The organism is Microbacterium esteraromaticum, assembly GCF_016907315.1.
GTDB classification, from domain to species: Bacteria; Actinomycetota; Actinomycetes; order Actinomycetales; family Microbacteriaceae; genus Microbacterium; species Microbacterium esteraromaticum.
Map to the genome: position 1 here is coordinate 3,163,539 of NZ_JAFBBS010000001.1, position 56,283 is coordinate 3,219,821.

Annotated in this window: 54 protein-coding genes, 3 tRNA genes and 1 pseudogene (2 of these 58 running past the window's edge); 39 read left to right on the forward strand and 19 right to left on the reverse strand. The window is 68.5% G+C overall.

The genetic code is table 11. From position 1 onward, the window contains the following. The 10 genes from JOE67_RS15050 to JOE67_RS15095 form a co-directional block, all read left to right on the forward strand. Nucleotides 1-1,176, forward strand: the 3' portion of a protein-coding gene (locus JOE67_RS15050) for an MFS transporter (protein ID WP_204976336.1). The gene continues 354 nt to the left of window position 1, outside the view; the window shows 1,176 of its 1,530 coding nt (coding positions 355-1,530); the start codon falls outside the window, past its left edge; it ends in the stop codon at nt 1,174-1,176. A gap of 92 nt (nt 1,177-1,268) precedes the next feature. Continuing rightward, nucleotides 1,269-2,318: a 3-isopropylmalate dehydrogenase gene (locus JOE67_RS15055; RefSeq protein WP_204976338.1), complete on the forward strand. Its 1,050-nt coding sequence runs from the start codon at nt 1,269-1,271 to the stop codon at nt 2,316-2,318. A 44-nt stretch (nt 2,319-2,362) separates the two neighbouring features. Further along, the gene (locus JOE67_RS15060; RefSeq protein WP_204976339.1) at nt 2,363-3,466 is read left to right on the forward strand and encodes a branched-chain amino acid aminotransferase; all 1,104 of its coding nucleotides are present in this window, start codon (nt 2,363-2,365) and stop codon (nt 3,464-3,466) included. A 73-nt stretch (nt 3,467-3,539) separates the two neighbouring features. Then, nucleotides 3,540-4,316 (forward strand): fumarylacetoacetate hydrolase family protein, encoded by a 777-nt coding sequence (locus tag JOE67_RS15065; protein ID WP_204976340.1) that lies wholly within the window; start codon nt 3,540-3,542, stop codon nt 4,314-4,316. Beyond that, complete coding sequence (locus JOE67_RS15070; RefSeq protein WP_204976341.1) at nt 4,313-5,569, forward strand: MFS transporter; 1,257 nt, start codon at nt 4,313-4,315, stop codon at nt 5,567-5,569. Before JOE67_RS15065 ends, JOE67_RS15070 begins: the two co-directional genes overlap by 4 nt. Beyond that, nucleotides 5,566-6,324 (forward strand): class I SAM-dependent methyltransferase, encoded by a 759-nt coding sequence (locus tag JOE67_RS15075; protein ID WP_338041636.1) that lies wholly within the window; start codon nt 5,566-5,568, stop codon nt 6,322-6,324. Before JOE67_RS15070 ends, JOE67_RS15075 begins: the two co-directional genes overlap by 4 nt. Before the next feature lie 54 nt (nt 6,325-6,378). Continuing rightward, a complete protein-coding gene (gene gltX, locus JOE67_RS15080) occupies nt 6,379-7,884 on the forward strand; it encodes a glutamate--tRNA ligase (protein WP_204976342.1) in 1,506 nt (501 codons plus the stop codon). Continuing rightward, nucleotides 7,881-9,194, forward strand: coding sequence for a threonine/serine exporter family protein (locus JOE67_RS15085; RefSeq protein ID WP_204976343.1), 1,314 nt, complete (start codon nt 7,881-7,883; stop codon nt 9,192-9,194). The genes gltX and JOE67_RS15085 overlap by 4 nt, the downstream gene beginning before the upstream one ends. A 100-nt stretch (nt 9,195-9,294) precedes the next feature. Continuing rightward, nucleotides 9,295-9,366 (forward strand) — tRNA-Gln (locus tag JOE67_RS15090). Between the two features lie 1,407 nt (nt 9,367-10,773). Next, nucleotides 10,774-10,962 (forward strand): hypothetical protein, encoded by a 189-nt coding sequence (locus JOE67_RS15095; protein WP_204976345.1) that lies wholly within the window; start codon nt 10,774-10,776, stop codon nt 10,960-10,962. Nucleotides 10,963-11,188: 226 nt separating this feature from the next. Here JOE67_RS15095 and JOE67_RS15100 read toward each other — a convergent pair whose 3' ends face one another. Further along, nucleotides 11,189-12,775 (reverse strand): molybdopterin-dependent oxidoreductase, encoded by a 1,587-nt coding sequence (locus tag JOE67_RS15100; RefSeq protein ID WP_204976353.1) that lies wholly within the window; start codon nt 12,773-12,775, stop codon nt 11,189-11,191. A 337-nt stretch (nt 12,776-13,112) separates the two neighbouring features. On the opposite strand from JOE67_RS15100, the gene JOE67_RS15105 reads away from it, so the two are divergent. From JOE67_RS15105 to JOE67_RS15135, 7 genes and pseudogenes are all read left to right on the forward strand, one after another. Then, complete coding sequence (locus JOE67_RS15105) at nt 13,113-14,294, forward strand: Cmx/CmrA family chloramphenicol efflux MFS transporter (protein ID WP_204976355.1); 1,182 nt, start codon at nt 13,113-13,115, stop codon at nt 14,292-14,294. Beyond that, a pseudogene (locus JOE67_RS15825) lies at nt 14,291-14,392 on the forward strand (IS481 family transposase); the annotation flags it as partial. The gene JOE67_RS15105 and the pseudogene JOE67_RS15825, both read left to right, overlap by 4 nt. A 133-nt stretch (nt 14,393-14,525) precedes the next feature. Next, nucleotides 14,526-14,870, forward strand: coding sequence for a hypothetical protein (locus tag JOE67_RS15115; RefSeq protein ID WP_204976357.1), 345 nt, complete (start codon nt 14,526-14,528; stop codon nt 14,868-14,870). A 108-nt stretch (nt 14,871-14,978) separates the two neighbouring features. After that, entirely contained in the window at nt 14,979-17,360 is a 2,382-nt protein-coding gene (locus tag JOE67_RS15120) for an FtsX-like permease family protein (protein WP_204976359.1), read from the forward strand. After that, nucleotides 17,357-20,056 (forward strand): FtsX-like permease family protein, encoded by a 2,700-nt coding sequence (locus JOE67_RS15125; RefSeq protein WP_204976361.1) that lies wholly within the window; start codon nt 17,357-17,359, stop codon nt 20,054-20,056. Before JOE67_RS15120 ends, JOE67_RS15125 begins: the two co-directional genes overlap by 4 nt. 28 nt (nt 20,057-20,084) lie before the next feature. Beyond that, nucleotides 20,085-20,990: an ABC transporter ATP-binding protein gene (locus JOE67_RS15130; protein ID WP_239528173.1), complete on the forward strand. Its 906-nt coding sequence runs from the start codon at nt 20,085-20,087 to the stop codon at nt 20,988-20,990. Further along, nucleotides 20,990-21,751, forward strand: coding sequence for an ABC transporter ATP-binding protein (locus JOE67_RS15135; protein ID WP_204976366.1), 762 nt, complete (start codon nt 20,990-20,992; stop codon nt 21,749-21,751). Before JOE67_RS15130 ends, JOE67_RS15135 begins: the two co-directional genes overlap by 1 nt. Here JOE67_RS15135 and JOE67_RS15140 read toward each other — a convergent pair. Beyond that, the gene (locus JOE67_RS15140) at nt 21,731-22,399 is read right to left on the reverse strand and encodes a PRC-barrel domain-containing protein (RefSeq protein WP_204976368.1); all 669 of its coding nucleotides are present in this window, start codon (nt 22,397-22,399) and stop codon (nt 21,731-21,733) included. The two genes, JOE67_RS15135 and JOE67_RS15140, sit on opposite strands and share 21 nt — an antisense overlap. Nucleotides 22,400-22,450: 51 nt before the next feature. After that, nucleotides 22,451-23,086 carry a hypothetical protein gene (locus JOE67_RS15145; protein WP_204976370.1) on the reverse strand — a complete coding sequence of 212 codons (636 nt, stop codon included), beginning with the start codon at nt 23,084-23,086 and terminating at the stop codon, nt 22,451-22,453. Nucleotides 23,087-23,314: 228 nt separating this feature from the next. Here JOE67_RS15145 and JOE67_RS15150 point away from each other — a divergent pair, with 228 nt between their 5' ends. Continuing rightward, nucleotides 23,315-24,310 carry a pirin family protein gene (locus tag JOE67_RS15150; RefSeq protein ID WP_204976372.1) on the forward strand — a complete coding sequence of 332 codons (996 nt, stop codon included), beginning with the start codon at nt 23,315-23,317 and terminating at the stop codon, nt 24,308-24,310. A gap of 1 nt (nt 24,311) precedes the next feature. Here JOE67_RS15150 and JOE67_RS15155 read toward each other — a convergent pair whose 3' ends face one another. From JOE67_RS15155 to JOE67_RS15165, 3 genes are read right to left on the reverse strand one after another with little or no spacing between them, the layout of a single operon-like run. Then, the gene (locus tag JOE67_RS15155) at nt 24,312-24,704 is read right to left on the reverse strand and encodes a DUF1304 domain-containing protein (RefSeq protein ID WP_204976374.1); all 393 of its coding nucleotides are present in this window, start codon (nt 24,702-24,704) and stop codon (nt 24,312-24,314) included. 11 nt (nt 24,705-24,715) lie between these two features. Then, complete coding sequence (locus JOE67_RS15160) at nt 24,716-25,066, reverse strand: GNAT family N-acetyltransferase (protein ID WP_204976376.1); 351 nt, start codon at nt 25,064-25,066, stop codon at nt 24,716-24,718. Further along, complete coding sequence (locus tag JOE67_RS15165; RefSeq protein WP_204976377.1) at nt 25,063-25,536, reverse strand: carboxymuconolactone decarboxylase family protein; 474 nt, start codon at nt 25,534-25,536, stop codon at nt 25,063-25,065. The genes JOE67_RS15160 and JOE67_RS15165 overlap by 4 nt, the downstream gene beginning before the upstream one ends. 166 nt (nt 25,537-25,702) lie before the next feature. Here JOE67_RS15165 and msrA point away from each other — a divergent pair, with 166 nt between their 5' ends. Both msrA and JOE67_RS15175 read left to right on the forward strand, forming a co-directional pair. After that, nucleotides 25,703-26,260, forward strand: a complete 558-nt coding sequence (gene msrA, locus JOE67_RS15170) for a peptide-methionine (S)-S-oxide reductase MsrA (RefSeq protein WP_204976379.1) — start codon at nt 25,703-25,705, stop codon at nt 26,258-26,260. Between the two features lie 90 nt (nt 26,261-26,350). Then, nucleotides 26,351-27,691 (forward strand): APC family permease, encoded by a 1,341-nt coding sequence (locus JOE67_RS15175; protein WP_204976381.1) that lies wholly within the window; start codon nt 26,351-26,353, stop codon nt 27,689-27,691. A 3-nt stretch (nt 27,692-27,694) separates the two neighbouring features. Here the strand turns inward: JOE67_RS15175 and JOE67_RS15180 are convergent, their stop codons facing one another. After that, entirely contained in the window at nt 27,695-28,174 is a 480-nt protein-coding gene (locus JOE67_RS15180) for an Lrp/AsnC family transcriptional regulator (protein ID WP_204976383.1), read from the reverse strand. Nucleotides 28,175-28,287: 113 nt separating this feature from the next. Between JOE67_RS15180 and JOE67_RS15185 the strand changes: the two genes are divergently transcribed. Then, nucleotides 28,288-29,478, forward strand: coding sequence for a trans-sulfuration enzyme family protein (locus JOE67_RS15185; protein WP_204976385.1), 1,191 nt, complete (start codon nt 28,288-28,290; stop codon nt 29,476-29,478). A 27-nt stretch (nt 29,479-29,505) separates the two neighbouring features. Then, a complete protein-coding gene (gene pepN, locus JOE67_RS15190) occupies nt 29,506-32,007 on the forward strand; it encodes an aminopeptidase N (RefSeq protein ID WP_204976394.1) in 2,502 nt (833 codons plus the stop codon). A 33-nt stretch (nt 32,008-32,040) separates the two neighbouring features. Here pepN and JOE67_RS15195 read toward each other — a convergent pair whose 3' ends face one another. Continuing rightward, nucleotides 32,041-32,679 carry an MBL fold metallo-hydrolase gene (locus JOE67_RS15195; protein ID WP_204976396.1) on the reverse strand — a complete coding sequence of 213 codons (639 nt, stop codon included), beginning with the start codon at nt 32,677-32,679 and terminating at the stop codon, nt 32,041-32,043. 147 nt (nt 32,680-32,826) lie between these two features. On the opposite strand from JOE67_RS15195, the gene JOE67_RS15200 reads away from it, so the two are divergent. From JOE67_RS15200 to JOE67_RS15210, 3 genes are all read left to right on the forward strand, one after another. After that, nucleotides 32,827-32,899 (forward strand) — tRNA-Glu (locus JOE67_RS15200). A 102-nt stretch (nt 32,900-33,001) separates the two neighbouring features. Then, the gene (locus tag JOE67_RS15205) at nt 33,002-34,027 is read left to right on the forward strand and encodes an LLM class flavin-dependent oxidoreductase (RefSeq protein ID WP_204976398.1); all 1,026 of its coding nucleotides are present in this window, start codon (nt 33,002-33,004) and stop codon (nt 34,025-34,027) included. Nucleotides 34,028-34,101: 74 nt separating this feature from the next. Continuing rightward, a tRNA-Glu gene (locus JOE67_RS15210) sits at nt 34,102-34,174 on the forward strand. Nucleotides 34,175-34,234: 60 nt separating this feature from the next. Here the strand turns inward: JOE67_RS15210 and JOE67_RS15215 are convergent. From JOE67_RS15215 to JOE67_RS15245, 7 genes are all read right to left on the reverse strand, one after another. Beyond that, on the reverse strand, nt 34,235-35,041 hold the full coding sequence (locus JOE67_RS15215; protein WP_204976400.1) for an SDR family oxidoreductase: 807 nt from the start codon (nt 35,039-35,041) through the stop codon (nt 34,235-34,237). A 63-nt stretch (nt 35,042-35,104) separates the two neighbouring features. Next, nucleotides 35,105-36,355, reverse strand: a complete 1,251-nt coding sequence (locus JOE67_RS15220; protein WP_338041637.1) for an MFS transporter — start codon at nt 36,353-36,355, stop codon at nt 35,105-35,107. Between the two features lies 1 nt (nt 36,356). Next, nucleotides 36,357-36,896, reverse strand: a complete 540-nt coding sequence (locus tag JOE67_RS15225; protein ID WP_204976402.1) for a helix-turn-helix domain-containing protein — start codon at nt 36,894-36,896, stop codon at nt 36,357-36,359. Between the two features lie 59 nt (nt 36,897-36,955). Beyond that, a complete protein-coding gene (locus JOE67_RS15230) occupies nt 36,956-38,287 on the reverse strand; it encodes a hypothetical protein (protein WP_204976405.1) in 1,332 nt (443 codons plus the stop codon). Further along, nucleotides 38,284-38,634: a PadR family transcriptional regulator gene (locus tag JOE67_RS15235; RefSeq protein WP_204976407.1), complete on the reverse strand. Its 351-nt coding sequence runs from the start codon at nt 38,632-38,634 to the stop codon at nt 38,284-38,286. The genes JOE67_RS15230 and JOE67_RS15235 overlap by 4 nt, the downstream gene beginning before the upstream one ends. 32 nt (nt 38,635-38,666) lie before the next feature. Next, nucleotides 38,667-39,782 (reverse strand): DUF4349 domain-containing protein, encoded by a 1,116-nt coding sequence (locus JOE67_RS15240; protein WP_204976409.1) that lies wholly within the window; start codon nt 39,780-39,782, stop codon nt 38,667-38,669. Continuing rightward, nucleotides 39,779-40,336 (reverse strand): RNA polymerase sigma factor, encoded by a 558-nt coding sequence (locus JOE67_RS15245; protein WP_204976411.1) that lies wholly within the window; start codon nt 40,334-40,336, stop codon nt 39,779-39,781. Before JOE67_RS15245 ends, JOE67_RS15240 begins: the two co-directional genes overlap by 4 nt. Nucleotides 40,337-40,561: 225 nt before the next feature. Between JOE67_RS15245 and JOE67_RS15250 the strand changes: the two genes are divergently transcribed. The 7 genes from JOE67_RS15250 (at nt 40,562) to JOE67_RS15280 (ending at nt 48,115) form a co-directional block, all read left to right on the forward strand. After that, nucleotides 40,562-41,548: a TerC/Alx family metal homeostasis membrane protein gene (locus JOE67_RS15250; RefSeq protein ID WP_239528176.1), complete on the forward strand. Its 987-nt coding sequence runs from the start codon at nt 40,562-40,564 to the stop codon at nt 41,546-41,548. A gap of 182 nt (nt 41,549-41,730) precedes the next feature. After that, nucleotides 41,731-43,158: a 3-isopropylmalate dehydratase large subunit gene (leuC, locus tag JOE67_RS15255; protein ID WP_204976415.1), complete on the forward strand. Its 1,428-nt coding sequence runs from the start codon at nt 41,731-41,733 to the stop codon at nt 43,156-43,158. Beyond that, nucleotides 43,158-43,778 carry a 3-isopropylmalate dehydratase small subunit gene (gene leuD, locus JOE67_RS15260; RefSeq protein WP_204976417.1) on the forward strand — a complete coding sequence of 207 codons (621 nt, stop codon included), beginning with the start codon at nt 43,158-43,160 and terminating at the stop codon, nt 43,776-43,778. Before leuC ends, leuD begins: the two co-directional genes overlap by 1 nt. A 104-nt stretch (nt 43,779-43,882) precedes the next feature. Then, nucleotides 43,883-45,247 (forward strand): UDP-N-acetylglucosamine 1-carboxyvinyltransferase, encoded by a 1,365-nt coding sequence (gene murA / locus JOE67_RS15265; RefSeq protein ID WP_204976420.1) that lies wholly within the window; start codon nt 43,883-43,885, stop codon nt 45,245-45,247. A 4-nt stretch (nt 45,248-45,251) separates the two neighbouring features. After that, nucleotides 45,252-46,001, forward strand: a complete 750-nt coding sequence (locus JOE67_RS15270; RefSeq protein ID WP_204976421.1) for a lysophospholipid acyltransferase family protein — start codon at nt 45,252-45,254, stop codon at nt 45,999-46,001. Continuing rightward, complete coding sequence (locus JOE67_RS15275) at nt 45,991-47,127, forward strand: NAD(P)H-dependent glycerol-3-phosphate dehydrogenase (RefSeq protein ID WP_204976423.1); 1,137 nt, start codon at nt 45,991-45,993, stop codon at nt 47,125-47,127. The genes JOE67_RS15270 and JOE67_RS15275 overlap by 11 nt, the downstream gene beginning before the upstream one ends. After that, nucleotides 47,033-48,115: a D-alanine--D-alanine ligase family protein gene (locus tag JOE67_RS15280; RefSeq protein ID WP_204976426.1), complete on the forward strand. Its 1,083-nt coding sequence runs from the start codon at nt 47,033-47,035 to the stop codon at nt 48,113-48,115. Before JOE67_RS15275 ends, JOE67_RS15280 begins: the two co-directional genes overlap by 95 nt. A 46-nt stretch (nt 48,116-48,161) precedes the next feature. On the opposite strand, the gene JOE67_RS15285 is transcribed toward JOE67_RS15280, so the two are convergent. Then, nucleotides 48,162-48,641 carry a DUF3515 family protein gene (locus JOE67_RS15285; protein WP_204976427.1) on the reverse strand — a complete coding sequence of 160 codons (480 nt, stop codon included), beginning with the start codon at nt 48,639-48,641 and terminating at the stop codon, nt 48,162-48,164. Nucleotides 48,642-48,664: 23 nt separating this feature from the next. Between JOE67_RS15285 and thiL the strand changes: the two genes are divergently transcribed. Then, nucleotides 48,665-49,669 (forward strand): thiamine-phosphate kinase, encoded by a 1,005-nt coding sequence (gene thiL / locus JOE67_RS15290; protein WP_204976428.1) that lies wholly within the window; start codon nt 48,665-48,667, stop codon nt 49,667-49,669. Between the two features lie 18 nt (nt 49,670-49,687). On the opposite strand, the gene rsmD is transcribed toward thiL, so the two are convergent. Next, nucleotides 49,688-50,263, reverse strand: a complete 576-nt coding sequence (gene rsmD / locus JOE67_RS15295; protein ID WP_204976436.1) for a 16S rRNA (guanine(966)-N(2))-methyltransferase RsmD — start codon at nt 50,261-50,263, stop codon at nt 49,688-49,690. A 54-nt stretch (nt 50,264-50,317) separates the two neighbouring features. Here rsmD and JOE67_RS15300 point away from each other — a divergent pair, with 54 nt between their 5' ends. Genes JOE67_RS15300 through mutM form a run of 6 tightly spaced genes read left to right on the forward strand, consistent with a single transcriptional unit; the run spans nt 50,318 to nt 55,416 of the window. Then, complete coding sequence (locus tag JOE67_RS15300) at nt 50,318-52,489, forward strand: ATP-dependent DNA helicase RecG (protein ID WP_204976437.1); 2,172 nt, start codon at nt 50,318-50,320, stop codon at nt 52,487-52,489. Between the two features lie 25 nt (nt 52,490-52,514). Continuing rightward, nucleotides 52,515-53,012, forward strand: coding sequence for a pantetheine-phosphate adenylyltransferase (gene coaD / locus JOE67_RS15305; RefSeq protein WP_204976438.1), 498 nt, complete (start codon nt 52,515-52,517; stop codon nt 53,010-53,012). A 30-nt stretch (nt 53,013-53,042) separates the two neighbouring features. Then, nucleotides 53,043-53,591, forward strand: coding sequence for a YceD family protein (locus JOE67_RS15310; RefSeq protein ID WP_204976439.1), 549 nt, complete (start codon nt 53,043-53,045; stop codon nt 53,589-53,591). A gap of 2 nt (nt 53,592-53,593) precedes the next feature. Then, nucleotides 53,594-53,803 (forward strand): 50S ribosomal protein L32, encoded by a 210-nt coding sequence (rpmF, locus tag JOE67_RS15315; protein WP_204976440.1) that lies wholly within the window; start codon nt 53,594-53,596, stop codon nt 53,801-53,803. Nucleotides 53,804-53,814: 11 nt separating this feature from the next. Then, nucleotides 53,815-54,507, forward strand: coding sequence for a ribonuclease III (gene rnc, locus JOE67_RS15320; protein ID WP_204976441.1), 693 nt, complete (start codon nt 53,815-53,817; stop codon nt 54,505-54,507). Between the two features lie 6 nt (nt 54,508-54,513). Next, complete coding sequence (gene mutM / locus JOE67_RS15325) at nt 54,514-55,416, forward strand: bifunctional DNA-formamidopyrimidine glycosylase/DNA-(apurinic or apyrimidinic site) lyase (RefSeq protein ID WP_204976445.1); 903 nt, start codon at nt 54,514-54,516, stop codon at nt 55,414-55,416. 113 nt (nt 55,417-55,529) lie between these two features. Here the strand turns inward: mutM and JOE67_RS15330 are convergent, their stop codons facing one another. Both JOE67_RS15330 and JOE67_RS15335 read right to left on the reverse strand, forming a co-directional pair. Further along, nucleotides 55,530-56,048: a GNAT family N-acetyltransferase gene (locus JOE67_RS15330; RefSeq protein WP_204976446.1), complete on the reverse strand. Its 519-nt coding sequence runs from the start codon at nt 56,046-56,048 to the stop codon at nt 55,530-55,532. A gap of 24 nt (nt 56,049-56,072) precedes the next feature. Beyond that, nucleotides 56,073-56,283, reverse strand: partial view of an FtsX-like permease family protein gene (locus tag JOE67_RS15335; RefSeq protein WP_204976447.1) — the final stretch only. Its footprint extends 1,112 nt past the window's final position; 211 of the gene's 1,323 nt are visible here — the last part of the coding sequence; its start codon lies beyond the right edge, outside the window; it ends in the stop codon at nt 56,073-56,075.

Here is a 56,283-nt window from a genome sequence, read left to right on the forward strand (position 1 = left end):
GCGGCGCTCGGCTTCTTCGGGGCGATGCTGATGCCGTCCACGCTGTCGCTGCTGCGGTCGATCTTCCCGAACCGTGACCAGCGTCGACTCGCCATCGCGATCTGGGCATCCGGGTTCTCTGCGGGGTCGGCGCTCGGACCCGTCGTCGGCGGATTCCTGCTCGAGCACTTCGCGTGGGGTTCGGTCTTCCTCATCGCCGTACCCATGCTCGTCCCGCTTCTCATCGGCGGGTACTGGCTGCTGCCCGAGAGCCGCGATCCCAACCCAGGCCGGATCGACCCGATCGGCATCCTGCTCTCGATGGCGGCCATGCTGCCCATCGTCTACGCGATCAAGTCGTTCGCCGTCGACGGCCCGACGCCCGCGGCGGCCGGTCTCGTGGTCCTCGGCGTCACCATGGGGTGGCTGTTCGTGCGCCGCCAGCTGCGCGCCGAGACACCCATGCTCGACATGAGCCTGTTCCGCCGCGGCGGATTCAGCGGGGCCATCCTCGTGAACCTGCTCAGCGTGATCGCGCTCGTCGGGTTCCTCTACTTCGTGCCGCAGCAGCTGCAGCTCGTGCTCGGGCTCTCGCCGATGGTCGCGGGCTTCGCCCTGATCCCCGGCATGGCGGCGATGATCATCGCAGGCCTCAGCGTCGTGCCGATCTCGCGCCGCGTGCCACCCCACATCGTCGTGCCTGCAGGACTGCTGCTGTCGGTCGGAGGGTACCTGGTGGTCGCCATGACCGCGCAGTCGAACAGCGTGGCCTGGCTGGTCCTGGCCTTCGTCATCCTCGGCATCGGCATCGGCGCGGCGGAGACCATCTCGAACGAGCTGATTCTCGCGCATGCCCCGGCCGAGAAGGCCGGAGCGGCGAGCGCCGTGTCGGAGACCGCCTATGAGCTGGGCGCCGTTCTCGGCACCGCCGTGCTCGGGGGCATCATCACGGCGTTCTACCGCGGTGCTCTGACCATCCCGGACGGCGTCGCAGACGCACCGGCGGCTCAGGCGCGCGAGACGCTCGCCGGCGCGTACGCCGCCGCCCAGGAGCTTCCGGCCGCGCAGGCGGATGCGCTGTGGCAGGCGGCGACCCACGCGTTCGATTCAGGCATCGTGACGACCTCGCTGATCGGGGCTCTGCTCGTGGCATCCGCGATCGTCGTCGCGGCGACGACCCTGCGCCCCAGCCGCTGACATCCGGCGTGCCGTGCGCCGGTGCGCCGCTACGCTGGAGGCAGTGTCCGCGGCGACCCGCGTGGCGGACGAGCAGGGCTGCAAGGAGACTCATGTCGCGCGTCGTGAAGCTGGCCGTCATCCCCGGTGACGGAATCGGACGAGAGGTCGTCGCCGAGGCGGAGCGCGTGCTCGACGCGGTCACCGCGGGCGGCGACGTGACGTTCGAGAAGACGCGGTTCTCGCTCGGCGCCGGCCGCTACCTCGAGACCGGCGACACGCTCACGGATGACGACCTCGCGGCCATCCGCTCGCACGACGCGATCCTGCTCGGCGCGGTCGGTGGAACTCCGGGTGACGAGCGGCTGAAGGACGCCAACATCGAGCGCGGCCTGCTGCTCAAGCTGCGCTTCGAGCTCGACCACTATGTGAACCTCCGTCCCTCGAAGCTGTTCCCCGGCGCCTCCGGCCCTCTTGCGAACCCCGGTGAGATCGACTTCGTCGTCGTCCGCGAAGGGACCGAGGGGCCGTATGTCGGCAACGGCGGCGCGATCCGCAAGGGCACCCCCCACGAGGTAGCCAACGAGACGAGCGTCAACACGGCCTTCGGCGTGGAGCGCGTCGTCCGCTATGCCTTCGGCCTCGCCGAACGTCGACGCAAGAAGCTCACCCTGGTGCACAAGACCAATGTGCTCGTGCACGCGGGTGCGATCTGGAAGCGCATCGTCGACGAGGTCTCCTCCGAGCATCCCGATGTCGCCGTCGACTACCTGCACGTCGACGCGGCCACCATCTTCCTCGTGACCGACCCGGCACGATTCGACGTGATCGTCACCGACAACCTCTTCGGCGACATCCTCACCGACCTCGCCGGCGCCGTCACCGGCGGCATCGGCCTGGCCGCTTCGGGCAACATCAACCCCGACGGCGCCTTCCCCTCGATGTTCGAGCCCGTGCACGGCTCGGCTCCAGACATCGCAGGCCAGCAGAAGGCCGATCCGACCGCAGCGATCCTGTCGGTAGCCCTTCTTCTCGACCACCTCGGCCTCCACGATGAATCCGCGCGGGTGCAGCAGGCGGTCGAAGCCGACATCGCGAGCCGCGACGGCGCCCGCACCACCGCCGAGACGGGCGACGCGATCATCGCCCGACTGCAGGCGTAATCTGAGAACACGCGCATCGACGCCGCATCCGACAGAGGACAGACATGACCGATACCGCCACCACGGCCAGCTCCGACACCGCTGAGCTCACGTTCGCCGTGACGAAGAACCTCGCAGCCAAGAGCCCCGCCCAGCGCGAGGAGATCCTGCAGAACCCCGGCTTCGGCACGAACTTCACCGACCACATGGTCGACATCTGCTGGTCCGAGAAGGGCGGCTGGCATCGCCCGCGCGTCCAGCCGTACGGACCGATCTCGCTCGACCCGGCCGCCGCCGTGCTGCACTACGGGCAGGAGATCTTCGAGGGCATCAAGGCGTACCGGCACGCCGACGGCGGGGTATACACCTTCCGGCCCGACCGCAACGCCGAGCGCCTGCGTCGCAGTGCTCGCCGCATGGCGCTGCCCGAACTGCCGACCGAGTACTTCATCCAGTCGATTCGCGAACTGATCGCGGTCGACGGTGCCTGGGTGCCCTCGGGAGCCGATCAGAGCCTGTACCTGCGTCCCTTCATGTTCGCCAAGGAGGCGTTCCTCGGGGTGCGCGCGGCGAAGAAGGTCGCCTACTACCTCATCGCCTCGCCGGCCGGCGCCTACTTCACGGGCGGCGTCAAGCCCGTGCGCATCCGGCTGTCGAAGACCTACGCGCGAGCAGGCAAGGGCGGCACGGGAGCGGCGAAGACGGGCGGCAATTACGCCTCGAGCCTGCTGCCGCAGGCAGAGGCTGCCGCTCAGGGCTGCGACCAGGTCGTCTTCCTCGACCAGGACGGCAACGTCGAAGAGCTCGGCGGAATGAACATCGTGTTCGTCTACAAGGACGGCCGCGTCGTGACCCCGCAGTCCGACAGCATCCTCGAGGGCATCACGCGCGACTCGCTGCTGCAGCTCGCTGAAGACCGCGGTCTCACGGTCGAGCGTCGCGCCGTCTCCCTCGACGAGTGGCGCCAGGGGGTGGCATCCGGCGACATCGTCGAGGTGTTCGCCTGCGGCACCGCGGCCGTCGTCACACCGATCGGGGCCCTGGTCTCCGACGACTTCGAAGACGAGCAGCCTCTCGGTGAGCTCGCCCTCTCGCTGCGCGAAGAGCTGACCGATATCCAATACGGCCGCCGCGAGGACAAGCACGGCTGGCTGGTGCGCGTCGACTGAGTCCCGCTTCGAGGCCCCGCCCGTCCTTCTGCAGGACGGGCGGGGCCTCTGCCGTCAGGGATAGGCTGGCGGGGTGAAGATCGCGCGTTTCAGCCATAACGACGGCATCCGGTACGGCATCCTCGACGACACCGACATCGTCGTGCTCGACGGAGATCCGATGTTCGCCGGCTACGAGCCGACGGGGGAGCGTGTGCCGGTCGCCGACGTCGCGCTGCTCGCGCCGGTGATCCCTCGCTCGAAGGTGGTCTGCGTCGGCCGCAACTACCACGACCACGCCGCCGAGTTCGGCAATGTGGCTCCTGAGGAGCCGCTGCTCTTCCTGAAGCCGAACACCTCGGTCATCGGCCCCGGCGACAGCATCGTCCGCCCGACGATCTCCGAGCGCACCGAGTTCGAGGGCGAGCTCGTCGCCGTCATCGGCCGCATCGCCAAGAACGTCAGCGCAGAGAACGCGCTCGACTACGTCTTCGGTTACACGATCGGCAACGACGTGACCGCGCGCGACCTGCAGCGCAAGGACGGGCAGTGGACCCGCGGCAAGGGCTTCGACACATTCTGCCCGCTCGGCCCGACCATCGAGACCGAGTTCGATGCGGCAGCCGCGCGCCTCGAGACGCGCGTGAACGGCGACGTGCGTCAGCAGGCGCCGCTGACCGACATGATCCACTCCGTCGCCGACATCATCGCCTACGCGTCGGCGGCTTTCACCCTGCTGCCCGGTGACGTCATCATGACCGGCACCCCTGCCGGTGTGGGAGAGATCGTCGCGGGCGACACCGTGGAGATCGAGATCAGCGGCATCGGCGTGCTCCGCAACACCGTGCGCGACGCGGCACCCGCCGCGTGAGCGCGTTGACTGGGTTGGGTGATCTGCGCTCCGTCCAGCGGCGCACCGTGGGTGTGCTGGCGGCAGGTCAGGTGCTCGGCGGCATCGCGTTCGGGGCGACCGTGTCGCTCGGCGCCCTGCTGGCCGCCGATCTGTCCGGCGATGACGCCCTCTCGGGTCTGGCGACCGCGTCGGTCACGCTGGGAGCGGCGGCCTTCGCGATCCCGCTGGCGCGCTTCGCCGCGCGCCGCGGTCGCCGCATGTCACTGACTGCGGGCAATCTGCTCGCGCTGATCGGCATCGGCATCGTGATCACCTCGGCCGCGGTGCGATTCTTCCCGCTGCTGCTGGTCGGCATCATCATGATCGGCATGGGCAATGCGGGCAACCTGCAGTCCCGCTTCGCCGCGACCGACCTCGCCGCACCCGAGCATCGGGGCCGCGATCTGTCGATCGTCGTGTGGTCGACGACCGTCGGCGGTGTGACGGGTCCGCTGCTGCTGCCGCTCGGCGAAGAGGTCGGAGCGGTGATCGGGATGCCTCCGCTCACCGGCTCCTACCTGTTCTCGCTCATCGCGCAGGCGGCAGCGCTCGCGCTGTACCTGATCGCGCTGCGCCCCGATCCGCTGCTGACCGCGATCAGTCTGGCCGGATCTTCGGCGAAGAGAGCGGTTCTCGGTGCCGACGTCGACCGGCCCGTCGTCGCGAGATACGCGATCTTCGCCGTCTCGGGATCGCACGCTGTGATGGCCTCGGTGATGGCGATGACGCCGATCCATCTCAAGCACATGGCCCACGGCGGCGGACACGGTTCCACGCACGAGGTCACGGTGCTCGTCGGAGTCACTATCGCGCTCCACGTGGCGGGCATGTACGGCCTGTCTCCGCTCTTCGGAGTGCTGGCGGACCGATGGGGCCGCATCCGGGTCGTGCTGCTCGGCCAGGCCGTGCTCACCGCCTCGCTGCTGACGGCGATCATCGCCGGCGACCACCCCGCCGGAGTCATGGTCGCCCTGATCCTGCTCGGTCTCGGCTGGAGCGCCGCTACGGTCGCCGGGGCGGCTCTGCTGACCGAATCGTCCACCGTCCTGATGCGCCCGCGTCGGCAGGGGGTCAGCGACTCGCTGATGAGCCTGACCGCAGCGGTCGGCGCCGCGGGCGCCGGAATCGTGCTCACCGAGTTCGGATACGGCGGTCTCGCGACCGTCGCACTCGTGCTCGTGGTGGCGATCACCGCGCTGTCGCCCTTCGGGCGCATCCGCGAGAGCTCGTGAGCTGGGCGGGCACCGGCGAGGCCTTCGCCGCGTCGTATGCCGCGCTGTGCGCGGGCACTGGCGAGAGGATGCGCGAGATCGCCGGCCCAGCGCGAGGGCGCACGCTTCTCGACGTCGGCGCGGGTGACGGCACGCTCGCCGCCCAGTGGCTCGAGGCCGAATGGCACGTCACCGCGGTCGAGCCGGAGCCCAGCATGCGCGAGGCGGCGCATGCCCGGCATCCGCAGCTCCGACTCATCGACGACGGACTGCCGCATCTCTCCCTGCACGACGATTCATTCGATGTCGTGACGGCGAACTTCGTGCTGAACCACGTGCCCGATCCTCGGGTCGCCGCCGCAGAGCTGCGACGCGTGGCGCGCGGCCTCGTGATCGCCACGACCTGGTCGGCATCGCCCACGGCGCTGTGGGGCGACGTGATCGCGGGCGCGGGCCTGACCCCGGCACCCGCCCGCCGACTACCAGTGGACAAGGACTTCGAGCGCACCGCCGACGGGTTCGGACGAATGCTGGCCGACGCCGGCTGGCATGCCGAGGTCACCGAGCTGTCGTGGACGTGGCACGCGGATCCTGAGGCGCTGTGGCGCTCGGTCGCCGGGGGAGTCGCGGGAGCGGGCGCGTTCTATCTGACGCTTCCGGATGCCGACCGCGAGCGCTTTCGTTCTGCCTTCGACGCTCTCGTCGTCGAGCGCGCTGACGACGGCCGGATGCCGATGACGCAGACCGCCGCGATCGCCGTCGACCGGCTCGGCTGAGCCGGAACGGCGGGGCCGGAGTCCAGCATCCGGCCCCGGTAGAATCGAGGGGATATGGCTACTGTGCACCCCCTCACCACCACCGCCACCGGATCCGACGTCCGCGTGCGCTTCTGCCCCTCGCCGACCGGCCTGCCCCATGTCGGCATGGTGCGCACGGCGCTGTACAACTGGGCGTACGCCCGGCACAACGGCGGCAAGCTCGTGTTTCGCATCGAAGACACCGATGCAGCGCGAGACAGCGAAGAGAGCTTCCGCCAGCTCGTCGACGCACTCACCTGGATGAAGATCGACTGGGACGAGGGCGTCGAGGTGGGTGGCCCGCACGCGCCGTACCGCCAGTCCGAGCGTCACGACATCTACCGCGGCGTGATCGAGAAGCTCATGGCGACGGGTGCGCTCTACGAGAGCTACTCGACCGCCGAAGAGATCGACGCTCGCAACGAGGCAGCCGGTCGTGCCAAGCAGCTCGGCTACGACAACTTCGATCGCGACCTCACCGACGAGCAGAAGGCCGCCTTCCGCGCCGAGGGCCGTCAGCCCGCGCTGCGTCTGCGCGTGCCAGACGAGGACCTCACCTATGTCGACCTGATCCGCGGCGAGGTGACCTTCCCGGCCGGTTCGTTCCCCGACTTCGTCGTCGTGCGACCCAACGGCGTGCCGCTGTACACCTTCGTGAACCCGGTCGACGACGCTCTGATGGGCATCACGCACGTGCTTCGCGGCGAGGACCTCATGCCGTCGACGGCTCGCCAGCTCGCGCTGTACGACGCGCTCATCGACGCTGGCGTGACCACGTTCGTGCCGCGCTTCGCGCACATGCCGCTGGTGCTGGGCGAGACCGGCAACAAGAAGCTGTCGAAGCGCGACCCGCAGGCAGACCTGTTCCTGCACCGCGAGCGCGGCTTCATCCACGAGGGCCTGCTCAACTACCTCGCGCTGCTCGGCTGGTCGATCGCCGCCGACCGCGACGTGTTCTCGCTCGACGAGTTCATCGCCGCCTTCGACATCGCCGACGTCAACCCGAACCCCGCCCGCTTCGACCAGAAGAAGGCCGAGTCGATCAACGGCGACCACATCCGCATGCTGGATGAGAAGGACTTCGCCGAGCGGATGCTGCCGTATCTCGCCGCCGCTGATGTCTTCGGCGGCGAGCCGACGCACGAGCAGATCGTCCTCGCCTTCCGCGCAGCCCCGCTCGTGCAGGAGCGCATGCAGCTGCTGGGCGAATCGGCCGGCATGCTCGGCTTCCTGTTCACCGACAACATCTCGTACGAGGCCGATGCGCTCAAGGGGCTGCCGGCCAACGCCTCCGAGGTGCTCGAGGCATGCGTCGCGGCTCTCGAGCCCGTGGAGCAGTTCACTCCGGATGCCATCCAGGGGGCGCTGTCCGCGAAGCTCGTCGACGAGCTGGGCCTCAAGCCGCGCATCGCATACGGTCCGCCGCGCGTCGCGCTGACCGGTCGTCGCGTGTCGCCGCCGCTGTTCGAGTCGATGGAGCTGCTGGGCAAGGACGAGTCGCTGCGGCGACTGCGCGCGCTGGCTGAACTCGTGGCGTGAGCCGGCAGGCGCCGGATGCCCTGATGCCGGCCGCCGAGACGGATGTGATCCTCGGCGAGCTCGGAGTCCTGCTGCTCGAATGCGGCACCTCGGTCACCGATGTGCGCGGCTCGCTCGAGCAGGTGAGTCGTCGAGCGGCACCGGAGACCAGGCTCGAGTTCGCGATCCTTCCCGAGATGGTGATGGTGAGCAGACCCGGATCGGCGTCGGCGACCACCACGGTGATCGGGAAGGGGGAGGCGCTGACCTTCCGCCAGTCGGCGCGTGCCAGCCGGCTGGTGCGTGATCTCGAGACCGGCGGTCTTCCGCTTGCCGCGGCACCGGTGCGGATGCGGGCGATCCGCGCGACCCCGCGCCGGATCCCCGGAGCTCAGAGTGTGATCGGCTGCGGGCTGCTCTCCGCGGCGCTCGCGGTGCTGTTCCGCTGCCCGTGGTGGGCGGCGGTGCTCGCGCTGATCGTCGGTCTGCTGGTGGGCGGCCTCACGATCCTCATGATGCGGGTTCGAGCGGCTGCTGCGGTGGCTCCCTTCGTGTCGTCATTCGTTTCGACTCTGCTGGTCGGCGTCGTGGCGAACGCGCTGGATCTCGGGCCCGTGCCGCTGTTCGCGGTGTGTGCGCCCGTGGCGATCCTCGTACCGGGTGCGCTGATCACGAACGCCCTGCTCGAACTGACCTCGACAGACATCGTGACGGGTGCGTCGCGGCTGATGTACGGGCTGATCATGCTGGCGTTCATGGCCGCCGGCCTGTATTCGGGTGCCGCGCTCACCGGTCTGCGCGTCGACTCGTCGTCTGCCGCGCTCGTCGGCGAGACGGTGCACCTCTCGACCGAGAGCGGCGGCTGGGATGCGCTTCCACCGCAGTGGACGGCCTGGCTTGCGGTCGTCGTGCTCGCGATCGGCATCGGCCTGGCATTCGGATCGGGCTTCAGGCTGACCGTCGTCTGCATCGCGGCGATGACCGGAACCTACGCGGTGCTGGCGTTCTTCAGCCCGCAGGTCGGCAGCGTGGTCGCGACCGGTGTCGCCGCAGCCGTGCTGTTCGTCGCCGCTCGCGTGCTCGAGCGCGTGACGCTCGCGGTGCCTGCCACCGTGTCGTTCCAGCCGGCATTCCTGCTGCTCGTGCCGGGCACGATCGGGCTCGTCGCGCTGGCGAGCTTCGATGCGCAGGCGCTGGCGTCGGCGCCGATGATGTTCCTCAGCCTGTGCATCGGCACCAAGGTCGGCTCGCTGCTGGCCGACCTCGCCCGCATCACGCGCTCGACGGTCTTCCTGCGATGGACGAAGCCCGCCCGTATGGGGGAGCTGTGAGCGGCGCGAGCGCGCCACGCCCGGGCAGCCCGCGCCGATTCGCCATCTGCGCGCCGCTCGGGTAAGCTTGACTCTCGGTGCGAGGCTCCGGTTTCGCCCTTGGGGTATGGTGTAATTGGCAACACGGCTGATTCTGGTTCAGTTGTTCTTGGTTCGAGTCCAGGTACCCCAGCAGACAGATTAGGCCCGGAATTCCGCAGCAAAACGGAAGCTCCGGGCCTCTGTCGTTTCCGGCGTCGGCGGCGCATTCCCCTTCGAAACTCCTCCGTGGATCACGGGATGTCCGACCGCTCGGCCATGATGCAGACATGGGAACTCCGTTCGAGGACGTGTTCACCATTTCCGCTGCTCAAGCTTTCAGAAGCACGAGGATCGCGCATACGCGAAAGGCGAGTGTCCGCAGTGCGGTGCACACCAGTTCGTTGTCGTGGCATTCACCACGAGCATGAGGCAGGAGGCTCCGGTGCAAATCGGGATGCCCGCCGGGACGCATGCGCTCGCGTAATGGTCGTACTCAGCAATGATGCGCTCCTCTGGGGCGGTGGTGCGTCGGTGCAAACGAGGCATGCTGTTGCATCCTCGCGGCCGGCGGGTACCGACTCGCGTTCACCTCACCCGCAGTTCGCCAAGCTATCCGGGGCAACGTCGGGAGCCGTAGGCATTGATCAGAGACGGATAAGGCCAGCCAGCAGATGGGCCCGGACTTCCGCTTCTAGACGAATCAGTCGGGCCTCTGTTTTGCGAGGTATGCCATCGCCGATCCGCCGCGACAACTCCATGGGACGGGGCCCAGACGATGTATTGGTGGACGAGCCTGCTCGATGTAGGTGACGGGCGGGCTCGACCCCGGGTGGAATTCAGCCGCAGGCGAACTTGTACTCGCCAGTCGAATCGCGTGCGGTGCCTGTCTGTCCCCGGCTATTGGTTCCCCAGGGCGAACGTGAGAACTTTGAACGGGTACACGCCATTGCCCTTGCATACGTACTGGACCTTCGTCGTCTGGTAGTTACCGGACCCCTGGCTCACGAAAGGTCCTGCTGCGCGGAACCAGATCCAGCCGTTGTGCATCCACACCTCGTTGGTCATTCCGGTCTTCGTGACACCCGGGGTGCAACCCGTGAGTGCTGGCTTCGACCAACGGTGCCGTACTTGTAACCAGTGCCAGACTTCCGTACCCACATTCTTCCCGGTGAGATATAGCATCGCTCGGCTGAAACGCCAATAGGCACTGATCGTGAGTTCAGGTCACTCGCATCGGGCGACTGTCCACCATCCGAGGTGAAGTCGAGATCAACCACCCCATCATCTTCGCTCGAGATCGAGGCCATCTCGTCGTTGGTCATGGTGGCTGGGAACGGCGACGTGAAGTCCAACTCGTCTGCGGGTGGCGGAGTCTGCGCCGCGGATGCCGCACCGGGCAAGGCGAATGCTCCTGCTATAAGCGCGAGTGTGATCAAAGATGATTTCAGGCGTTTCATGTGATCCTCCGGTGTCTATCCGCTAGTCGTGGATCACGGCAGACCGTACCAGGCGGCGCGCTCAGTGGTGGGCATGATGTGCCGGGGGTAGCCTGCTCAACATGAAGCAGGTGTGGATCGTGTACCACGACAGTGGACCGGACAACAACATTCTCGGAGTCTTCGACGACGAGAAGGAGGCATACGACTTCCAGGAACTCATCGCTCCGCAGTACGAGAACGGGGCCCTGCTCACTCCGTTCCCTGTTCCTTGGCGCTGCACCGATCATGTGACGGAATTGAGGGTTTAAGGGTCGGATCAGCCCGCGTGCGAGCGGGGCCAGGCTCGCGACTGCTGCGAGGCGGTCCATGTCGCCGGTGGGGTCGTCGTTGAACAGGCGCAGATAGTGCTTTTGTGCACTAAGAGTCGCAGTCCCCTCAGGCGGTCGTCTCCTATTTCAGTTGCTCTTGGTTCGAGTCCAGGTAACCCAGCAGAGAAAACCCCCGCCCAGGCGGGGGTTTTCTGTGCTGCAGACATCACTCCACAGCGATCAAAGACCGCTGCCAGCCGGTCGAGCCGTCAGGCGCGATGGGTGCGGCCTCTTCGACCTGCATGTCGCCGTTCTTGTTGATCGCGCGCACAGAGACGTAGTGGTTGCCGGGTTCGGCATCCCATTCCAGAACCCACTGCACCCAGGTGTCGGCGTTGATCGGCGTCGACAGATTCGCGCTCTGCCACTCGCCGTCGTCGATGCGCACCTCGACGGCTTCGATGCCCACCGTCTGCGCCCATGCCACCCCCGCGATCGGGATCCGGCCGGCCTCGACTGTCTTTCCGATCTTCGGGGTGTCGATGCGAGATGAGAACTTGATCCGCGCCTCCGCGCTGTAGCCGCGCGGTGTCCAGTACGCCTCGTCCTTCTCGAACGTGGTGACGGTGAGCTCGGTCACCCATTTCGTAGCCGACACGTATCCGTACAGACCAGGCACCACCATGCGGACGGGGAACCCGTGATCGAGCGGGAGCGGCTCGCCGTTCATCCCGACAGCGAGGATCGCGTCGAGCCCATCGTCGGTGAGGGCCGACAGCGGAGTGCTCGCGGTGTACCCGTCGACGCTCCGGGACAGCACCATGTCGGCGTCGTCGTGCGGGCCGGCCAGCCGCAGCACGTCCCGAATCGGCACTCCGAGCCACATCGCGTTTCCGACCAGATCGCCGCCGACGAAGTTGGAGACGCAGGTGAGGGTGATCGCGTACTCGTCCAGCCCCATCGCCACCAGCTCGTCGAAGGTGAGCTCGATCCGCTGATCGACCATGCCGTCGATCACCAGCCGCCAGGTCGCGGGATCGACCGTCGGCACGGTGAGCGCCGTGTCCACCCGGTAGAAGTCTGCATTGGGGGTGAACAGCGGCGAGATGCCCGGGATGTCGAGTTCGGCTCCCTCGGGGATCGTCACCGACGTGCGGGCTGCCGGCAGGCGCAGCCCCTTGCGGATCGCAGCAACGGATGACGTGGCAGCATTCACCGCCCGTGCGGTGATGCCGACGATCAGAGCTGATGCGCCCGCAATGCCGGCGAGGGCGAAGAACCGGCGCCGGTCGATGACCACGGCGTCGCCGGCCCTGACAGCGCCGGATTCGACTGCGTCCGACGGCACGGAGGCCGCGCGTCGCCAGACCACGAGCCGGCGGCAGAGAAGGACGAGCACCACAGCCCCCGCGACTGCGCCGATCACCGAGGGAAGGAAAGCGAGGGGCGTGGCGCCGGCACGGGTGGTGGTCGCGGCTACGCACGCCGCTCCGGCGATGCCGAGCATGATCACGCCGATCGGCGGACGGAAGAGCTGCAGCATGCCCGCTCCCGCTGACGCGATCACCACCGCCAGCCCGAGCCCGAGCAGCAGCGCGACTTTGTCGAACTCCCCGAACGTCGAGATCGCGAACTCCTTGAGCGGCTGCGGGACGACGTCGATGACGAACGAGCCCACCGCCAGGAGCGGACTCGAATCCCTCGCCAGCAGCAGCGCCGACAGCTCCGCAGCCGCAAGGAACACCAGCGCACTGATCACTCCCGCGACAGCGGCGAAGAAGATGAATGCACCTCGTCTATTCCGCTCGGTCATCGTTCTCTTCTCCTCAGCTCAGCCATGGCGTCCGGTTCGCTGAGTTGTTCGGAGGCGCCTCCGGATCGGATCGGATCGGGTCTCTAGCTGCTGCTGGCCATGAGGTTGTTGACGTTTCTTGGGGGTAGCTGCATAGGCCGGTAGATTGGGACGCATGTCGAGCCCTGAATCGGACACTCAGGGGCTTTCGGTCACGCCGTCAGCCCCTCACCTTCGCTGAGCCCTCGGCTCTCTGCTGCCCTGCGCTGTGCGCGGCACGGCATTCGGGTGTCCTTTGGGTGCTGACCGTGGTGACGAGACGTTCTCCTGTTCGTACTCTCGCTTCGGAGTCACCTCGATGCCTTTCGCTCTCTATCTTCTTGCCCTGGTGGTATTCGCCATGGGTACTTCCGAGTTCATGCTCGCCGGCCTCGTGCCCGACATCTCCACATATTTCGGCGTTTCCCTGGGGACTGCTGGTCTCCTGACATCGGCGTTCGCCGCAGGCATGGTGATCGGCGCACCTGCGATGGCCGCGCTCGCCCGTCACCTCCCCGTGAAATCGACACTCCTGGGTTGCGTGATCGTATTCGCGGCGGCACATGTCGTCGGGGCGCTGACGCATGGCTTCACTGTTCTGTTCATCACGCGTGTGATCGCCGCGATTGTCAATGCAGGCTTCTTGGCGGTTGCGCTGGGTGCGGCGACGAAACTCGTGGCACCCGACGCCAAAGGTCGGGCCGTGGCGATTCTGCTGGCGGGTACCACCGTCGCAACCGTCGCCGGCGTCCCCGCGGGTGCTCTACTCGGTACGGCACTTGGCTGGCAGTCGACCTTCTGGGCGATCGCTCTACTCTGCGTCCCCGCTGCGATCGGTATTGCTGCGGGCCTCACCAATCAAGCTGACGACCCGTCAAGTGAGGATTCCTCCGCGCTGTCACTGCGGATGGAGTTGGCGCAGCTTGCCTCCCCGCGCCTCGTTCTGACGATGATGGTGGCTGCCCTGGTGAATGCCGGCACCTTCGCGACGCTGACCTTCCTTGCGCCGATCGTCACGGATACCGCCGGCCTGAGCCAGTGGTGGGTCTCGGTGGCCCTTGTGCTCTTCGGCGTCGGTTCCTTCATCGGCGTCACTGTTGCGGGACGGCTCTCGGATGCCCGACCTCGAATCGTCATCGTGGCCGGTGGAAGCGTTCTTGCGCTCGGGTGGGTCGCGTTGACGCTCTTCGCGACGAACCCCGTTGCCCTGCTCGGGCTCGTTTTCGCTCAGGGTGTGTTGGGGTTCGCTGTCGGGAGCACGCTGATCACGCGAGTGCTGTATGCGGCGGCGGGTGCGCCCACCATGGCGGGCTCGTATGCGACCGCGGCACTCAACGTGGGCGCAGCAGTCGGTCCCGTGATTGCCGCTGCCGCGCTCGGCGTGATGCCCGGCGCGCTCGGGCCCGTTTGGGTGGCCGTCACCACGACCGCAGCGGCACTGCTGCTAACCATTCCCCTTCTTCGGCTGATCGCACCCGTCGAGAACGAAGTGGTCGAGTGACGCACGCTGACTCGCCCTTGACAGTCGAAGGTCGTCGCCGACTCATTGAGCGTTGCCGGTCTCGACCCCTCGCGCATGTCGCCGCCGAGATGGGAATCCGCGAGACCATCACGCGTCAACAACCTCCTGGCCTCATACATCTAGCATCCGATCAACCAGGCCACCAGTCCCTTCGCCCGCTGCCGCCGTCGTCGCAGTCTGAAACAGCACACGAGCGAAGAGGAGAACACCATGCCGACTCAGCTGAACAAGAAGGCCCTCGAGCACGCGCGCAGCCTGCTGCGCAAGGGCCATGTCGTCCGCGACGAGCGCGACGACTGGAGCGAGCACGCCCCCAGCACTGACGACGAGAACGCCTTCATCGAGAAGCACGGCATGGACGAGTTCGCCCTCTGGCATCTCGGCGAGGACACCAGCGCCACCCCGGGCACGAAGGGCCGGTACAGCTTTCCCTACGGCGACTTCCACCGCCTGCACCGATGCGGCGTGATCTCGGCAGAGAGCAGAGCAGGGCAGTACGACCACACGTCGATCGAGAGAGCCCTGAAGGATCTGCTCGCGCATATCGACGCCTGATCGACCCACCCACCGCTTCCTTCGCGCATGGTTGCGCGAACACAACCATGCGCGCCAGGATGAGAGACAGTGTGTGCGCGCAAGGGGGAGCGCACCGGATGGGAAGCGATGACGTCTGCAATACGGCGGGCCGGCGAGCATATCGGCCGGCTGGCGCTTCTCGCTTTCGTCGTCGCCGTCGTGGTCGCCGGTGTGGGCGGCATCGCCATCACCGCCGACCGGCTGCTGACTCGTGGCACCGCTGAGATTCTCCGCGACGCCGAACCCGCCGCCCGAAGCGTTCGCGTCGTCGCGACCGAAGCCGACGAGGCTGCCGCGCAGGACGAGAAGGTGCGGGATGCCATCGACCCGGCGTTCGAGGACGCTCCGATCACCATCGCCAGGCAGGTCTCGCTCGAGGTCTCGATCACTGCTCCGGACAGCGGCGCTTCGAAGCTCCGCGTTATGGCCGATGACCGCATCCCCGAGCTGGCTGAGATCACCTCGGGGGAGTGGCCGCAGCATCCCGGCGAGATCGCGCTTCCCGATGCCGCGGCGCAACTCCTCGGCGTCGGCGCGGGCGACCGACTGACCGTCGGCACACCCGGGGGCGAGCCTGTACCACCGGCCCGCGATCGCCCTGTGCTCGAGGTCGTCGGGACCTGGCGTGCACACGATCCCGCCGGCGTCGCCTGGCATGGCGATCCGTCCGTGGTGTCAGGCCAGAGCGACGGCGTGATCGGACCGGCGGTCGCCGCCGCCGACACCCTCGCCGCGCAGGCCGACTCGCCCACCGTGAGCTGGGAGATCACGCCGGCTCGCGTGGATCTCGCATCGCTCTCCGGTCTGCAGCGCGGTGTCGCCCGGCTCGACGCGCTGCCCGAGAAGGTCGACCCGGGCAGGGCGCAGAACACACAGGTGGCGGGCACGCTCGCCCAGACGCTCGACAGACAGTCCGCCGCCGTCGCCGCCACACGCGGCCTGTTGATCGCACCTCAGCTGATCATCGCGCTGCTCGGGGCGCTCGTGCTCGGCATCGTGCTCTCGTCGCTCTCGACCGCACGAGCGGACGAGCTCGGACTGCTTCGCGCTCGCGGCGCATCCGCGCGTCGGCTCGCGCTCTCCGCGGCGGGAGAGACCGCGGTCTTCGCTCTCACAGGCGCGGCGATCGCGATCGTCGCGCTCGCGATGCTCATCGGGCTGTCCTCAGAGGTGGTGCTCCTCGCCGGCGGTGCCGTCGTGGCCGCGGCGCTGATGGCCGCACTGCTCACGGTGCGCAGCGCCCGGCGCGCCGACGCGGTGCGGCCAGACGCACAGCGCAGCGACGCCGGCCTCCGGTCGCTGACCGCCCTGCTGCTGCCGGCCGGCGTCGCGATCGCGCTTGGCGCACTCGCCGGCTGGCAGCTGTTCACGACCCGCACCGTGGTGCGCCCAGACGGCACGACCGAGCCCCTGGCGGCCGCCGCGCCGACTCTGCTGCTCATCGCCGCGTGCGTGCTCGCCCCGCTCGCGGCCGGGCCGCTGGCTGCCCTGAGCGAGCGGCTGCTGCGCGGCTCAAGAGGCATCACACCGATCCTGCCTCTGCGTCAGCTGGCCAGGCGCATGAACACCGTCGCCGTCGCGATCCTCTGTCTTTCGCTGGCGGCGGCTGCCGCGGCTCTCGCCGCGATGGCTCCCTTCGCCTCCGACGCCGCAGAGCAGCGAACGACTCGTGCGATGCTCGGCGAAGACGTCCGTCTGATCTCGGCCGACGAACTGGCCATCTCGGCGACGGAGGCCGAGAAGTGGAACGGCGTGAGTTCGGCGTCAGACGTCCTCTACACACCGCTCACCGTCGGTTCCGACACCGCCACCCTCGTGGCCGGGCCCGAGGCGGCCGTCGGTCTCACCGCGCCGTTGCCGGCCTCCTCCGGCGAGACCCTTCCGGCGCAGATCACCGCGAGTCTCGCCGACCGGCTCGGGGCCGAGCAGGGCACGACGTTCACCGCCCGCATCCGCTCGATCAATCAGCCGGTGTCGATCGTGGTGGCCGGTGTCGTCGACTCGCTGCCAGGCGTCGGCTCCGGCCTCGGCGTCGCCACCGAGCCGACCGCGCTCGAGCGACTGGGGCTCGAGAGGCCGGCGAACGAGCTCTGGCTGAGCAGCGACGACCCGCCGCGCGTCGCGGAACTGCTCCGCGCGCAGGCCGTCCAACCGGTGCGCATCCTCACCGCAGCGCAGGTCAGTGCCGCCCCGGTCACCTCTCTTGCGCAGAGGATGCTCACCGCCGGTGCTCTCGTCGCGGCTCTGCTCGGCGCGATCGGGTTCGTAGCGGCGACTTCCGCCACCGCGCGCGCCCGACGTGACGAGGCGCTGGTGCTGCGGGCGCTCGGACTCGTGCCATCCGCGCACCGTGCGATGCGGATGGGCGAGAACATGGGCATCGCGCTGTACGCGGTGGTCACGGGCGCGATCTTGGGAGCCGCGGTCGCTGGCTCCATGCTGCCCATCGTGCTGGGGGTCGGCTCATGATCTCCTCGATTCGACTCGCACTGCGTGGCGCGGCGACGACGCCGGCGCTGTCGATGTTCCTCGTGATCGTCATCGCCGGGCTGTCGTATCTGGGAGTCGCCGCGCCGCTGGTGCTCGAGCAGGGCCGCACCGCGACCATCCAGAACGCGGCCACCGCGCTTCCGCAGATCAGCCGCTGGCTCGCGGCGACTGCACCCGGACTTCCCTCGTTCGATGCGACCTCCGACCCGGAGGCAGGTGTCTGGGGGTCGGCGCTCTCGACCATCGGCGAGGCGGGCCGGCAGCAGCCGGCGCCGCTGCGCGCCCTGCTCGGCGAGCCGCGGCTGATGATGGCGATCGATCCGCAGTTCTCGATCGATCCTGATCCTGCGCGCACCGACCCTGTGCCTATCAACAAGATCGCGCTCGTGTCCGAAGTGGGATTTCAGAGCCGCATCGCCGTGGCTGACGGACGCCTGCCGGAGGTCACCGATCCGTCGGTGAGAGTGGAGGTAGCGCTCACGACGGAGGTCGCCGAGCAGCTGGCGTGGCCGGTCGGCACCGAGCGGCTGTGGGACGGCCGCACGGTGCTGCTCACCGGCACCGTCACCGCCGTCGATCCGGATGCACCGGACTGGGCGTTCATCCCCGGCTCACTGCGCCCCGTGCTCGAGGTCAGCTCCACCGGAGATCAGATCCTGGTGGGTGCGGCATTCATGCACGTGGATGAGGTCGCGGCACTCGAGGATCGCATGCGCGACGTCAAGGTCACCTCATGGATTCCGCTGGACACCGACCAGATCACCGCGGCGAATGCCGCGACGGTGGCAGCTCAGCTGAGACTGCTCACCGCCGAGCCGATCGAGCTGCCGATGGCCACCGACAGCTTCTACAACAGAGGACTGTCGTTCTCCTCGGGGCTGCCCCGCGTGATCGGCGACGGCGTGACCCGAGGTCAGGCGATGACCGCGGTGGTCGCCGTTGCGGCTGTGGGACCGGTCGCCGTCGCCCTGGTCGTGCTCGCACTCGTCACCCGGCTCATCGCCGTCCGACGCGTCGGTCCGGTGCGCGTGCTGCGTGCTCGAGGCGCGTCGACGGCCCGGCTCATCGTTCTTCTCGGTGGCGAAGGCGCCGCACTCGGCCTTATCGGCGCCGTTATCGGCTCGGCTGCGGCTGCTGTCGAGCCCGGCCTGCTGGCCAGCTGGGTGCTGCTGATCCCGGTGCTCCTCGCGGCTGTGCCGGCCCTGGTGCTGCCGTGGGGCGTGCTGACCGATGCCGAGCGGCACCAGCGCCAGGACCTCGGCGTCACCGCACGCCGAGGATCATCGCGCCTGATCGCAGAACTGCTCTTCCTCGCGCTGACGGTCGTGCTCGTCGCGCTCGTCGCCGCGCGACCGGGCGGGGCCGATGCCGACCCGCTGCTGCTCGCTCTGCCGGTGGTGCTCGGTGCATCCGCCAGCATCCTGTGCCTGCGCGTGCTGCCGCAGGTGCTGCTGCTCGCCGAGCGGCGAGGTCGTCGACGCGCGTCGCTCACAGCGCTCCTCGGCCCTGCACGGGCGCGACGCGACCCCCTCGTGAGAGCTGCACCCGTGCTCGCCGTCGTCATCGGTCTCGGCGTGGCCGTCTTCTCGGTGGCGTTCGCCTCCACCGTGACGCGCGGCATCGAGCGCTCAGCGGTGATGGACGTCGGAGCCGATGTCCGCGTCGACGCCTCGTACATCACGGAGAACGCTGCCGAGCGCGTCGCCCAGCTCGAGGGGGTCGGCCGGATGGCCGCGCTGCGGGGCGACTCGACCGTGGAGGCCGAGACGGCGTCGGAGAATCAGCGAGCTCACGTCTACACGATCGACACAGCGGAGTTCGCGAAGACGCAGCAGGGCCTTCCCGCTGCGCTCCCGCTGCCGGCATCGCTCGCAGAGCCGGCTGACGGCGATCGGGTTCCTGTCGTCGTGTCCCAGGCGCTGCTTGAGCGTCTGGGAGTCGATGCCCGCGGGGACCTCGAGGGGATCGAGCTCGAGGTCGCGGGCAGGAGCGTGCACGTCGTGGCGGTCGCTCCCGCACAGGTGCCCTTCGGGACGGCCGAGCAATGGGTGATCGTCGACACCGGGAACGCGCGAGCGCTTGGACAGCGCAACATCGGCGTTTCTCAGCTCTATCTGTCTGTCAGCGCGAACGCCGACGCCGACGCGGTCGGTGCGGCCGCGGTGAGCGAGGTGGCAGGCGATGCCGCCTTCACCACACCGGCTCGCGCCGCCGCGGTGCACGAGCAGGATCCCGCGTTCTCGGTCGTGCAGAGCGCTCTGCTGGCCGCGAGCGGCATCGTCGCCGTGCTGCTCGCTGTCGCGGTGGTCGCCATGCTCGTGCTCGGCGCCGTGCCGCGGGCCAGGATGCTCGCGATACTGCGCGCCCTCGGTCATCCGCCGCGAGGAGAGGGGCGGCTGGTGACCTGGGAAGTCGCCCCCGCGCTGCTGCTCGCCCTGCCGTTCGGTGCGGGCGTCGGCATCTCGATGGCATGGCTCGTGATCCCGCAGCTCGACCTGCGTGGCTTCGTCGGCGGGTCGACCCAGCCCCCCGTCGAACTCGGCGGCATGTGGCCTGTCGTCGTCGTGGTCGGGTTCGCGCTCGTGTCAGCCGTCGCGGTGATCGCGGCAACGGCGCTCGCATCGCGCCTCGGCACGGCGACCGCGGTGAGAGACGGCGATGAGCGGGACCAGTGATGGTGATCGTGGCGAGAGGATGGACGACATGACCGAGGGCGCGATCGTGTGCGAGGGACTCGTGCGCATCTTCACGGCACAGGGCGTGGAGGTGCAGGCCCTGCAGGGGCTCGACCTGCGCATGGCTGCGGGTGACATGGTGGCCCTGGTGGGCGCATCCGGGTCGGGCAAGAGCACCCTGCTCGGCATCCTCGCCGGGCTCGACCAGCCGACCGCGGGCGCGGCGCGCGTGGCCGGACACGATCTGGTCACCATGAAGGGCGCCGAGCGCCTGGCCTACCGCCGCAGCAGCGTGGGCTTCGTGTGGCAGCAGTCAGCCCGCAACCTTCTGCCGTATATGACCGCGCGAGAGAACATCGCGATGGTGCACGATGTCGCGGGCGTCGTGCCCCGCCCCGAGCGCACGGCGGCGGGTGATGAGCTGCTGGAACTGCTCGACGCGGCCGATGTGGCCGACAAGCGCCCTGCGCAGATGTCGGGCGGGCAGAGGCAGCGCGTCGCGATCGCCGTCGCCTTAGCCAACAGGCCGCGCGTGCTGCTCGCCGACGAGCCGACGGGAGAGCTCGACGAGCAGACCAGTGCCGAAGTGCTGGCTGCGATGGAGACGGTCAACCGTGAACGGGGCGTGACGACGCTGATCGTCACGCACGACACCGGTGTCACCGAGCACGTCGAGCGCACGGTGCGCATCCGCGACGGCCGCACCTCGACCGAGACGCTGCGCAGCGACGCCACTGATCACGAGGGCCGAGCGGTGCGCACCGCTCGGGAGTACGCGCTGCTCGACAGGGCGGGGCGCATGCAGCTGCCCGCCGATTTCGTCGCCGCGCTCGACCTGCGGGAGCGCGTGCAGCTCAGCCTCGAGCCCGACCACGTGCGCGTCGCGCCGGCACAGTCCGCCGCACAACACGGCGAACCTACGGAGGATGCCTGATGGATGCTGTGCTGAGGGCGGAGTCCCTGACGCGGGTGTTCCCGAGTTCGGGCGGTGACGTCGTCGCCGTGCGTGACGCCGAGTTCGCGGTGCAGGCCGGTGAGCTCGTGGTGATCGCGGGGCGCTCCGGCGCAGGCAAGACGACGCTGCTCACCATGCTGGGTGGTCTCGACCGCCCGACCTCCGGGCGGGTGCTCATCGACGGCGCAGACCTGGCGGACCCGAAGACCGATGTCGCGGCGCTGCGCGGTTCTCGTATCGCATCGATCTTCCAGACGGCGGGACTCATCCCGGTGCTGTCCGCCTCCGAGAACGTCGAAGTGCCTTTGCGGATCCGGCGGGTCGATCCGGCCGAGCGCGACCGCCGCGTGGCCGAAGCGCTCCGCGACGTCGGTCTCGACGAGCACGCTCGGCAGCGCCCGGGCGAGCTGTCGGGTGGGCAGCAGCAGCGTGTGGGCATCGCACGGGCCCTCGTCATGCAGCCGGGCATCCTGCTCGCCGACGAGCCGACCGCTCAGCTCGACAGCGAGACCGGTGCCCAGATCATGGATCTCATCGCCCGGCTCGTGCACGAGCGCGGCACCGCAGCAGTGGTCGCCACCCACGATCCGGCGATGCTCGCGCGCGCCGACCGCGTGCTCGAGCTGCACGACGGCGAGCTCCGCCGCAGGTCGCCGAGAAGGGACGCCAGGCGGGCGGCGCTGCAGAGCACGTCCGTGTTCACCGACGTGCCGCCGCCCTCATTCCCGACGTCGCCGTAGGCCCTCGCCGTCGAGATCGCGTGGCCGCTCGTCCGCTGAGCTGGCCCTCGATTCGTCGACCCGGTCCGCGCGCGTCTCCTCCGCCGTCTCGTAGCGGGTCTGCTCTACAGCCGAGTCACGATCGAGGGTTCCGTCGTCTCGTGACGACGGGGGAGCGGTGCCTGTCCGCTCATCCGTGACGACGTACCTGTGCACGCGGATCCGCCTGCGCGGAGGGCGCTGATCGGCTCGATCGGCGGCTTCGTCCGCGCGGGCCGCGTCCGGAGCGGTGCCCCGCTCGTGCACCGGCCGGAGCGGTTCCGCATCCTCGGCATCGCGTGAGTCGTCCTCGCCGCGGCCCCCGTCGCCGTAGTGGTCCTGGATGCGGTCGATGTCGTCGTCCGTCAGCGTGCCGTCGGCATCGATGCGAGGAGCGCTCTTGACCGTGTCCTTGTCGTACTCCACATGGAGCACCTCGCCGTCGAAGTCCGCGTCGCGCAAAGGCACGAACGACTCCGCCCTGCCGAACCAGCCGGTGGTGACACCGACGAACAGCGGATCACCGCCATCCGGGTCCACGTACACGTGCTTCACGGTGCCGATCTTCGATCCGTCGGCGTCGACGACATCTGCGTCGAACAGGCTGTTGATCCTGTATGAATCGATCATGGGTTGCCTTCCTGTCGGGCGACGGTCCCGCCGCTCCGGTCCGTCGGTGGTTCAGCGTCCGAGACCAACGCGGTCCACCCGACGGTGGTAGCGCATGCCGCCAATGCCGCCGAGAACCGCGCCTCCCAGACTGACGAGCGCCACGACGATCGCGGTGACGATGCCGGTGGCCGTGAGGGTGCCCTCGTCCACGGGGATGCGCGGGAAGCTGTTCAGCTGTCCGAGGACGTTGAACTGGGAACCGGCGACGGCGGCGATGACCGCCACCACGATCGCGATGACGATCGCCCAGATCCAGACGGCCAGACCCTGCTTCGCCCCGGAGAATCGCGCCATGCGACCGGCGACGTAGCCTCCGCAGTAGTAGGCGACGAACAGAACGACGGCCAGCGCGATGGCGCCGATGATCGTGACGGTCTGGGCGTTCGCCCCGATCTCCTCAGCGGCATCCTCGACGTCGCCTTCTGTGACGCCCAGGCCGAGACCCGCCCCGACCGCGCTCAGAAGCGCCGTCAGAAGAACGGCTGTCCCGGTCGCAGTGAGCCAGCCGAAGAACGCTGAGCCCCACTTGAACCCGCCGAATCGCTCCTGCTCACGTTCCAGCGCCTCTTCGCGATGGGTGGGTCCTCGCTCGGCGGAAACGGCGGCGGGCTCACGGTCACGGGGATCCGGACTGGGTGTGCTCATCTCGACTCCTGACGTCTGGTGGGCGAAACGGACGGCGCCCACGTGATCCCCTCAGAGTCCGCCCTATGGCTCGCGGTTAGGAGGGGGTTGACCTCGCGGCACTCCAGGTGCTGTCTGTCGCGCCAGGCGGCCACGCCGGTCCTGGTCGCACCAGGCCGACGCATCCGCACCATTCGCCGTTACGCTGGCTTGATCCCCACCGCAGCCGAGCCAGCCCGAGGAGCCGCGATGACGAATCTCGAGAAGAATCCGACGCTCAGCGTGCTCGAGCCGGGGGAGCCGTGCACCTCGGTCGAGGTGCTCACTCCTCGAGAGGTGCCGCTCGGCGGCATCCGGGCCATGACGGTCTACCGGACCCTGCCTCAGAAGCGTCGTTCGCTCGTCGGCGCCTGGTGCTTCCTCGACCACTACGGGCCCGATGATGTCGCCGTGACCGGCGGCATGGAGGTGCCCAGGCATCCGCACACCGGTCTCGCCACCGTCTCCTGGCTGTTCACCGGACGCATCGATCACCTCGACTCGAACGGCGTGGCGGCGGCCGTGCTGCCCGGCGAGCTCAACCTGATGATCGCAGGTCAGGGGATCACGCATCAGGAGATCAGCACACCCGAGACGGCCGTGCTGCACGGCGTGCAGCTCTGGTATGCCCTGCCTGATGCCTCGCGCTTCTCCACTCACGGATTCGCGCACTACGCTCCCGAGCCCGTCGACCTCGACGGCGCGAGCGTGCGGGTGTTCATCGGCTCGATGCTCGGGTCCACCTCGCCGGTCGACACCCGCACCCCTGACATGCTGGGCGCCGAGCTGATCCTGCGGCCCGGCGCACGGGTGACGCTGCCCGTGCGGCGTGACTTCGAACATGCGGCCCTCGCCGAGACCGGGTCGATCTCCGTGAACGACGCTCCGGTGCAGCATCGCGAGCTCGGCTACGTGCCCACCGGCGCCGACACCATGGTGATCGCAGCCGGGGCCGAGGGCGCCAGGGTGATCCTGCTGGGCGGCGTGCCGCTGGGCGAGCAGATCGTGATGTGGTGGAACTTCATCGGGCGAAGCCACGACGAGATCGAGGAGTTCCGGCGTCGCTACCAGGCTGAACTGGGGTTCGACGATCCCGATCCCCGAGACGAGGGCAAGCCGGCTCTGTTCGGGCCGTACCCCGCGGGCCACCTCGCGCCTCTGCCCGCGCCCCCGCTGCCGACCGTCAGGCTGCGCCCCCGAGAGTAGTTCAGACCTGCAGAGCGACCCCGATCGCCAGGCATATCACCGCGAGCAGCGGGAGCACGCCCTGCTTCAGAGCGGCTCCGCGCTTGTCGGGGCTCGAGACGAAGAGCACCGTCGCGGCGGCTGCCATCGAGCCGGCGCCGGCGAAGACGAGCGCCGTTCCGGCATCGTCGGCTCCGCTCACGATGAGGATGATGCCGATCGCCGTCGTCAGTGCCAGGAACAGGTTGTAGAACCCCTGGTTGTACGCCATCTCCTTCGTCGCCTGCGCCTCCTCGCGGGAGGTGCCGAACGTCGCCCGCACGCGCGGACTGGTCCACGCAAGCGACTCCATGTAGAAGATGTAGACGTGGACGAGCGACGCGAGGCCGGCGAGGACGAGTGCAGTGAGGATCATGATGGCGCCCTTCAGCGGGTCTGAGCCTTGATCGCGGCGACGTGCTCGCTGCGACGCGCGACGATGTGCTCCTGATATTCGGGATGCTTGGGCAGCCACGCCACGACGTACGGACAGACCGGAACGATGCGCTTGCCCGCGGCGATCACGTCATCGACGACCGCCCGCACGAGCTTCGACGCGAGGCCCTGCCCGGCGTACTCGTCGGAGACGCCGGTGTGGAAGAGCACCCGCTCGTCACCGACGTCGACGTACGACTCCTCGCCGATCTCCTTCGCGGCAATGCCGTCGTCGCCGTGGTCGACCAGCACGTATCGCGATTCGCCGGGCACATCGCGCACCTCGAAGCGCTCATCGGTCATGACAGCACCTTTCCGTCGTCGCCTCGCGGACGCACCGGGTGCTCGCTGAGGATCGAGATCCTGTTGAACATGTTGATGGTCAGAGCGACCCATTCGGCGGCCGCGAACGTCTGATCTCCGAGCACGGCGCGCGCACCAGACAGGTCGGCCTTCGACTCCTCCGTGAGGGGCATGCGGGTGGACGCCTCGGCGATGGCCAGCACGGCGGCCTCGCGCTCGGTGTACAGCGAGGTCTCACGCCATGCGGGGAGCAGATCGAGCTTCTGCTGGCTGATCCCGGCGCCGCGGGCCTCTCGAGAGTGCAGGTCGAGGCAGAACGCGCATGCGTTGATCTGCGACGCGCGCACCTTGATGTACTCGCTCTCCTGCACGGTCAGACCGCTGCGCTCGGCCTCGCTCGCCACGGCGCGCGAATATTCGCCGGCGGCCTTCCAGACGTCGGGAGCGGACTTGTCGAGATAGGGGCGCATTTCTCTCCTCGGATGCCGAGATCGGCCTATGTGCGGCTGTCAGCACCAACCTAGACGCTGTGTCCGGCATTCCCCGGCAGCCGATGCCGAGACCGGCCCTTCACGTGCCCGACGGATGCAGAATGGAAGACCCGGGCATCCGGACACGAGTCAAGAGGAGACGAACATGACCAGCGGAACCAGCGACACCGGACAGATCACCCGCCGCGACGGCGCGGAGACGGCCGTGCTCGCGGGAGGCTGCTTCTGGGGCATGGAGGATCTCGTCCGTCGTCAGCCGGGCGTCCTGGCCACGCGCGTCGGATACACCGGCGGCGAGAACGACCACGCGACCTACCGCAACCACCCCGGGCACGCCGAAGCGCTCGAGATCGTCTTCGATCCCGCGCAGACGACCTACCGCGACATCCTGGCCTTCTTCTTCCAGATCCACGATCCGTCGACTCTGAACCGACAGGGTAACGACATCGGGACCAGCTACCGCTCGGCGATCTTCCCGCTCGACGCCGAGCAGGAGCGCATCGCGCGCGAGACCATCGCGGACGTCGACGCCTCTGGTCTCTGGCCGGCTCCGGCCGTCACGACGATCGAGGAAGCCGGGCCGTTCTGGGAGGCGGAGCCCGAGCACCAGGACTACCTCGTTCGCTACCCGAACGGCTACACCTGCCACTTCCCGCGTGCCGGCTGGGTGCTGCCACGTCGCGAGGCCGACGCGACCGCCTGACGCCGCGGCGCCCGCGCCTCGCGTATCGGTCGGTCTACGCGGGTGTCAAGGCTGGTGCACCCTCGTCTTCCGGCCCATACGGTCGGTGTCATGGACACCGCTGAGAATCCTCCCCGCCTTCGCCGAGCGATCAGCGGACCCATGCTCTTCGCCTTCATCCTCGGCGACGTGCTGGGAGCGGGTATCTACGCACTGATGGGCGTGCTCTCGGAGAGCGCGGGCGGCATGCTCTGGGCTCCGCTCGTCGTGGCTCTGCTCCTCGCGCTGCTCACTGCGGGGTCGTACGCGGAGCTGGTGACCAAGTACCCGCGCGCAGGAGGAGCAGCGGTGTTCGCCGAACGGGCGTTCCACAGCCCGCTGCTGTCGTTCCTGGTCGGGTTCAGCATGCTGGCGGCGGGTGTCGTCAGCGCGGCAGGGCTCGCGATCGCGTTCTCGGGTGATTACCTGGCGACCTTCATCGACGTGCCTGTCATCCCGGCCGCCATGGTGTTCCTCGTGCTCATCGGGCTGCTCAACGCCCGGGGCATCCGCGAATCGATGGGCACCAATCTCGTGATGACGGCGATCGAGCTCTCCGGGCTGGTGATCGTCATCGTCGTCGTCGCGCTGTTCGTCGGCGGCGGCGGGGGAGACCTGGGCCGCGCGACGCAGCTTCCGGACGGCGTCGGAGTCGCGGGCGCCGTGCTCGGCGGTGCGATCGTCGCGTACTACTCGTTCGTCGGCTTCGAGACCTCGGCGAACGTGATCGAAGAGGTGAGGCGGCCCAGCCGGGTGTACCCGCGGGCGCTGTTCGGCGCGCTGATCACCGCAGGCATCGTGTACGTGCTGGTCGGTGTCGCGAGCGCCGCGGCGCTGCCGAGCGACGAGCTGCAGGCTTCCTCCGGACCTCTGCTCGCCGTCGTCGAGGCCACGGGGATGAGCGTGCCGTCGTGGCTGTTCAGCCTCATCGCGCTGATCGCCGTCGCCAACGGCGCGCTGCTCACCATGATCATGGCCAGCAGGCTCGCGTTCGGCATGGCCGAGCAGGGACTGCTGCCGTCGCCCCTGGGCCGAGTGCTGCCGAACCGGCGCACGCCGTGGGTGGCGATCGCATCGACCACGGTGGTGGCTATGCTGCTCACGCTCGTCGGTGATCTCGCCACCCTCGCGGAGACCGTCGTGCTTCTGCTGCTCCTCGTCTTCATCAGCGCGAACGTGTCGGTGCTGGTGCTGCGGCGCCAGCGCGTGGAGCACGAGCACTTCCGGGTGTGGACCTTCGTTCCCGTGCTCGGGGTGATCTCCTGCGTGGTGCTGCTGACCCAGCAGCGGCCGATCGTGTGGCTGTTCGCCGCGATCCTGCTGGCCGTCGGAGTGGTCCTGTGGCTCACGACACGGCGGTTCGCCGGGCAGCCGGTGGCCGATCGTGTCGACGAGAGTCCTGCCGCGGTCTGACCCTCAGCGCCGGGGTACGACGCCCGCGCCCTCGCGCAGCTCGAACACCAGCTGCGTCTCGGTGGCCCGGACGATGTCGTGCACGGTGATGCGTTCGAGCACGATGTCGCGCAGGGCCGCGGCATCGGCGACGGCGACGTGCACGAGGAAGTCGTCTGCGCCGGCGATGTGGAAGACCTGGAGCACGCCGGGTGTCGCCGCGAGGGAGTCGAACAGCGTCTCGACGCCGTCCTTGCTGTGGTTTCCGAGCCGCACGCGGATCACGGCCTGCACCGCGGCGCCCACGGCGGCCGGGTCGATCTCGACGCGCGGACCGGTGACGACACCCCGGCTGCGCAGGGTGCGCAGCCGGAAGGCGCAGGTGGACGCCGGGATGCCCAGCGTATGAGCGAGATCCTTGATCGGCGCCTGTGGATCGTCGATCAATGCTCCGAGGATGCGCAGATCGAGCTCATCGATGGCTCCTTGCTGTGCTGCAGCCAATTTGCGCTCCCCAGATCGATGACGTGTTGTTCTTGGAACAAGCTACGCCCGATGCTTCGCTTCTCGCGACAATCAGGGTGGACGCGGATGAGCGAGGAGAGCAGGATCAAGGCATGTCCGACATGCCGCTGCACCCCGACACCGTCGCCGTTCACGCCGGTCGCGCCGACTTCGGCGCTCTCGGCGTCCACGCCGCCCCCATCGACCTCTCCTCGACCAACCCGCTGCCGGACATCCTGCACGGCGGCGACTCGTACGAGTCGATGGCGACGGGCGGGCATCCGCTTCCCGGGGGCGGCAACGTCTACGCGCGGCTCTGGAATCCGACTGTCGCCCGCTTCGAGGAGGCGTTGTCCGAGCTCGAGCATTCCGAGGCGTCGGTCGCCTTCGGCTCGGGGATGGCCGCGATGACGGCCGCGATCCTCGCGCACACCACGGCGGTGGGCAAGCGGCACATCGTCGCCGTGCGCCCGCTGTACGGCGGCACCGACCACCTGCTGGACTCGGGCCTTCTCGGTACCGAGGTCACGTTCTGTCACGAGCACGAGGTGGCCGGAAGCATCCGCATCGACACCGGCATGATCGTGCTCGAGACGCCGGCGAACCCTACGCTCGACCTCGTCGACATCGCCGCGGTCGTGGCGCAGTCCGCTGGCATCCCCGTGCTCGTCGACAATACTTTCGCCACACCCCTGCTGCAGAACCCGCTCGACCTCGGGGCGGCGATGTCGCTGCACAGCGCGACCAAGTACATCGGCGGCCACGGTGACGTGGTCGCCGGCGTGATCTCGTGCAGCGAGCAGACCGCAGAGGCACTTCGCCGCGTACGCGCCATCACGGGCGCCCTGCTCCACCCCCTCGGGGCCTACCTTCTGCACCGCGGTCTTGCGACACTGCCGATGCGGATCCACGCTCAGCAGTCGTCGGCCCGCACCCTCGCGCGCGCCCTCCAGCGCAATCCGGCCGTCAGCGAGGTCCTGTACCCCGAGTTCGCAGACGAGCGCGGGCTGATCGGCCGGCAGATGAGAGGCGGGGGGGCGATGATCGCCATCAGGCTCGCCGGTGGGTACTCGGCGGCCGAGGCGCTCACGGGTGCTGTGCGCCTCTTCACGCACGCGGTGTCGCTCGGCGGCGTCGACTCGCTGATCCAGCATCCCGCCGCCCTCACTCACCGCCCCGTCGCACCGGATGCGCGGCCTGGTGCCGACATCGTGCGCCTGTCGATCGGTCTCGAGAGCGTCGACGATCTGCAGGCCGACCTCGAGCAGGCTCTCGCGAAGGTGCCGGTGTCGGCCTCGGCATGAACAGGCACGGCATGACACGATGGTGTGATGAGCTCCGCCAACCTCACCAAGGATGAGACCGCCCGTCGCGCCGCGTCGATCACGCTGCATGAGGTGCGCGTCGAACTCGACCTCGCCGGTGCCCCCGAGCGTGCGCGGACGGGTTTCCCCACTGCGACCACGCTGACCTTCGACGCGACGGAGTCGGCGACCTGGCTGGACTTCATCGGCGAGTCGGTCGACTCCGTCACCGTCGACGGCGAGGCGCGCGACGTGCAGTGGGACGGCGCGCGCATCCTGATCGACGGACTGGGCGGCTCGCACGTGGTCCGGGTGGAGGGCATCGCCGCCTACAGCCGCTCGGGTGAGGGCATGCACCGCTTCCACGACCCGGTCGACGGAGAGACCTACCTGTACACGCAGTACGAGCCGGCGGACTCGCGCAGGGTCATGGCCTGTTTCGAGCAGCCTGATCTGAAGGCGGCTTACACGTTCGAGGTCACCGCGCCTGCGGGCTGGCACGTGCTGTCGAACCAGTCGCCTGCGCACGTGACCCCCGGCATCGGTGTGCAGACGGTCGAGTTCGCCCCGACCCTGCCCATCTCCAGCTTCATCACTTCGGTCGCCGCTGGTCCCTACGCCCGTATCGACGGGGAGTGGACGCGAGACGACCAGCGGATCGAGCTCGGTGTGCTGTGTCGCGCATCGCTCGCAGAGCACCTCGAGGCCGACGAGATCCTCGAGGTGACCCGTCAGGGACTCGACTTCTTCACCGACGCGTTCGCGTACCCGTACCCCTGGGGGAAGTACGACCAGATCTTCGTTCCCGAGTACAACCTCGGCGCGATGGAGAATCCCGGGCTCGTCACCTTCACCGAGTCCTACATCAACCGCGGCGCGGCGACCGATGCTCAGCGTGGCGGTCGTGCGAACACGATCCTGCATGAGATGGCGCACATGTGGTTCGGTGACCTCGTCACGATGCGGTGGTGGGACGACCTCTGGCTGAAGGAGTCGTTCGCCGACTACATGGGCACCCATGCGTCGGCAGCAGCGACTCGCTTCACCGACGCCTGGGCGCGTTTCGCAAACAGCCGCAAGACCTGGGCGTACCGGCAGGACCAGCTGCCCACCACGCACCCGATCGTCGCCGACATCCCCGACCTCGAGGCCGCCAAGCTGAACTTCGACGGGATCACCTACGCCAAGGGCGCCTCGGTGCTCAAGCAGCTGGTCGCCTTCGTCGGCGAAGACGCCTTCTTCGAAGGAGCCCGTCGCTACTTCGTCGCGCACGCGTTCGGAAACACGACCCTTGGGGACCTGCTCGACCAGCTCGAAGCCGCCTCCGATCAGCCGCTGCGCGACTGGTCGCGTTCGTGGCTCGAGACCAGCGGCGTGTCCGCGCTCTGGATCGAGACGGATGCTGAGGGTCGTCGCGTCATCGTGCAGGACAGCGGCGAGGTCGCACCTCGCCCGCACCGCCTGCGCGTCGGGCTCTACGACTCGGTGGAGGGCGCGCTCGCACTGCGCGAGCGGATCGAGCTGACGGTCGACCAGGAGCGCACCGAGGTGGAGATCCCGGATGCCGATCTGATCCTGCTCAACGACGAGGATCTCACCTACGCGAAGGTGCGACTCGATGAGCGCTCGTTGAACACGGTCGCCGCGTCACTGTCGACCCTGTCGGACGAGCTCGCTCGCGGGCTCATCTGGTCGTCGCTCTGGAACGCGACCCGTGACGGTGAGCTCGCCGCCACCCGCTACCTCGACATCGTCCGCTCGCACGCTCCGGCGGAGTCCAACGTGGGTCTGCTGAGCGCGACACTTCTCAATGCAGCGTTCGCGATCGGCCACTACGTCACAGACGATGATCGCGCGGAGCAGCGCCGCGCCTGGGTCGACTCCACCTGGTCGGCGCTCCAGGCCGCCGATTCGGGCAGCGATGCGCAGCTGGCGTGGGCGCGCGCGTTCGCCGCCGCGTCGTCGTTCGACGACTCCCGTGCCGCCGACGTCCGCGCCATCCTCGACGGCGACGCACCGCAGGGGCTGCCCATGGACGCCGACCTTCGTTGGCTGCTGCTGACCGCTCTCGCCTCGACCGGGCACGCCGACGCGGAGACGATCGCCGCAGAGCGCACCGCTGACGACACGGCGGCCGGCCGCACGGCAGAGATCAGGGCCCTGGCATCCCGGCCCGATGCATCGACGCGTGCGGCAGCGTGGGAGGCGGCGTGGAACGATCTCAGCCTGAGCAACGACCACCTCGACGCGACGATCGGCGGCTTCCGCGCCGGCGGTCGCCGTGACCTCATCGACGGCTTCGACACGGAGTACTTCACGCGTATCCGCGACGCCTGGTCCGAGCGCAGCATCGAGCTGGCGCAGCGGCTCGTGCTGGGGCTGTTCCCCGCCACCGACAGCACCGAGGCGGTGGATGCGTGGCTCGAGCAGAACGTCGATGCTCCGGGCGCGCTGCGCCGGCTGGTGATCGAGTCGCGGGACGACCTCGCCCGGGACCTGCGGGTGAGGGCGGCGCAGCCCGGTCTCTGAGGCTGCGGGTGCTCCGAGCCCGCCTCTCCGGCGTCAGACGTCGAGGCTCTGTGCCGGCTCGAGTTCGAAGAACGTCCCGCCGCCCTGCTCGGTGGCCCACTGCAGACGCTGACGGTGCATCGTCCGGCCGATGGTCGACAGTGTCATGTCGTGGGTGCCGAAGCAGCGCCGGGGCGCGACCGCCAGGACGAAGTCCATCGCCTCGCCGATCTTGAGCCAGGGAGCACCGAGCGGCGCGGCGAGGGTTCTCACATCGACTCCCTCCGGTACCGCGTACGAGTCTCCGGGGTAGTACAGCTCGTCGTTCACGAGCACCCCGAGGTTCTGGATCTCGGGGAGGCTCTCGTGGATGACCGCGTGCCGGCCGCCGAAGAAGCGCAGAGAGAACCCGCCGATCATGACCTCGTCACCCGGCGCGACGACGGTGATCTCGTGGTCGGTCGCCGCAGCCGCCACTCCGACGGTGCTGAGGATCGGCGTGCCAGGCGCCGCGCGCAGGATGCGATCGAGATGTGACGCGGTCCAGTGATCCGGGTGCTCATGCGTGATGACGACCGCCACGACATCGCCGAGCTCGTCGAGGGGAGTGGTGAACGAACCCGGATCGATGATCAGGCTTCTTCCCGCCTCGTCGACTCGCAGAGCGGCGTGCTCGTACTTCGTGATTCGCATGACGGAAGTCAACCGGCCGGGCATCCATCAGGCAAACCGGTTGACGCGACACGCCCGTGATGCATAGTCGGATCGCGGGATTTGGTCCTGTGGTGAGGGGCATGACAGACTTCTACGGTTGCCACAACGGCCTTCACGGGCCGAGACGGCCCCATCGTATAGCGGCCTAGTACGCCGCCCTCTCACGGCGGTAACGCGGGTTCGAATCCCGCTGGGGTCACAGCGACACAGAAGGCCCTCCGAGTGATCGGAGGGCCTTCTGCCGTTGTGGCCCATGTGCATTCACGGGAATGAATCTTTGGATGCCGCGGTTGCTGACGTCATGACTGACATCGAGTTCGGCCTCGACACCTTCGGTGGCGTGACGTCCGACCCAGAGGGCAACCCCGTTCCGCATCCGCAGGTGATCCGGGACATCGTCGATCAGGCTGTGCTGGCCGACAGCATCGGACTGGACTTCTTCGGCGTCGGAGAGCACCACCGCCCGGACTTCGCGGTGTCGAGTCCCGAGATGGTGCTCGCCGCCATCGCCTCCCGCACTGATCGAATCCGTCTGGGTTCGGCTGTCACCGTGCTGAGCTCTGACGACCCAGTGCGGGTCTTCGAGCGCTTCTCGACGCTCGATGCCGTCTCGAACGGGCGCGCCGAGATCGTCGCAGGACGCGGATCGTTCATCGAGTCGTTCCCGCTCTTCGGATTCGATCTGCGTCGCTACGAGGAGCTGTTCGAAGAGCGGCTCGACCTGCTCTCGCAGCTGCTGACCGAGCAGCCGGTCACCTGGCAGGGCAGCACGCGGTCGGCGCTGAAGGACCAGCGCGTCTTCCCGACCACCGAGAACGGCATCCGCACCTGGGTGGGCGTCGGCGGCAGCCCCGACTCGGTGATCCGCACGGCACGGTACAACTTCGGGCTCTTCCTCGCGATCATCGGAGGGCCCGCCACCCGCTTCGCGCCGTACGTCGATCTGTTCGAACGCGCACAGGACCAGTTCGGCGTGGAGCGCAAGCCGATCGCCGTGCACTCTCCGGGCCTCGTCGCCGAGACCGACGAGCAGGCGCGCGCCTTGACGCATGACGGCTGGCTCGCCATGCGGACGCGGATGGGAGAGGAGCGCGGCTGGGGTCCGCCTGCGGTCGGCGACTTCGAACGCGAGATCGACGGCGGCGCGCTGTACATCGGCTCGCCCGAGACCGTCGCTCGCAAGATCGCAGCGACCTTGAAGACGCTTCGGATCGATCGCTTCGACCTGAAGTACGACCAGTCGAAGATCGGCCATGGGGCGATGATGGACTCGATCAGACTCTACGGCGAGAAGGTCGTGCCGATGGTCAAGGACATGATCGCCTGACGAGCGCCACACGGTGGGCGCCTCGATTTGGCGGGGCACGAATCGTCATGGCATACTTGAACGGTTGCAGTGACGGCCCCATCGTATAGCGGCCTAGTACGCCGCCCTCTCACGGCGGTAACGCGGGTTCGAATCCCGCTGGGGTCACTGACATGAGGAAGGCCCTCCGGAATCCGGAGGGCCTTCTTCATGTTCGCCCGGCAACGCTCAGACCTCGCGCCAGGCATCGTCGAGCAGGTGTGACCCGGCCTGCGGCCCCATCTGCAGCATCCCGCCGTCGACGCTCCAGTCGGCTCCCGTGACATAGCTGGCCTGCGGGGACGCGAGGAACGCGATCACCGCCGCGACCTCCTCTGCCTTGCCCGGACGCCCGATCGGAACTCCAGGTCGGTGCGTGCGGTCGGCGTCCGCAGACGTCCGGCCGCTCGCAGCTGTGGCGATCTCCCCGGGCGCCACCGCATTCGCGGTGATCCCGTGGGCGCCCAGCTCCTGGGCCATGGTCTTGATCAACCCGGAGAGTCCGTGCTTGGCCGATATGTACGCTGCGAGGCCGATGCGGGGCTGGTGCGCATGCACGCTGGTCACCGCGATGATGCGGCCGCCTGCTCCTGCGGTGACCATGCGGCGCGCCGCGGCCTGCATCCCCGCGAACGCCCCGTCGAGGTTCAGTGCGACGGTCTCGCGCCATTCGCTCAGCGGCACCTGGAGGAACGCACGCGGAACGCTCGCTCCGGCGTTGTTCACGAAGACGTCGACGCCGCCGAGCTGTTCCGCGAGCCCGTCCACGACCTCGGCCACACTGTCGAGCTCGGTCGCGTCGAAACGGGTGACGACTGCTCTGCGACCGCGCTCGCGCACGCCGGCGGCGGTCTGCTCAGCGCCCTCCTCGTCGCTGTGCCAGGTGATGCCGACATCCATGCCGGCGTCGGCGAGCGCCAGCGCGGTGGCGGCGCCGATGCCCGAGTCGGACGCTGTGACGATCGCGCGCCGTGGAGTGAAGGTCTGAGCTGTCATGACCGAACCGTACCCGAGCGGCGATCTCGTCTCGAAGGGGCTTTCCCGCCGGGCGCGTATGCCCTATGCCCGATCGTCACCGCCGCGCAGGCTGATCGCGCGCAAGCTGCGGTTGCGTAGCGGCGGCACCATCAGCAGCATGAGGAGGCTGCCGTACAGCACGAACGGCATCCACAGCGGGAAGAGGGTCGCGAGCGCCCCGAAGGCCGCCATCGCCAGCGGCATCAGGCAGTCGTCGCCGAGTCTCGTTATCGACGACATCCGCCCCAGGTAGTCGGGCGCGACCGTCGCGGCGAAGGTCGCACCAAGCAGTACCGAGGCGAACCCGGCCGTCATGCCGATGATCAGGCATGCCGCCCCCACCACCCACGGCGACCCGATGCCGAGCAGCGCGATGCCGGCGCCCTGCACGACGAGCGCCCGGAATGCCCCGACGGCCTCATGTCGCGGGCGGCGGCGCACGACGACGATCGCGCCGAGCATCGCCCCGCCGCCCACGAGGGCTTCGAACAGGCCGACCGCGGACGCCCCCCAGCCGTGCTGCGCGGACTGCAGTGCGAGCCCTATGGCCAGAGCGGGGCCGACCGCGAGATTGAGACCCGAGAGGGCGAGCACCAGGGTCCTGGTCGCTCCGTCGGCGCCGAGATGGCGGAAGCCGGATGCCACTCCGCGCAGCACGCCGTCACCGGGGGTGCTGCGCGGGAGGGCGAAGCGCGGCCGCAGCCAGATGGAGATGAATGCGATGACGACCGTGAACGTGATGGCGTCGGCGGCCGCGCTGCCTGGCATGCCGATCCATGCGACGAGGAATCCCCCTGCCGCCGCACCGGCCATCGTGCCCAGGCGGCTGAGGGTCTGACTCACGGCGGAGTACGTCGGAAGATCCGCCGGTCTCACCAGTTGGCGCGGGATCGTGCCGGCGGCCGGTTCGTAGAAGGCGTCGCAGATACCGAACGCGATCGTCGCAGCCAGCAGGATGGCGACGGTCGGCTCGGACGTGAGGATCCACAGCGCGGCAATGGCGAGGACGACGACGCGGATGCCGTTGAACAGCAGCATCATGCGACGCGGATCCACGCGATCTGCGAGCGCACCGCCGATCAGCAGGATCACTGCGCGGGGGACCGTGCCTGCCGCGACGACCAGCCCCGCCACTGCGGGCGACGCGATCTGCACCGCCGTCCATGCGACCGCGATGGTCCAGACCGCGTCGCCGGCATCGGACAGCGCCTTCACCGCCAGCCAGCACTGCACCATGACGTCACGCCGGAGGGGCGGGGGAGTCCGCACCATCAGCGAGTCGGCCGTCGACACCTCACACCTCCGTGGGGAAACCGTGGGCGAAGAAGAACACGGGCATGCGCTCCTGGCCGTCACTTCTATCGATGCTCGCCCGCCATGCGTCGATCGCGTCGGTGATCCGGTGCTGCAGCTCTACCAGCTCAGCCGCGGTGGCCCAGGCCAGGGCATCGGTGCTGAAGGCTTCGACGTCACTGTCGGTGCTCACCTGATTCCATTGCTGCAGTCGCTCGAGCTGGTGGCGCAGGTTGAGGCGCTGCGCCTCACGCGCAAGGTATGCCGCGGCAGGCGCGTCGGCGTAGTCGCGGCTCGACCAGCTGAGCGAGTGCCTCGCCAGGCGCCACCAGCTCGTGCGCCGGTCACCGGTCGGATCGTCGATCTGTTCGACCATGCCCGCGCGCTGCAGCATACGCAGATGGTGGCTGATGCTGCCCACCTGCACGTTCAACGCTCTCGCCAGGGTGCCGACCTGCGCGGTCTCGTGCAGATGAAGGTGGTCGACGATACGTCGACGAAGCGGGTGGTGCACGGCGGTGATGACGGAGATCTCTTCCACGTCGGCAACGCTATGAGCGCTCGGACAACATCACAAGAGTTCTTGTATACCTCGTGAAATCAAGGAAGTGCGGGGTGGGCTCGTGCTCGTGTCTGCCGACGCCTCGCCGCGATCGCACGGACGGCCACGATCGCCGCGAGCGGCGGGAGCAGCAGGCCGACAGCCGTCAGGGCAAACCACAGAGGGAAGAGCGAGGCCGCACTCACGGCAACGTCGAGCACCAGACGCGCCCCCAGCGAGACGGGCGTGAGTGCCCAGGTGAGCAGTCCGACTCCTGCGGCCGCGGGGGCGACCGCGGCCCAGGGGACGTCGCCGCTGCCGCCCGCACCACTCAGCGCGATGGCCGCCTCGACGGCCACGGCGGCGACGAGCAGCGCTGTCGCGCACCAGATCGGCACCCGGCGGGCCGGGTGCCGATCCACGAGGCGGGTTGCGCCGATGCCGAGCAGAGGGATGCCCGAGAGCGCACCTGACGCGAGCCCTATCTGCATCGCACGGGTCGCGTCGATGGCCGGCACGAGGCCTCCACCGGCCAGCGCGAAGACCACGGATGCCAGGCCCAGGATCGCGGTGGCGAGCAGGATGGCTCGGCTGCTGTGCGTGAAGGGCCGCGCAGCGTGCGTGAAGGGCACGGCAGGTGCAGTCGTGGCCAGCGCGGCGGGGACGGTCATCCTCCGGACGCAGAAGACGATGAGGATGAGGCTCGGCAGCACGCCGGCGGAGGGGAGCATCGCCGCCGAGCCGAACAGGGGAGGTGCGGCGATGCCGGCGACCGCGGCCGCAGCCGTTCGCGCCGTCCTCGGAAGGGCGTGACCGAGCTCCGAGATCAGCGTGGCGGCGGCGACGCCCCCGAGAACCCACCCGCAGAGCAGGAGCAGTCCGAGACCCTCGGTGAACGGCGTGTGGGGAAGTCCGGCGTCGGCCCTGTCGAAACCGATCGACCACGACCACGCGGCGAGGAAGGCGAACGACCATGCGGCCGCGGCGACGAGCAGCACCGGCGCGAACCGCCCTGGATGCATGCGGCCGGCGTGCCGCAGCAGCGCAAGGAGGGTGACGCTCTGGAGGAGCGATGACAGGGTGCCGAGAGCGAGAGGGATCCACCCGCCACCCCACTGCCCGACCGTCTCGATCGAGGTGACCGCGACCACCTGGCTCGCCGCCGTGCACAGCAGCGCCAGGACGGCAGCGCTGAGCGCTGCGCGCACGGTCGCACGGTGTGCGATGCCGTGCAGGATCATCTCCCGCGCCTCCGCGACCGTCGGACGGGTGCGCGCCTCGGCCTCAGCGGCGTCGAGCGCGGTGCCGATCAGCGCCTCGCCGTTCTGCAGTCGCCACGCGAGCGGATACCAGCGCAGCAGCCGGCGGTATCGATCCTCGAGGCGGGTCATGCCGTCGCCGCCGATGGGCGTGCAGGACGCAGGCGGGCCGACAGGCGCGCCGCCGCGATGCGCGCCCTGGCGTTCAGTGCCTCGACCTCGTCGTGCAGCGCGGACGACCCCAGGTCGGTGAGCATGTAGTACCGGCGGGCTCTGCCATCGACCACCTCCTCGCCGTCCTGACGGACGAGACCGGCCCCTTCCAGACGCTCCAGCGTCGTGTACAGGGTCGGCACCTTCAGTGCGGTGCGGCCCTCACTCAGCTCGGCGACCTCTCGCATGATCGCGTAGCCGTGCCGCCTGCCGCCCGCGAGGGCGCTGAGGATCCAGAACGACGGTTCAGTGATCGCGATGCTCATGCGGTGAGCATATATCGGTTATGAGAGTATGCCTAGCTCTCCATCGTGCGCGCTGTGCTGCGCCTCCTGCGAACCAGCCACACCACCAGCAGCAGGATCGCCGCGATGCCGAGCCACGGAAGCAGGAACCCGACAGCGACCACGATTCCGTTCAGGCTCGCGACGAGCCCGTTCCACCCTGCGAGAAGACCGTCGCCGAACCCGGCGGGGTCGGCCTCGGCAGCGGCGGTCTGCTCGGTCAGCTGAATCGAGATCGTCGACATGGCCACCTGCTCGTCGAGCTGCTTCAGCTGCTGCTCGTAGCTCTCGAGCTGCGCCTGCCGCTCGTTCAGCGCTGACTCGGCGGCGATGAGATCGCCGACGGAGCCCGACTTGCCCATGAGTTCAGTGAGGCGCTCGACCGAAGTGCGGGCCGAATCGATGCGCGCGCGCAGATCCACTGCAGCCGCGGTGACATCGTCGCGCGAGATCGACGAGCGCACCACCTCGGCGTCCTTCCCCAGGGCGGCCATCACCTCGTCGAGATCGGCCGCAGGAACCCGGATGCTGATCCATCCGCTCCCGGCCTGGCGCGGCTGCTCGGGGGCGATGTCACCGGCATCCGGATCGAGGCCGAGCGAGGCTGACTCCACGAAACCGCCGTGCTCGACCGCCAGCGCGGCGATATCGTCGGCGGCGTCCTTCGCGTCGTCGACCCGGAGGGTCATCTCGGCGGTGGCGATGATCTCCCGGGTGTCGTCGACGGCGGCGATGGGGTCGTCGGCGCCCTTTGACCCAGGCTCGTCTCGCGGAGCGACCGCGCCGCCCGACCCGCCGGAGTCGGTCGTGGCCCCGCCGTCGGAGTCGACAGCGGCATCGGGAGCGATCTCGCCCACGGCATCGCCGGAGGACGAGCCGCCAGACGACCCGTCGGCGGTGCTCGAGGATCCTGCGCCCGACGCCAGTCCGCTGATGAGCGGAGGCACGACGAGCGCCCCGGCCGCGAAGGCCGCGGCGACACCGAGAGCGGTGATCCATCCGCGCCGTCGACGGTGCTCATGAGAGGGAGCGGTCGCGCGCGGCTCCTGGTTGATCCTGTCGACGACGGCCCTTTCCATCCCTGCGATGCTCTCGTCAGTCAGCGGCGGCAGCCCACTCTTCTCGCTCATGCGTCTCTCACTTCCTTCACGGCGCCGCGGAGCCGCGAGCGCACCCGGGAGAGACGGTTCCGCACGACGGCATGGCTGACCCCCAGCTCGGCTGCGGCGGCCTCGTAGGCGTAGCCGTCCACCGCGCAGAGCCGGAAGATCTCCCGGTCGATCTCGTCGAGCCGGTCGACCTCCGCCATGATCAGGTCGGCCAGCGACGCGGTGATCACCTGATCCTCGACGCTGACCGTCGCCGGAAGCGTCTCGTCCATGGCATCCGTCGTGTTCGCCCTGTCGCGCCGGACGCGCCGGAGCCGGTTCGCGGCCTGAAAGCGGCAGATCGTCGCCAACCACGGCAGCAGCGAATCGCCGAGCAGCTCGAATCCCGGCAGCTTCCGCCAGGCGACGACGAACGTCTCCTGCACCACATCCTCGGCATCCGATGCGGAACCGAGAATGCCGTGGGCGATCCAGTACACGGGGCGCACATGCTCGCGGTAGATCGCCCGGAACGCATCCTGATCTCCGGATGCCGCCCGAGCGGCCCACTCGCGGTCCTGCATGGTTGCCGGCATGCCTCTTCCGATCACGTCGCTTCTCAGAGTGTCTCTCACATCGGAGGTGTCGGCGAACCGGTGTTCGTCTCAGATCCGGTACCATCGAACGAGCGAGAGGGAGTATCCCGAGATCGCACGGATCGTCATCACGAGCACCATCAAAGCTGCTCCGGCCGTGCGAAGCATGTCACATGCGGGGAGAGACTTTCGGTCATCACCAACCCTCCGAAAGGCGTCAATCCCTTGATTCCCGTCTGGTTCGAAGTCACGTCACTGATCGTGCTCACCGTGATCCTCATCGCGGACCTGCTGCTCATCCTGAAGCGACCTCACATCCCCTCCACCAAGGAGTCGGCCCTCTGGGTGGGCTTCTACGTCACCCTCGCGCTGATCTTCGCGGCCACGCTCGCGTTCTTCGGCGACACGAAGTCTTCACTCGACTTCCTCACGGGCTGGGCGATGGAGTACAGCCTGTCCATCGACAACCTGTTCGTGTTCGTGCTGATCATGACGCAGTTCTCGGTGCCGCGTCGATACCAGCAGGAAGCGCTGATGGTCGGCATCATCATCGCGCTCGTGCTGCGCGCGATCTTCATCATCATCGTCGGCGCAGCCGTCGAGCACCTCAGCCCGATCTTCTACATCTTCGGCGCGTTCCTCGTCTTCACCGCCATCCGCCAGGCCATGCCCGACAAGGAGGAGGAGGACGCGAAGACCGAGAACTTCATCGTCCGCCAGATCCGCAGGGTCATCCCGATCAGCGACGAGTACGACGGACCAAAGGTCCGCACGGTCGTGAACGGCCGGAAGATCTGGACGCCGATGCTGATCGTCTTCGTGTCGCTCGGCGTCACCGACCTGATGTTCGCCGTCGACTCGATCCCCGCGATCTTCGGCGTGACGACCAACCCGTTCATCGTGTTCACCGCGAACCTGTTCGCGCTCATGGGCCTGCGTCAGCTGTACTTCCTGCTCGGCGACCTGCTCGACCGCCTGCGGTACCTGCACTACGGCGTCGCGTTCATCCTCGGCTTCATCGGCGTGAAGCTGATCCTGCACGCGATGCACGAGAACGAGCTGCCCTTCATCAACGGCGGGCACCCGATCGAGTGGGCCCCCGACATCAACAACTGGGTGTCGCTGGGCGTCATCTTCGCATCGATGGCCGTCGCCACGATCGCCAGCCTGGTGGCCTCGCGTCGCGACCGCAAGGCCGCCATCGGGAGCTGAACCCAGCCCGTTCCGCTGTGTGAAACACAGCGAAGGACCACCCGTCGACGCCGTGTAAACTGACCGGCATGCGGCGGGTGGTTCTTCTTCTTAGCAGCCGCGACGGGACCTCGATCTAAGGCCTTCCTCGTCGCGGAGTCCATCATGGGCCGACTCTTCGAGCCATCAAAGGAACACACCGCATGACCAGCAGCACAGCGCCGCGCACTCTGGCCGAGAAGGTCTGGGACGACCACCTCGTCGTCAAGGGCGAGAACGGCGAGCCCGACCTCATCTACATCGATCTGCACCTCGTGCACGAGGTCACCAGCCCGCAGGCCTTCGACGGTCTGCGCGCCGAGGGACGTCCGCTGCGGCGCCTCGATCTCACGATCGCGACAGAAGACCACAACACCCCGACGCTCGCGATCGACAAGCCGATCGCCGACCTGACCAGCCGCACCCAGATCGAGACCCTGCGCCGCAACGCGGCCGAGTTCGGTGTGCGCCTGCATTCCCTGGGTGACGCCGAGCAGGGCATCGTGCACGTGGTCGGCCCGCAGCTGGGGCTCACGATGCCGGGCATCACCGTGGTGTGCGGCGACTCGCACACATCCACCCACGGCGCGTTCGGCGCCATGGCGTTCGGCATCGGCACGAGCGAGGTCGAGCACGTCATGGCCACGCAGACGCTGCCGCTGAAGCCGTTCAAGACGATGGCGATCAACGTCGAGGGCACTCTGCGCCCCGGCGTCACCGCCAAGGACATCATCCTGGCCGTCATCGCGAAGATCGGCACCGGCGGGGGACAGGGCTACGTGCTCGAGTATCGCGGCAGCGCGATTCGTGCGCTCTCCATGGAGGGGCGCATGACGATCTGCAACATGTCGATCGAGGCCGGCGCACGCGCCGGAATGGTGGCGCCCGACGAGACGACGTTCGCGTACGTGAAGGACAAGCCGCACGCTCCTCAGGGACAGGACTGGGACGACGCGGTCGCCTACTGGCGCACACTGCCGACCGATGAGGGAGCGACGTTCGACGCCGAGGTCTTCATCGACGCGAACGAGCTCGAGCCGTTCGTCACCTGGGGTACGAACCCGGGGCAGGGCAGCTCGCTGTCTGCCTCCGTTCCCGACCCGGCAGCCTTCGCCGACGCCAACGAGCGCGCCGCAGCAGAGCGCGCCCTCGAGTACATGGACCTGGCTCCCGGCACCCCGCTGAAAGAGGTGAAGGTCGACGCCGTCTTCATGGGCTCGTGCACCAACAGCCGCATCGAGGACCTGCGTGCGTTCGCATCGATCATCGACGGCAAGAAGAAGGCCGACGGCGTGCGGGTGATGGTCGTGCCTGGCTCCGCGCGGGTGCGCATCGAGGCGGAGGCCGAGGGCATCGACAAGATCGTCGAGGCGTTCGGCGCCGAGTGGCGCTTCGCCGGATGCTCGATGTGCCTCGGCATGAACCCGGACCAGCTCGCACCCGGTGAGCGCTGCGCATCGACGTCTAATCGCAATTTCGAGGGCCGCCAGGGCAAGGGCGGCCGCACCCACCTGGTCTCGCCGCTGGTAGCGGCCGCGACCGCCATCCGCGGCACGCTGTCGAGCCCCGCAGACCTGGAGGCGAGCAACTGATGGAGAAGTTCACCACTCACACGGGGATCGCGGCGCCGCTGAAGCGCTCCAACGTCGACACAGATCAGATCATCCCGGCCGTCTTCCTCAAGCGCGTGACCAAGACCGGTTTCGAGGATGCGCTGTTCCACGGCTGGCGCCAGGACCCGGAGTTCGTGCTCAATCAGGCGGCATTCCAGGGCGCCTCCGTGCTCGTGGCGGGCCCCGACTTCGGTACCGGATCGAGCCGCGAGCACGCGGTGTGGGCGCTGCGCGACTTCGGATTCAAGGTCGTCCTCTCGTCTCGCTTCGCCGACATCTTCCGGGGCAACTCGGGCAAGCAGGGACTCCTCGCCGCGACGGTCGAAGAGGCCGAGATCGAGCGCATCTGGCAGCTGATCGACGAGCGTCCCGGCCGGCAGGTCGTGGTCGACCTCGAGGCCCGCACCGTCACGGTTCCCGGCGAGGCGTCCGACGCAGAGCCCGTCTTCCAGGCCTCCATCGGGATCGACGATTACACTAGATGGCGGCTCCTCGAAGGGCTCGATGACATCGGGCTCACCCTGCGCAATGAAGACAAGATCGCGCAGTTCGAGGCCCGCCGCGAATCGTGGCGGCCACGCACACTTCCGGTCCGATAGGAACGGGATGCCGTGGGCCGGGGGCCACAAGCCCCGCGGCATCCGCCGTAGATACGCAGACATCGCGGCGAACGCCACGACGTCCCGAAGAAGATGAGGCCCGAATGACGACACCGCCGCGAGTTGCTGTAGACGACCGGGTTCCGGCTCCAGCCGGATCCGTCCTCGCGATCCGCGGTGGCAGGCCGCTGCGCGGGCGCGTCGACGTCAAGGGGGCGAAGAACCTCGCCACGAAGGCGATGGTGGCGACCCTGCTCGGTGAGACCGCCAGCACGCTGCGTGATGTGCCCGATCTGAGCGACGTCGCCGTGGTGCGCTCGCTTCTCGAGGTGCACGGCGTCACCGTCACCGAGGGCGACGAGCCCGGTTCGCTGGTGCTCGACCCCAGCGAGGTCGAGTCCGCGCACTACGAGGAGATCGACGCTCACGCTGGCGCCTCGCGCATCCCGATCCTGTTCTGCGGCCCTCTGCTGCACCGTCTCGGTCAGGCGTTCATCCCCGACCTCGGCGGATGCCGCATCGGCGACCGTCCGATCGACTTCCACCTCGACGCTCTGCGCAAGTTCGGCGCGGTCGTCGAGAAGCAGCCGAGCGGGATCCGCCTCTCGGCGCCCAACGGTCTCAAGGGCGCCAACATCCACCTGCCCTACCCGAGCGTCGGCGCCACCGAGCAGGTGCTGCTGACCGCCGTCCGCGCGCAGGGCGTCACCGAGCTGCGCAACGCGGCCATCGAGCCCGAGATCATGGATCTCATCGCGGTGCTGCAGAAGATGGGCGCGATCATCTCGTACGAGCCCAACCGCGTCATCCTCATCGAGGGCGTCGAGACCCTGCGAGGGTACGACCACCGCGCCATCTTCGACCGCAACGAGGCGGCGTCGTGGGCATGCGCCGCGCTGGCCACCGACGGCGAGATCTTCGTCGCGGGCGCGAAGCAGCAGGAGATGCTCACGTTCCTCAACGTCTTCCGCAAGGCGGGCGGCTGGTTCGATGTGCAGGAGGACGGCATCCTGTTCCGTCGCGAGGGTGAGCTCAAGCCCGTCATCGTCGAGACCGACGTGCACCCGGGGTTCATGACCGACTGGCAGCAGCCGCTCATCGTCGCCCTGACACAGGCGAAGGGCCGTTCGATCGTGCACGAGACCGTGTACGAGAACCGCTTCGGATTCACGCAGGCCCTCGTGAAGATGGGGGCCGACATCGAGGTGTACCCCCACGGCCTTCAGGACGGACCGCGTCGTGTGCCGCGTCGCGAACTCGAGCAGGCAGCGGTCATCACCGGGCCGACGCCTCTGCACGCTGCCGACATCGTCGTGCCCGACCTGCGCGGCGGCTACAGCCACGTGATCGCCGCACTGGCCGCCGAGGGCGAGTCGCAGGTGTCCGGTGTCGACATCCTGAGCCGCGGCTACGAGAAGTTCCTCGACAAGCTCAGCGCCCTCGGCGCGGACTTCGACGTCGTCCGGTGAGCTGATGGCCGCCTCTGAACGGAGCCGCCCCAGCCTCTTCTGGCCGCTCGCCGCGATCGTCATCCCCCTGGTGTCGCTGCTGGCAAAGATCAGGGTGGTCGGCGCCGAGAAGCTCCCCCGCGAGGGTGCGTTCGTGCTGGCGCCGAACCACTACTCGGAATTCGATCCGCTGATCGTGGCCATCGCGGTGTACCGCAGCGGACGCCTGCCGCGCTTCATGGCGAAGGACAGCCTCTTCCGCATTCCGGTGCTCGGCTGGATCCTGCGCAAGACGGGCATGATCCCCGTCGCCCGGGCGTCGTCGGCGTCCGCCGCCAGGCAGACGCTCACGCAGTCCCGCGAACTCGTCGAGAACGGCCGGGGAGTGATCGTGTACCCCGAGGGGACCCTCACTCGCGACCCCGACATGTGGCCGATGCGCGGCAAGTCCGGTGCGGTGAGACTCGCGCTCACCGGTGACCTCCCGCTCATCCCGATGGCGCAGTGGGGCACTCAGGAGATCATGGGCCGCTACCAGAAGGGTCTCAGCCTGTGGCCTCTGCGCAAGCCCGTACGTGTGCTCATCGGCGACCCGGTCGATCTGTCCGACCTGCGCGGACGCGCCGGCGACCCCGGTGTTCTGAGCGCCGCCACTGACCGGCTGATGGCCGCGATCACGGCGCTGCTCGAGGAGCTGCGCGACGAGAAGGCCCCCGCCAAGCGCTGGAACCCCGGCGAGCACGGCCAGAAGGAGACGGGTCGCCTTGATTCATAAGCGCACGCCGCAGCCCTCCGGCACCCGTGCGGCCGTCGTCGGCGCCGGCAGCTGGGGCACGACCTTCGGCAAGATCCTGTCCGACGGCGGGGCGCAGGTCACGATGTGGGCTCGCCGGCCCGAGCTCGCGCATGAGATCGACGAGGCGAAGCGCAACTCGAAGTACCTGCCTGGTATCAACCTGCCGCGGACCATGCGCGCGACCCACGAGCTGGCACACGCGCTCGAGGGGGCAGAGCAGGTGTACCTGTCGGTGCCCAGTCAGACCCTTCGTGAGAATCTCAAGGCTCTGCGTCCGCTTCTCGCGGGACATGACATCCCGATCATCAGCCTGATGAAGGGCGTCGAGCGCTCGTCGGGCCTGCGCATGAGCCAGGTGATCGAGCAGGAGCTGCGCTGCGATCCAGACCGGATCGCGGTGGCGTCCGGCCCCAACCTCGCGCTGGAGATCGCTCGAGAGCAGCCGACGGCCGCCGTGATCGCCTCCCGCAGCCAGGAGACGGCGGATGCCGTGGCTCGCACGGCTCGCAACAGGTACTTCCGCTCATTCGTCAACACCGACGTCATCGGCACCGAGTTCGGCGGTGTGCTGAAGAACCTGATCGCGGTCGCGATCGGCATCGTCGACGGCGTCGGATACGGCGAGAACACGAAGGCCTCGATCATCACACGCGGTCTAGTCGAGATGACCGACTTCGCCGTCGCCAACGGCGCGCGTCCCGAGACCCTGCAGGGCCTCGCCGGCCTCGGCGACCTGATCGCGACCTGCCAGTCGCCGCTCAGCCGCAACAACACCGCCGGGCGCCTGCTCGGTCAGGGCTACAGCTTCCACGATGTGGTCAAGCAGATGAATCAGACCGCCGAGGGACTCGCCTCGGTCGCTCCGATCCTGCAGCTCGCCCATGAGTCCGAAGTGCACATGCCCATCGTGGAGCAGGTGAAGATGGTGCTGGACGGCCGTATGGACCCCCGCGACATCGCACCGCACCTGACCACCGACGACGACACTCCTCAGGAGGAGATGACCAACCATGGACAAGCAGACGGTGGCGGTGCTCTTCGGCGGGCGTTCCAGCGAGCATTCGATCAGTTCCGCAACGGCGGGCGGGGTGCTGGCGGCGATTGATCGGGACCGCTACCACGTCATCCCCGTGGGGATCACGCGCGAGGGCGCGTTCGTCCTCGAGCAGGACGATCCTGCCAAGTTCACCCTGAACGCCGAGAGCATGCCCGAGGTCATCGACAACGGCACCCGCATCCGCTGGCCAGAGGCCGGGGGAGACCGGATGCTGCGGGTCGTCGCACCCGACGGGTCGCTGGTCGATCTCGGCACGGTCGACGTCGTCCTGCCGATTCTGCACGGCGCGCACGGCGAGGACGGCACGATCCAGGGGTTCTTCGACATCCTCGAGATCCCCTATGCGGGCGGGGGAGTGCTCGACTCGGCGATGTGCATGGACAAGCACTTCATGAAGGTCGCTCTCGAGGCCGACGGCATAGCCGTCGCACCGTGGGTGACGGTTCGGCAGCGCGCGTGGCAGAGGGATTCGGCGCCTCTGCGCGCCGCGATCGCCGAGCTCGGCCTGCCGCTGTTCGTGAAGCCCGCTCGCGCGGGGTCGAGCGTGGGCGTGTCGAAGGTCGCCGACCTCGGCGAGCTCGATGCGGCGCTCGAGATCGCGTTCGCGGAGGACGAGAAGGTGCTCGTCGAAACGGGCATCGTCGGCCGCGAGATCGAGGTGGCGATCCTGGATTCGACCGACGGGGTGCGGGCTTCGCTGCCGGGGGAGATCGTGCTCACCTCCCGCGGCTTCTACGACTTCGAGGGCAAGTACCTCGGGGGCGAGGGCGTCGACGTGGTCTGTCCTGCCGAGCTGTCGGATGCCCAGATCGCTGCGGTGCAGCAGGTGGGCGTGCGCGCGTTCGAGGCGGTCGACGGCAAGGGCCTCGCCCGCGTCGACGTGTTCCTGACCGCCGACGGCGAGATCGTCGTCAACGAGCTCAACACCATGCCCGGCTTCACCCCGATCTCGATGTTTCCCAAGTGCTGGATCGCCTCGGGTCTGAGCTACGGCGACCTCATCACCGAGCTGGTCGAGGGCGGCTTGCGCCGCTGACGGTGCTGGTGCGCTCGAGCGCTGCGAGCTCGGGCCTGCCGACGCGTTACTCGGACAGCTCGTCCGGCGTCGTGCAGGCGCTCTCGGCGTCGATCATGCGCAGGCCCGAGACGAGACCAGGGCTCGTCAGCACCTTGTTGGCGCTGACGAGCTCGGTGTCGACGAACACCTGGACGGCGGGGTTGCGACCGTATGACGTCATGCGCATCTTCGGAGCCTCCGACTCGTCGACGAGCCAGTCGATGCCTTCCAGTGTCACGCACTGCAGTTCTGCGGTCGGGCCTGGCACCGTCACACCGCACGTCACGATGACGGTCGTCTTGCCGTCCGAGCCGTAGGCACCGGTCGCCTGGGCGTCCGTCCAGCGGCGATCCTGCTCGGCGATGCTCGCAGGCAGACGCACCGTGACCTCGGCGCACTGCGGATTGTTCGCGTCGTCGGCCGGCGTCAGCGCGACCGTGGTAGAGCAGCCGGTCAGAGCGAGCATCGCCGCTGCACAGGTGATCAGAGTGAGACGGCGAAGCATGATTCCAGGCTACCGTTGTCGGCATGGCACCCGGATCCGACGACGACCCGCGCATCGGCGACATCTCGGAGGGAAGGGTGCTTCGAGCCATCCTCGCGCGCACCGCCCCGGCAGCGCACACGCTGCTCGGTCCTGGTGACGACGCGGCCGTGGTGGCTGCGCCGTCGGGGTCGGTCGTGGCGACCGCAGACACTCTCGTGGAAGGTCCCGATTTCCGGCTCGCGTGGTCGAGCGGATTCGACCTCGGCTGGAAGTCGGCCGCCGTCAACCTCGCGGACGTTGCGGCGATGGGCGCCGTGCCCACCGCGCTGCTCGTCTCGCTGGCAGTGCCCGCCGACACGCGCCTGTCGTTCGTCGAGGCGATGGCCGACGGCTTCCGCGAGTGCTGCGCTCAGCTTGCTCCCGGGTGCTCGGTGGTCGGTGGCGATCTCACGGTCTCGGAGCTGCTGGTCGTCGCGGTCACCGCTCTGGGAGACCTCGGAGGACGCGCCGCTGTCACCCGCGCGGGTGCCACGCCGGGCGACGCTGTCGCCGTCGCCGGTGAGCTGGGCGTCGCCGCCGCGGGTCTCGGTCTGCTGTTCGGTCGCTTCCGCGACGGGACGACGCCGGTGCAGCTCGATCGCTCGGCGCTGGATGCTGTGCAGCGAGGCGCAGTGGACCGGCAGCTGCGCCCCATGCCGCCCATCGCGCTCGGGCCGGCGGCGGCGGATGCCGGTGCCACCGCGATGATGGACGTGTCGGATGGCCTCGCTCTGGACGCCTCGAGGATCGCTGACGCCTCGCGCGTGACGATCGAGTTCTCAGGGGCGGCGCTGGACGAGCTGGCGTTCGGCGGAGCTCGCGACCGGGCTCTGGGCGGTGGAGAGGACCATGGCCTGCTCGCGACCTTCCCCGCAGGCAGGGTGCCGGAGGGGTTCGTGCAGATCGGCACGGTGATCGCCCGCGCGGGCGCACCGGTGCTCGTCGACGGGGCGCCCGTCACCGAGACAGGGTGGGACCCGTACCGCGACTGGGATCACACGCGCTGACTGCGCAACGACGAGGACTCAGGCACCGCCGTGGGCGCGCTCTGCCCACCATACGCGGGTGTCTCCGTAGGCCTTCTCTCGCAGCATCGTGAGGCCGGAGGCGTCGAGATCCGGGGGCGTGGCGCGCTTGCCGCGCTCGATGACGACCACCGCGTCCGCCGAGAGCAGCGGAGCGAGGGCGACCAGATCGGCGGTCATCGCCGCATCGACGAGGTCGTAGGGCGGATCGGTGAACACGAGGTCGAACGGTCCCTGCGCCCGTGAGAGGTAGGCCCGCACCGCGCTCTGATGCACCTTCGCGACGGGTGCGGCTCCCATGGCCTTGGCCACCACTGCGGCGTTGCGCCCGACGATGTTCGCCGCCGGCCGCGAGATCTCCACGAGATCGACGCGCTCGGCACCGCGGCTCCACGCTTCGAGGCCCAGCGCGCCGCTGCCTGCGTACAGGTCCAGCACGCGCGCGCCGGAGATGGCATCCATCGATTCCAGGGCTCCGAAGAGCGACTCCCGCACCCGGTCGCTGGTGGGGCGGGTGCCTGCACCCGGCACGTCCAGACGTGCGCCGCGCGCGGCGCCGGCGATGATCCTCGTCACCCGATCACGATACGACACGGCGGGGATGTCTCCGGTTCTCCCTAGACTCGGAGCATGCCCCTCGAGCTCGACACGCCGCTGACGACCGCCGTCGGCACGTCCACGGCCAAGACCCTCGACAAGGCGTTCGGCATGACCACCGTGGCCGAGCTGCTCGGGCACTATCCGCGTCGCTATGCCGACCGTGGTGAGCTGACGCCGATCCTCGAGCTGCCGATCGGCGAGACGGTCACCATCGTCGGCGAGGTGGTCTCGGCGACCGCACGCGAGATGCGCAACCGCCGCGGTGCGATGCTCGAGGTCATCATCGGCGATGGCGTGGGGCAGATGTCGCTGACCTTCTTCGCGAAGAACCTGGGTCAGGCCGAATGGCGGAAGAAGGAGCTGTCGGTCGGGCGTCGTGGCATCTTCTCGGGCAAGGTCGGCATGTTCAAGGACAGGGTGCAGTTCGCCCACCCCGACTACCAGCTCTTCGACGACACCGAGAGCGCGTACCGGCAGGCCGATGCGCTGCAGGACGTGCCCATCCCGATCTATCCGGCCACCTCGGCCATGCAGAGCTGGCAGATCGCCAAGGTGATCGGCGCCGTGCTCGATCAGGTCGGCGACGTGCCGGACCCGCTCTCCGACGAGATCCGCGCCCGAGAGGGGCTGCTGACGGCGCGCCAGGCGATCGAGTCGATCCACCGGCCCCGGCGCCGCGCCGACATCGACCCCGCGATCCGCACACTGCGCATGCACGAGGCATTGGTGCTGCAGACCGCCCTGCTGCAGCAGCGGATGCAGGTGCGCTCACTCACGGCGACTCCGCGGGTGTCGCACCCCGGTGGACTGCTCGAGCGCTTCGACGCGATCCTGCCGTTCACTCTCACCCCAGACCAGCAGCGCGTAGGCGCTGAGATCGCCGCCGATCTCGCCGCAGATCGTCCGATGAACCGGCTCATCCAGGGCGAGGTCGGTTCCGGCAAGACGCTCGTCGCGCTGCGCGCGATGCTGCAGACCGCCGAGTCCGGGGGACAGGCGGCGCTCATCGCCCCTACCGAGGTGCTCGCCGCGCAGCATCTCCGCTCGATCACCAAGATGCTCGGTCCCGACATGTCCGCCGAGCTCATCCCGACCCTCCTCACCGGCCAGATGTCTGCGCCTGCGCGGCGCAAGGCGGCGCTGCGCGTGGCATCGGGTCAGTCGCTGATCGTGATCGGCACTCATGCTCTGCTGTCGGAGAAGACGACCTTCGCCGATCTCGCGCTCGTCGTGGTCGACGAGCAGCACCGGTTCGGCGTCGAGCAGCGCGAGATGCTTCGGGCGAAGGGCACGGCGCCCCACGCGATCGTGCTGACGGCGACGCCGATTCCCCGTACCGTCGCGATGACCGTGTTCGGCGACCTCGATACGTCGGTGATCCGGTCGATGCCGGCAGGGCGTGCGGGCATCACGACGCACGTGGCGCCGCTGGCCGAGCACCCGGAGTGGTTCCAGCGCGTCTGGGCGCGCGCGGCCGAGGAGATCGCTGAGGGCAGGCAGGTGTTCGCGGTCTGCGCGGCGATCGACACCACCAAGGACTCCGGCGAGTCCGGCGACGAGCCCCCTCCGGACGTCGAGGGAAAGGGCCCGCGATGGGGTGTGGTGCAGCTCGACGAGCTGCTGGCGACGCATCCCGTGCTGGGCGGAGTGCGCAGGGCGGTCCTGCACGGCAAGATGCCCGCGGAAGAGAAGGATGCCGTGATGCGCGCCGTCGCGCGCGGCGAGATAGATCTGCTCATCGCGACCACCGTGATCGAGGTCGGTGTCGACGTCCCCAACGCATCGACCATGGTCATCCTCGACGCCGACCGCTTCGGCGTCTCGCAGCTGCATCAGCTGCGCGGCCGCGTGGGGCGAGGCGAGCACCCTGGTCTCTGTCTCCTCGTGACAGAGGCGGAAGGCGGCTCGCTCGCCCGCGAACGAGTCGAGGCGGTGGCTGCGACGCTCGACGGCTTCGAGCTCGCCGAGGTCGATCTCGAGCTTCGCGGCGAGGGCGATGTGCTCGGGGCCGCGCAAGCAGGCGTCAAGTCGTCGCTTCGTCTGCTGCGGGTCGTGAAGGACGCGGGGCTCATCGCGTACGCGCGCGACATCGCTGCCGACATCCTGAAGGTCGACCCGGCGCTGCTCGAGCACTCCGGACTCCGCATCGCGATCGCCGGACGGGTGAGCGAATCGGACCGGGCGGCGCTCAGCAAGAACTGAGGGGACAGTGCCCTAGGCTGGTGTCGTGAATTCTCGGATCGCCGTCGTTCCCGGGTCTTTCGACCCGCCCACCCTGGGTCACCTCTATGTCATCTCGCGTGCGGCTCGTCTCTACGACGAACTGCACGTTCTCGTGGTGCACAACCCCGGCAAAGAGGCGATGCTGCCGATCGCGCAGCGTCTCAGTCTGCTCGAGCAGTCGATCGCCGAGGCCGGCATCGAGGGTCACATCATCGTCGGTTCCTGGAGCATGGGCCTCCTGGTCGACTACGCGCGCGATGTGGACGCGGGCGTGCTGGTCAAGGGCATCCGCTCGCAGGTCGACGTGGCCTACGAGTCGCCGATGGCGATCGTGAACCGCCACCTCGCCGACATCGAGACGGTCTTCCTGCTGCCAGACCCCGCCCACGCCATGGTGTCGAGTTCGCTGGTGCGTCAGGTCGCGGGTCTGGGCGGCGACGTCTCGCCGTTCGTGCCGCCCGTGGTCGCCTCGTTCCTCGACACCGGAGCTCGCGGGCTCTGAGCCGGGTAGCATGGCGGGGTGAAATCCCGAGTGAACGGCCCCTTCTTCCTTCCCGTCCGCGACATCGTCCGCAAGCCGGGAGAGATGCGCGAGCACCGCTTCGAGGTAACCCTCGCAGAGAAGTGGGGTGAGGGCATCGTCGCGGTCGAAGCCGGCGAGACCCTTGATCTCGACGTGCGTCTGGAGTCCGTCCACGAGGGCATCCTCGTGTCGGGAACGGCGGATACGGAGTACTCCGGAGAGTGCGGTCGCTGCCTCACAGAGATCTCTGCGCCTGTCGAAGTCGAGTTCCAGGAGCTTTTCGCGTATCCTGGTGAGGAAGAAACTGACTTCGAAGTTCAAGACGACCACGTGGATCTTGAAACTCTGGTCAGGGATGCGATCGTGTTGTCGCTTCCTTTTCAGCCGGTGTGTCAGCCGGACTGCCCGGGTCTCGACCCGAACACGGGTGAGAGGCTGGCCGAGAGCACTGGCGCAGAGAGCCCCGCTCCCATCGATCCTCGATGGAGTGCGCTCCGACAGATCACAGACCAGGACGGTGCGGCAGAGAGCCGCCCCGCCGAGAAAGAAGAGAGCTAGTCATGGCTGGTAACCCCCCGAAGCGCAAGGTCTCCCGTTCGAACACCCGCTCGCGCCGCGCGCAGTGGAAGGCCGAGGCTCCCGCGCTGGTCAAGACCGTCGAGAACGGCAAGGTCGTCTACAGCCGCCCGCACCAGGCGAAGGTCGTCAGCGACTCGCAGGGCACCGAGCTGTTCCTCGAGTACAAGGGCCGCAAGGTCGCCGACGCCTGATCGGATCGGTCATGACCGAGATTCTCGCGAGGAGAGCCTCGCTGATCGAGAAGCTCGGCGTGGACATCGATCCCGAGCTGCTGGAACGGGCGCTCACGCACCGTTCCTACGCCTACGAGCACGGCGGCATCCCGAACAACGAGCGTCTTGAGTTCCTCGGGGACTCGGTGCTCGGACTCGCGGTGACCGTCATGCTCTTCACTACGCACCCCGACCTCGACGAGGGCGAGCTGGCGAAACGACGCGCGAGCGTCGTGTCGACCGTCGCCCTCGCCGAGGTCGCTCGCGGTATCGGCCTCGGTGACCACCTGCGCCTCGGCCGGGGCGAAGAGCAGACCGGTGGGCGTGACAAGGACTCGATCCTCGCCGACACCATGGAGGCCGTCTTCGGCGCGACGTTCCTGTCGGCCGGGCCGGATGCTGCGACCGAGCTGGTGCTGCGGCTGACGGAGCCGCTGCTGGCCGACCCCGAGCGGTACGGCGCGGCGATGGATCCGAAGACGAGCCTGCAGGAGCTCGCAGCGCGGCTGGGGTCGACCCCGCCCATCTACTCGGTGGAGTCCGCCGGCCCCGACCACGACCGCGTCTTCACGGCGACGGTGCGGGTGGGTGACCTGGCCTGCACGGGAGTGGGCACGAGCAAGAAGACCGCAGAGATGGCCGCTGCGCTCACCGCCTGGCGACAGCTCAGCGACCGGGTCTGAATCGGCGTGCCCGAACTCCCTGAAGTCGAGGTCGTGCGCCACGGCCTCGCCCCTGCGGTCACCGGCGCCAGAGTGCTGTCGGTCGATGTGCTCGATGAGCGCGCGCTCACCAGGCATCCGCGCGACGCCGCTGACTTCGTCGGACGGCTCGAAGGGCGGGACGTCCGAGGCGCGGCGCGCCGAGGCAAGTTCCTCTGGCTGCCCCTCGCAGACCGCGCCGCAGAGCCGGAGGCTCTCGTCGCGCACCTCGGCATGAGCGGGCAGATGCTGCTCCGGGATCCGGACGCACCCCTCGAGCGCCACGAGCGTGTGCGGCTGCGTATCGAGCATCCGGATCACGGTGTGCTCGCGGTCGTCTTCGCGGATCAGCGCACCTTCGGCTCGCTGGCCGTCGACAGGCTGCTGCCGACTCCCGACTCTGCTCCTGGCGGTTACGGCAGCGCGGACGCGCGGGTTCCCTCCCAGGTCGCGCACATCGCTCGCGATGCTCTCGACCCCGCGTTCGACGAGACGATGTTCATCACGAAGGTTCGGCGTCGATCGAGCGCGATCAAGCGGATCCTGCTGGATCAGACGCTCGTGAGCGGCATCGGCAACATCTACGCCGACGAATCGCTGTGGGCTGCGCGGATTCACCCCGAGACCCACGGCACGGCGATCTCGCTACAGGCGCTGCGCCGCCTGATGGCCGAGGTGCGCCTGGTGCTCGAGAAGGCCCTCGCTGAGGGCGGAACGAGCTTCGATGCGCAGTACGTGAATGTGAACGGACAGGCCGGGTACTTCGCGCACAGCCTGAACGCCTACGGCCGCGGGGGAGACGCATGCCCGCGTTGCGGGGGCCCGATACGTCGCGAGGCGTTCATGAACCGCTCGAGCCACTACTGCCCGCGATGTCAGCGGAGGCGCTGAGAGCGACCGTCTGACCGGCGTCGTCATCGCGGTCGTGGTCATGCGTGACCGCGCAGATGGGGCCGGCAGCCCGCGCTGAACGGGACGATCGCGGATGCGACCGGCTCGCGGACTCAGGCTGCAGGACGGTCGATCGCGAAGGCCAGATGCGGCATGGCCACACCGCGGTAGTTCTTCATGAAGCGGCCACGCACCGTCATCCCGAGCCGGATCGCGACGTTCATCGAGGCGATGTTCGTATCGCGCACCTGCGCCCAGACCCGGTCCGCTTGCAAGGTGGTGAACGCGTGATCCCGGCAGCCCGTCGCCGCCTCGGTGGCGTATCCGCGATGCCAGTGCGCCCGGTTGAAGAGGTAGCCGACCTCGATGACGTCGTCGTCGAGGATGTGCTGCCGGGTGAGTCCGCATTGGCCGATCATCTCGCCGCTCTCACGGAGAATCACGGCCCACAGCCCGAAGCCGTCGTCGCGGTAGCGGTCGCGCATCCGCTGGAACCACGCCTGCACCATCTCCTCGTCGAACGCTCCTTCGTACGCGGTCATGGTCTCGGCATCCTGCAGAATGGCGCGCAGCGCCGGCAGATCGTCCTCGGTCATCTCACGCAGCTCGAGACGCGGTGTGCGCAGGATCATCCGATCAGTCTGCCAGCGCCGCCGTCACACCGTCGTGAACGCCGGTCGAAGCAGTGGGCGCGTCGCGAGAGTGCTGAGCCACACCAGCAGGATGCCCGAGGCGAGCACTGCGGCGATCGTGAGCAGTGAGAGCGGAGCGATGATCAGCGTCATCCCCAGAAGAGGGAACACCACGACGCCCGCGCACACAGCCGAGCCGAGCGCCGTGACCAGCAGCGGCGACATGATCGCCCGC

Coding starts and splice junctions, on each gene's coding strand:
- JOE67_RS15055 (WP_204976338.1), top strand. CDS start 1,269: ATGTCGCGCGTCGTGAAGCTGGCCGTCATCCCCGGTGACGGAATCGGA.
- JOE67_RS15060 (WP_204976339.1), top strand. CDS start 2,363: ATGACCGATACCGCCACCACGGCCAGCTCCGACACCGCTGAGCTCACG.
- gltX (WP_204976342.1), top strand. CDS start 6,379: ATGGCTACTGTGCACCCCCTCACCACCACCGCCACCGGATCCGACGTC.
- JOE67_RS15095 (WP_204976345.1), top strand. CDS start 10,774: ATGAAGCAGGTGTGGATCGTGTACCACGACAGTGGACCGGACAACAAC.
- JOE67_RS15100 (WP_204976353.1), bottom strand. CDS start 12,775: ATGACCGAGCGGAATAGACGAGGTGCATTCATCTTCTTCGCCGCTGTC.
- JOE67_RS15105 (WP_204976355.1), top strand. CDS start 13,113: ATGCCTTTCGCTCTCTATCTTCTTGCCCTGGTGGTATTCGCCATGGGT.
- JOE67_RS15115 (WP_204976357.1), top strand. CDS start 14,526: ATGCCGACTCAGCTGAACAAGAAGGCCCTCGAGCACGCGCGCAGCCTG.
- JOE67_RS15120 (WP_204976359.1), top strand. CDS start 14,979: ATGACGTCTGCAATACGGCGGGCCGGCGAGCATATCGGCCGGCTGGCG.
- JOE67_RS15125 (WP_204976361.1), top strand. CDS start 17,357: ATGATCTCCTCGATTCGACTCGCACTGCGTGGCGCGGCGACGACGCCG.
- JOE67_RS15130 (WP_239528173.1), top strand. CDS start 20,085: ATGACCGAGGGCGCGATCGTGTGCGAGGGACTCGTGCGCATCTTCACG.
- JOE67_RS15135 (WP_204976366.1), top strand. CDS start 20,990: ATGGATGCTGTGCTGAGGGCGGAGTCCCTGACGCGGGTGTTCCCGAGT.
- JOE67_RS15140 (WP_204976368.1), bottom strand. CDS start 22,399: ATGATCGATTCATACAGGATCAACAGCCTGTTCGACGCAGATGTCGTC.
- JOE67_RS15145 (WP_204976370.1), bottom strand. CDS start 23,086: ATGAGCACACCCAGTCCGGATCCCCGTGACCGTGAGCCCGCCGCCGTT.
- JOE67_RS15150 (WP_204976372.1), top strand. CDS start 23,315: ATGACGAATCTCGAGAAGAATCCGACGCTCAGCGTGCTCGAGCCGGGG.
- JOE67_RS15155 (WP_204976374.1), bottom strand. CDS start 24,704: ATGATCCTCACTGCACTCGTCCTCGCCGGCCTCGCGTCGCTCGTCCAC.
- JOE67_RS15160 (WP_204976376.1), bottom strand. CDS start 25,066: ATGACCGATGAGCGCTTCGAGGTGCGCGATGTGCCCGGCGAATCGCGA.
- JOE67_RS15165 (WP_204976377.1), bottom strand. CDS start 25,536: ATGCGCCCCTATCTCGACAAGTCCGCTCCCGACGTCTGGAAGGCCGCC.
- msrA (WP_204976379.1), top strand. CDS start 25,703: ATGACCAGCGGAACCAGCGACACCGGACAGATCACCCGCCGCGACGGC.
- JOE67_RS15175 (WP_204976381.1), top strand. CDS start 26,351: ATGGACACCGCTGAGAATCCTCCCCGCCTTCGCCGAGCGATCAGCGGA.
- JOE67_RS15185 (WP_204976385.1), top strand. CDS start 28,288: ATGTCCGACATGCCGCTGCACCCCGACACCGTCGCCGTTCACGCCGGT.
- pepN (WP_204976394.1), top strand. CDS start 29,506: ATGAGCTCCGCCAACCTCACCAAGGATGAGACCGCCCGTCGCGCCGCG.
- JOE67_RS15195 (WP_204976396.1), bottom strand. CDS start 32,679: ATGCGAATCACGAAGTACGAGCACGCCGCTCTGCGAGTCGACGAGGCG.
- JOE67_RS15205 (WP_204976398.1), top strand. CDS start 33,002: ATGACTGACATCGAGTTCGGCCTCGACACCTTCGGTGGCGTGACGTCC.
- JOE67_RS15215 (WP_204976400.1), bottom strand. CDS start 35,041: ATGACAGCTCAGACCTTCACTCCACGGCGCGCGATCGTCACAGCGTCC.
- JOE67_RS15230 (WP_204976405.1), bottom strand. CDS start 38,287: ATGACCCGCCTCGAGGATCGATACCGCCGGCTGCTGCGCTGGTATCCG.
- JOE67_RS15235 (WP_204976407.1), bottom strand. CDS start 38,634: ATGAGCATCGCGATCACTGAACCGTCGTTCTGGATCCTCAGCGCCCTC.
- JOE67_RS15240 (WP_204976409.1), bottom strand. CDS start 39,782: ATGAGCGAGAAGAGTGGGCTGCCGCCGCTGACTGACGAGAGCATCGCA.
- JOE67_RS15245 (WP_204976411.1), bottom strand. CDS start 40,336: ATGCCGGCAACCATGCAGGACCGCGAGTGGGCCGCTCGGGCGGCATCC.
- leuC (WP_204976415.1), top strand. CDS start 41,731: ATGACCAGCAGCACAGCGCCGCGCACTCTGGCCGAGAAGGTCTGGGAC.
- leuD (WP_204976417.1), top strand. CDS start 43,158: ATGGAGAAGTTCACCACTCACACGGGGATCGCGGCGCCGCTGAAGCGC.
- murA (WP_204976420.1), top strand. CDS start 43,883: ATGACGACACCGCCGCGAGTTGCTGTAGACGACCGGGTTCCGGCTCCA.
- JOE67_RS15270 (WP_204976421.1), top strand. CDS start 45,252: ATGGCCGCCTCTGAACGGAGCCGCCCCAGCCTCTTCTGGCCGCTCGCC.
- JOE67_RS15280 (WP_204976426.1), top strand. CDS start 47,033: ATGGACAAGCAGACGGTGGCGGTGCTCTTCGGCGGGCGTTCCAGCGAG.
- JOE67_RS15285 (WP_204976427.1), bottom strand. CDS start 48,641: ATGCTTCGCCGTCTCACTCTGATCACCTGTGCAGCGGCGATGCTCGCT.
- thiL (WP_204976428.1), top strand. CDS start 48,665: ATGGCACCCGGATCCGACGACGACCCGCGCATCGGCGACATCTCGGAG.
- JOE67_RS15300 (WP_204976437.1), top strand. CDS start 50,318: ATGCCCCTCGAGCTCGACACGCCGCTGACGACCGCCGTCGGCACGTCC.
- rpmF (WP_204976440.1), top strand. CDS start 53,594: ATGGCTGGTAACCCCCCGAAGCGCAAGGTCTCCCGTTCGAACACCCGC.
- rnc (WP_204976441.1), top strand. CDS start 53,815: ATGACCGAGATTCTCGCGAGGAGAGCCTCGCTGATCGAGAAGCTCGGC.
- JOE67_RS15330 (WP_204976446.1), bottom strand. CDS start 56,048: ATGATCCTGCGCACACCGCGTCTCGAGCTGCGTGAGATGACCGAGGAC.